This window comes from Arthrobacter sp. MYb23, assembly GCF_002979775.1.
GTDB lineage: Bacteria > Actinomycetota > Actinomycetes > Actinomycetales > Micrococcaceae > Arthrobacter.
This window is the reverse complement of the sequence record NZ_PCPR01000014.1, coordinates 1-56,678: the sequence shown is the minus strand read 5'-3', so window position 1 is coordinate 56,678 and position 56,678 is coordinate 1. Positions and strand designations below refer to the sequence as shown.

53 protein-coding genes (1 of these 53 running past the window's edge) are annotated in these 56,678 nt (G+C 62.5%); 25 read left to right on the top strand and 28 right to left on the bottom strand.

Going from position 1 to position 56,678, the window contains the following annotated elements:
* Positions 1-933, top strand: partial view of an MFS transporter gene (locus tag CQ020_RS14765; RefSeq protein ID WP_105692539.1) — the 3' portion only. 372 nt of this gene lie to the left of the window's left edge; the window shows 933 of its 1,305 coding nt (coding positions 373-1,305); its start codon lies off the left edge, out of view; it ends in the stop codon at positions 931-933.
* 2 nt (positions 934-935) lie between these two features.
* On the opposite strand, the gene CQ020_RS14760 is transcribed toward CQ020_RS14765, so the two are convergent.
* The 5 genes from CQ020_RS14760 to CQ020_RS14740 all read right to left on the bottom strand — a co-directional run bounded on the left by CQ020_RS14760 (position 936) and on the right by CQ020_RS14740 (position 8,575).
* A complete protein-coding gene (locus tag CQ020_RS14760) occupies positions 936-2,783 on the bottom strand; it encodes a VCBS repeat-containing protein (protein WP_105692538.1) in 1,848 nt (615 codons plus the stop codon).
* Between the two features lie 50 nt (positions 2,784-2,833).
* Positions 2,834-4,072: a VCBS repeat-containing protein gene (locus CQ020_RS14755; RefSeq protein WP_258141901.1), complete on the bottom strand. Its 1,239-nt coding sequence runs from the start codon at positions 4,070-4,072 to the stop codon at positions 2,834-2,836.
* Positions 4,073-4,369: 297 nt separating this feature from the next.
* Complete coding sequence (locus tag CQ020_RS14750; RefSeq protein WP_181151894.1) at positions 4,370-6,214, bottom strand: FG-GAP-like repeat-containing protein; 1,845 nt, start codon at positions 6,212-6,214, stop codon at positions 4,370-4,372.
* A 33-nt stretch (positions 6,215-6,247) separates the two neighbouring features.
* Complete coding sequence (locus CQ020_RS14745; protein ID WP_105692536.1) at positions 6,248-7,396, bottom strand: VCBS repeat-containing protein; 1,149 nt, start codon at positions 7,394-7,396, stop codon at positions 6,248-6,250.
* 51 nt (positions 7,397-7,447) lie between these two features.
* Entirely contained in the window at positions 7,448-8,575 is a 1,128-nt protein-coding gene (locus CQ020_RS14740) for a VCBS repeat-containing protein (protein WP_105692535.1), read from the bottom strand.
* A 203-nt stretch (positions 8,576-8,778) separates the two neighbouring features.
* Between CQ020_RS14740 and CQ020_RS14735 the strand changes: the two genes are divergently transcribed.
* Complete coding sequence (locus tag CQ020_RS14735; RefSeq protein WP_105692534.1) at positions 8,779-9,387, top strand: TetR/AcrR family transcriptional regulator; 609 nt, start codon at positions 8,779-8,781, stop codon at positions 9,385-9,387.
* A 278-nt stretch (positions 9,388-9,665) separates the two neighbouring features.
* Positions 9,666-10,856 carry an NADP-dependent malic enzyme gene (locus CQ020_RS14730; protein WP_105692533.1) on the top strand — a complete coding sequence of 397 codons (1,191 nt, stop codon included), beginning with the start codon at positions 9,666-9,668 and terminating at the stop codon, positions 10,854-10,856.
* 99 nt (positions 10,857-10,955) lie between these two features.
* Here CQ020_RS14730 and CQ020_RS14725 read toward each other — a convergent pair whose 3' ends face one another.
* Complete coding sequence (locus CQ020_RS14725; protein WP_258141900.1) at positions 10,956-12,509, bottom strand: alkaline phosphatase family protein; 1,554 nt, start codon at positions 12,507-12,509, stop codon at positions 10,956-10,958.
* 279 nt (positions 12,510-12,788) lie between these two features.
* Here CQ020_RS14725 and CQ020_RS14720 point away from each other — a divergent pair, with 279 nt between their 5' ends.
* Positions 12,789-13,292 carry a DUF456 domain-containing protein gene (locus tag CQ020_RS14720; RefSeq protein WP_024818506.1) on the top strand — a complete coding sequence of 168 codons (504 nt, stop codon included), beginning with the start codon at positions 12,789-12,791 and terminating at the stop codon, positions 13,290-13,292.
* Positions 13,293-13,385: 93 nt separating this feature from the next.
* On the opposite strand, the gene purU is transcribed toward CQ020_RS14720, so the two are convergent.
* From purU to glyA, 7 genes are read right to left on the bottom strand one after another with little or no spacing between them, the layout of a single operon-like run.
* Positions 13,386-14,285 carry a formyltetrahydrofolate deformylase gene (purU, locus tag CQ020_RS14715; RefSeq protein WP_105692532.1) on the bottom strand — a complete coding sequence of 300 codons (900 nt, stop codon included), beginning with the start codon at positions 14,283-14,285 and terminating at the stop codon, positions 13,386-13,388.
* Positions 14,286-14,287: 2 nt separating this feature from the next.
* A complete protein-coding gene (locus CQ020_RS14710; RefSeq protein ID WP_105692531.1) occupies positions 14,288-15,679 on the bottom strand; it encodes an L-serine ammonia-lyase in 1,392 nt (463 codons plus the stop codon).
* Positions 15,679-16,323, bottom strand: coding sequence for a sarcosine oxidase subunit gamma (locus CQ020_RS14705; RefSeq protein WP_105692530.1), 645 nt, complete (start codon positions 16,321-16,323; stop codon positions 15,679-15,681). The genes CQ020_RS14710 and CQ020_RS14705 overlap by 1 nt, the downstream gene beginning before the upstream one ends.
* Positions 16,316-19,261, bottom strand: coding sequence for a sarcosine oxidase subunit alpha family protein (locus tag CQ020_RS14700; protein ID WP_105692529.1), 2,946 nt, complete (start codon positions 19,259-19,261; stop codon positions 16,316-16,318). Before CQ020_RS14700 ends, CQ020_RS14705 begins: the two co-directional genes overlap by 8 nt.
* A gap of 2 nt (positions 19,262-19,263) precedes the next feature.
* Positions 19,264-19,704 carry a sarcosine oxidase subunit delta gene (locus tag CQ020_RS14695; RefSeq protein ID WP_105692528.1) on the bottom strand — a complete coding sequence of 147 codons (441 nt, stop codon included), beginning with the start codon at positions 19,702-19,704 and terminating at the stop codon, positions 19,264-19,266.
* Positions 19,705-19,721: 17 nt separating this feature from the next.
* A complete protein-coding gene (locus tag CQ020_RS14690; RefSeq protein ID WP_024818500.1) occupies positions 19,722-20,942 on the bottom strand; it encodes a sarcosine oxidase subunit beta family protein in 1,221 nt (406 codons plus the stop codon).
* Positions 20,939-22,324 (bottom strand): serine hydroxymethyltransferase, encoded by a 1,386-nt coding sequence (gene glyA, locus CQ020_RS14685; RefSeq protein ID WP_105692527.1) that lies wholly within the window; start codon positions 22,322-22,324, stop codon positions 20,939-20,941. The genes CQ020_RS14690 and glyA overlap by 4 nt, the downstream gene beginning before the upstream one ends.
* Positions 22,325-22,475: 151 nt before the next feature.
* Between glyA and CQ020_RS14680 the strand changes: the two genes are divergently transcribed.
* The 4 genes from CQ020_RS14680 to CQ020_RS14665 all read left to right on the top strand — a co-directional run bounded on the left by CQ020_RS14680 (position 22,476) and on the right by CQ020_RS14665 (position 27,354).
* Positions 22,476-23,147, top strand: a complete 672-nt coding sequence (locus tag CQ020_RS14680) for a GntR family transcriptional regulator (RefSeq protein WP_105692526.1) — start codon at positions 22,476-22,478, stop codon at positions 23,145-23,147.
* Between the two features lie 628 nt (positions 23,148-23,775).
* The gene (locus CQ020_RS14675; protein WP_105692525.1) at positions 23,776-25,152 is read left to right on the top strand and encodes an MFS transporter; all 1,377 of its coding nucleotides are present in this window, start codon (positions 23,776-23,778) and stop codon (positions 25,150-25,152) included.
* A 27-nt stretch (positions 25,153-25,179) separates the two neighbouring features.
* Positions 25,180-26,436 carry an aminopeptidase P family protein gene (locus CQ020_RS14670; RefSeq protein WP_105692524.1) on the top strand — a complete coding sequence of 419 codons (1,257 nt, stop codon included), beginning with the start codon at positions 25,180-25,182 and terminating at the stop codon, positions 26,434-26,436.
* Between the two features lie 90 nt (positions 26,437-26,526).
* Positions 26,527-27,354, top strand: a complete 828-nt coding sequence (locus CQ020_RS14665) for an IclR family transcriptional regulator (RefSeq protein WP_105692523.1) — start codon at positions 26,527-26,529, stop codon at positions 27,352-27,354.
* Between the two features lie 105 nt (positions 27,355-27,459).
* Here the strand turns inward: CQ020_RS14665 and CQ020_RS14660 are convergent, their stop codons facing one another.
* Positions 27,460-27,939, bottom strand: a complete 480-nt coding sequence (locus CQ020_RS14660) for a DUF4383 domain-containing protein (RefSeq protein ID WP_024818494.1) — start codon at positions 27,937-27,939, stop codon at positions 27,460-27,462.
* A 155-nt stretch (positions 27,940-28,094) separates the two neighbouring features.
* On the opposite strand from CQ020_RS14660, the gene CQ020_RS14655 reads away from it, so the two are divergent.
* The 3 genes from CQ020_RS14655 to CQ020_RS14645 all read left to right on the top strand — a co-directional run bounded on the left by CQ020_RS14655 (position 28,095) and on the right by CQ020_RS14645 (position 30,011).
* Positions 28,095-29,066 carry a hypothetical protein gene (locus CQ020_RS14655; RefSeq protein WP_105692522.1) on the top strand — a complete coding sequence of 324 codons (972 nt, stop codon included), beginning with the start codon at positions 28,095-28,097 and terminating at the stop codon, positions 29,064-29,066.
* Positions 29,067-29,175: 109 nt separating this feature from the next.
* Positions 29,176-29,547: a helix-turn-helix transcriptional regulator gene (locus tag CQ020_RS14650; RefSeq protein ID WP_105692521.1), complete on the top strand. Its 372-nt coding sequence runs from the start codon at positions 29,176-29,178 to the stop codon at positions 29,545-29,547.
* The gene (locus CQ020_RS14645) at positions 29,544-30,011 is read left to right on the top strand and encodes an SRPBCC family protein (protein WP_105692520.1); all 468 of its coding nucleotides are present in this window, start codon (positions 29,544-29,546) and stop codon (positions 30,009-30,011) included. The genes CQ020_RS14650 and CQ020_RS14645 overlap by 4 nt, the downstream gene beginning before the upstream one ends.
* Here CQ020_RS14645 and CQ020_RS14640 read toward each other — a convergent pair.
* On the bottom strand, positions 30,008-30,655 hold the full coding sequence (locus tag CQ020_RS14640) for a LysE family translocator (protein WP_105692519.1): 648 nt from the start codon (positions 30,653-30,655) through the stop codon (positions 30,008-30,010). The two genes, CQ020_RS14645 and CQ020_RS14640, sit on opposite strands and share 4 nt — an antisense overlap.
* A gap of 103 nt (positions 30,656-30,758) precedes the next feature.
* Between CQ020_RS14640 and CQ020_RS14635 the strand changes: the two genes are divergently transcribed.
* Positions 30,759-31,214, top strand: coding sequence for an Lrp/AsnC family transcriptional regulator (locus CQ020_RS14635; RefSeq protein WP_105692518.1), 456 nt, complete (start codon positions 30,759-30,761; stop codon positions 31,212-31,214).
* Positions 31,215-31,221: 7 nt separating this feature from the next.
* Here the strand turns inward: CQ020_RS14635 and CQ020_RS14630 are convergent, their stop codons facing one another.
* Positions 31,222-31,680 (bottom strand): Lrp/AsnC family transcriptional regulator, encoded by a 459-nt coding sequence (locus CQ020_RS14630; protein ID WP_024818488.1) that lies wholly within the window; start codon positions 31,678-31,680, stop codon positions 31,222-31,224.
* 415 nt (positions 31,681-32,095) lie between these two features.
* Between CQ020_RS14630 and gluQRS the strand changes: the two genes are divergently transcribed.
* A complete protein-coding gene (gene gluQRS / locus CQ020_RS14625) occupies positions 32,096-32,983 on the top strand; it encodes a tRNA glutamyl-Q(34) synthetase GluQRS (RefSeq protein ID WP_105692517.1) in 888 nt (295 codons plus the stop codon).
* A gap of 25 nt (positions 32,984-33,008) precedes the next feature.
* On the top strand, positions 33,009-34,127 hold the full coding sequence (locus CQ020_RS14620) for a serine hydrolase domain-containing protein (RefSeq protein WP_105692516.1): 1,119 nt from the start codon (positions 33,009-33,011) through the stop codon (positions 34,125-34,127).
* Between the two features lie 68 nt (positions 34,128-34,195).
* Here CQ020_RS14620 and CQ020_RS14615 read toward each other — a convergent pair whose 3' ends face one another.
* Entirely contained in the window at positions 34,196-34,825 is a 630-nt protein-coding gene (locus tag CQ020_RS14615; RefSeq protein WP_105692515.1) for a TetR/AcrR family transcriptional regulator, read from the bottom strand.
* 102 nt (positions 34,826-34,927) lie between these two features.
* Between CQ020_RS14615 and CQ020_RS14610 the strand changes: the two genes are divergently transcribed.
* Positions 34,928-35,719: an SDR family oxidoreductase gene (locus tag CQ020_RS14610; protein ID WP_105568128.1), complete on the top strand. Its 792-nt coding sequence runs from the start codon at positions 34,928-34,930 to the stop codon at positions 35,717-35,719.
* 138 nt (positions 35,720-35,857) lie between these two features.
* The gene (locus CQ020_RS14605; RefSeq protein WP_105692514.1) at positions 35,858-36,394 is read left to right on the top strand and encodes an HD domain-containing protein; all 537 of its coding nucleotides are present in this window, start codon (positions 35,858-35,860) and stop codon (positions 36,392-36,394) included.
* 89 nt (positions 36,395-36,483) lie between these two features.
* On the opposite strand, the gene CQ020_RS14600 is transcribed toward CQ020_RS14605, so the two are convergent.
* Both CQ020_RS14600 and CQ020_RS14595 read right to left on the bottom strand, forming a co-directional pair.
* Positions 36,484-37,728 carry a low temperature requirement protein A gene (locus CQ020_RS14600; RefSeq protein ID WP_105692513.1) on the bottom strand — a complete coding sequence of 415 codons (1,245 nt, stop codon included), beginning with the start codon at positions 37,726-37,728 and terminating at the stop codon, positions 36,484-36,486.
* Positions 37,729-37,844: 116 nt separating this feature from the next.
* Positions 37,845-39,158 carry an ATP-binding protein gene (locus tag CQ020_RS14595; protein WP_105692512.1) on the bottom strand — a complete coding sequence of 438 codons (1,314 nt, stop codon included), beginning with the start codon at positions 39,156-39,158 and terminating at the stop codon, positions 37,845-37,847.
* 218 nt (positions 39,159-39,376) lie between these two features.
* Between CQ020_RS14595 and CQ020_RS14590 the strand changes: the two genes are divergently transcribed.
* Complete coding sequence (locus tag CQ020_RS14590; protein ID WP_105692511.1) at positions 39,377-40,525, top strand: FG-GAP-like repeat-containing protein; 1,149 nt, start codon at positions 39,377-39,379, stop codon at positions 40,523-40,525.
* Between the two features lie 23 nt (positions 40,526-40,548).
* On the opposite strand, the gene CQ020_RS14585 is transcribed toward CQ020_RS14590, so the two are convergent.
* Positions 40,549-41,310: an SDR family NAD(P)-dependent oxidoreductase gene (locus CQ020_RS14585; protein WP_105692510.1), complete on the bottom strand. Its 762-nt coding sequence runs from the start codon at positions 41,308-41,310 to the stop codon at positions 40,549-40,551.
* Between the two features lie 7 nt (positions 41,311-41,317).
* On the bottom strand, positions 41,318-42,241 hold the full coding sequence (locus tag CQ020_RS14580; RefSeq protein ID WP_105692509.1) for a fumarylacetoacetate hydrolase family protein: 924 nt from the start codon (positions 42,239-42,241) through the stop codon (positions 41,318-41,320).
* A 140-nt stretch (positions 42,242-42,381) separates the two neighbouring features.
* Between CQ020_RS14580 and CQ020_RS14575 the strand changes: the two genes are divergently transcribed.
* The 5 genes from CQ020_RS14575 to CQ020_RS14555 are packed head-to-tail and all read left to right on the top strand — an operon-like array spanning position 42,382 to position 47,095.
* The gene (locus CQ020_RS14575; RefSeq protein WP_105692508.1) at positions 42,382-43,686 is read left to right on the top strand and encodes an L-fuconate dehydratase; all 1,305 of its coding nucleotides are present in this window, start codon (positions 42,382-42,384) and stop codon (positions 43,684-43,686) included.
* Positions 43,683-44,972, top strand: a complete 1,290-nt coding sequence (locus tag CQ020_RS14570) for an alpha-L-fucosidase (protein WP_105692507.1) — start codon at positions 43,683-43,685, stop codon at positions 44,970-44,972. Before CQ020_RS14575 ends, CQ020_RS14570 begins: the two co-directional genes overlap by 4 nt.
* On the top strand, positions 44,965-45,279 hold the full coding sequence (locus CQ020_RS14565; protein WP_105692506.1) for an L-rhamnose mutarotase: 315 nt from the start codon (positions 44,965-44,967) through the stop codon (positions 45,277-45,279). Before CQ020_RS14570 ends, CQ020_RS14565 begins: the two co-directional genes overlap by 8 nt.
* Positions 45,264-46,229, top strand: coding sequence for an aldo/keto reductase (locus CQ020_RS14560; RefSeq protein ID WP_105692505.1), 966 nt, complete (start codon positions 45,264-45,266; stop codon positions 46,227-46,229). Before CQ020_RS14565 ends, CQ020_RS14560 begins: the two co-directional genes overlap by 16 nt.
* Positions 46,226-47,095 carry an amidohydrolase gene (locus CQ020_RS14555; RefSeq protein ID WP_105692504.1) on the top strand — a complete coding sequence of 290 codons (870 nt, stop codon included), beginning with the start codon at positions 46,226-46,228 and terminating at the stop codon, positions 47,093-47,095. The genes CQ020_RS14560 and CQ020_RS14555 overlap by 4 nt, the downstream gene beginning before the upstream one ends.
* A 19-nt stretch (positions 47,096-47,114) precedes the next feature.
* On the opposite strand, the gene CQ020_RS14550 is transcribed toward CQ020_RS14555, so the two are convergent.
* From CQ020_RS14550 to CQ020_RS14520, 7 genes are all read right to left on the bottom strand, one after another.
* Positions 47,115-47,786 (bottom strand): FadR/GntR family transcriptional regulator, encoded by a 672-nt coding sequence (locus tag CQ020_RS14550; RefSeq protein WP_105692503.1) that lies wholly within the window; start codon positions 47,784-47,786, stop codon positions 47,115-47,117.
* Positions 47,787-47,988: 202 nt separating this feature from the next.
* Positions 47,989-49,497, bottom strand: a complete 1,509-nt coding sequence (locus CQ020_RS14545; RefSeq protein ID WP_105692502.1) for an amino acid permease — start codon at positions 49,495-49,497, stop codon at positions 47,989-47,991.
* A 138-nt stretch (positions 49,498-49,635) separates the two neighbouring features.
* Positions 49,636-51,051, bottom strand: coding sequence for an aspartate ammonia-lyase (locus CQ020_RS14540; protein ID WP_105692501.1), 1,416 nt, complete (start codon positions 51,049-51,051; stop codon positions 49,636-49,638).
* A gap of 13 nt (positions 51,052-51,064) precedes the next feature.
* Entirely contained in the window at positions 51,065-52,123 is a 1,059-nt protein-coding gene (locus CQ020_RS14535; protein WP_105692500.1) for an asparaginase, read from the bottom strand.
* Positions 52,120-52,839 carry a FadR/GntR family transcriptional regulator gene (locus CQ020_RS14530; RefSeq protein ID WP_105692499.1) on the bottom strand — a complete coding sequence of 240 codons (720 nt, stop codon included), beginning with the start codon at positions 52,837-52,839 and terminating at the stop codon, positions 52,120-52,122. Before CQ020_RS14530 ends, CQ020_RS14535 begins: the two co-directional genes overlap by 4 nt.
* A gap of 122 nt (positions 52,840-52,961) precedes the next feature.
* Positions 52,962-54,254, bottom strand: coding sequence for a HipA domain-containing protein (locus CQ020_RS14525; RefSeq protein ID WP_181151893.1), 1,293 nt, complete (start codon positions 54,252-54,254; stop codon positions 52,962-52,964).
* Positions 54,251-54,475 carry a helix-turn-helix domain-containing protein gene (locus tag CQ020_RS14520; RefSeq protein ID WP_181151892.1) on the bottom strand — a complete coding sequence of 75 codons (225 nt, stop codon included), beginning with the start codon at positions 54,473-54,475 and terminating at the stop codon, positions 54,251-54,253. The genes CQ020_RS14525 and CQ020_RS14520 overlap by 4 nt, the downstream gene beginning before the upstream one ends.
* A gap of 168 nt (positions 54,476-54,643) precedes the next feature.
* On the opposite strand from CQ020_RS14520, the gene CQ020_RS14515 reads away from it, so the two are divergent.
* The 3 genes from CQ020_RS14515 (at position 54,644) to CQ020_RS14505 (ending at position 56,396) form a co-directional block, all read left to right on the top strand.
* Positions 54,644-55,150, top strand: a complete 507-nt coding sequence (locus CQ020_RS14515) for a hypothetical protein (protein ID WP_105692496.1) — start codon at positions 54,644-54,646, stop codon at positions 55,148-55,150.
* 93 nt (positions 55,151-55,243) lie between these two features.
* Positions 55,244-55,849 carry a hypothetical protein gene (locus CQ020_RS14510; RefSeq protein ID WP_258141899.1) on the top strand — a complete coding sequence of 202 codons (606 nt, stop codon included), beginning with the start codon at positions 55,244-55,246 and terminating at the stop codon, positions 55,847-55,849.
* An 85-nt stretch (positions 55,850-55,934) separates the two neighbouring features.
* A complete protein-coding gene (locus tag CQ020_RS14505) occupies positions 55,935-56,396 on the top strand; it encodes a DUF3817 domain-containing protein (RefSeq protein WP_231745598.1) in 462 nt (153 codons plus the stop codon).
* Positions 56,397-56,678 lie beyond the last annotated feature (282 nt).

The following is a 56,678-nucleotide window of genomic DNA, read 5'->3' as shown; positions in this document are numbered from 1 at the left end:
GCCGGGGCTCCCAACGTTGCAGCAATGACTTTGCTGTGGTGCGTTGTGCAGGCTGGAGCCAACGCCATGTACGCAGCTATCACGGCCGCCATACCTGACCGCGTCCCGGTTCCACAGCGTGGAACTGTAGGCGGACTGGCCGCCATGGGACAAACGGTAGGAATTCTGATCGGTGCCGTAATCGCTGCGGTAGTTGTTGGAAACTTTGTCGCCGGTTACTGGCTGTGCGCAGCAGCATTGCTCGCCGGCGTCGTGCTTTACCTCTTCAAGAATGACGATCAGCAGCTTCCACCCACTGAACGTCCGCCCTTCAACCTGGCGGACTTCCTCAAAGGCTTCTGGGTTTCGCCGAAGCGCTATCCGGATTTCGCGTGGGCCTGGCTGACCCGCCTGCTGGTAAGCACCGGCAACCACATGGTCACGTTGTATTTGTTGTTCTTCCTGAGTGATGCTGTGCGGCTCAAGGAAACCGAAGGAATCGATCCGTCGTTTGGTGTCCTCATCCTTACCGGGCTTTACGCGGTCTCAGTCATTGTCACCAGCGTGCTCGGGGGCAGGCTGAGCGACAAGATGGGCAAACGGAAGCCCCTGGTGATCGCTTCGTCCGTCATCATTGCACTGGCGTCGCTGATCCTTGCCTTCGCACCGACGTGGATTGGCGGGCTTGCCGGTGCGGTGGTGCTGGGGATCGGCTTTGGATCGTATCTCGCCGTTGACTTCGCGCTCATCACACAGGTCCTTCCTACCGGGATGGACCGCGGCCGGGATTTGGGCGTCATCAACATTGCCAACTCTTTGCCGCAGGTGATCGCCCCCTTGATCGCCTCTCCGTTTGTCCTTTACTGGGGCGGCTACGTCTCGCTGTACGTAGCCGCCGCAGTCATTGGCCTGCTGGGGGCCGTGTTCGTGGTGAAGATCAAGAGTGTCGATTAGGCCTAGAACACCGCGGTGAAACCGCCCCAGCCCCAGCCGACGACGGCAGACCCCTTCCATCCTCCGGCCCCGTCGCCGTAGTACATGTGCATCCTGCCCGAATAGTCGATGCCATAAACATCCTGGTGTCCGTCTGCGTTGAAATCGCCAGCAGCTCCGATCCTGGACATCACCTGCCACCCATTTCCGATGACCTGGACTTGATCGATGCTGGAGCCATTCAGCCGGTAGCTGTAGAGCAGCCCGGAGGGAGTCCGCCCCATCACCTCCTCAACGCCGTCGCCGTTGAAGTCACCGGCAGGGAAGACCGTATTGAACATGTTCCACCCAGTTCCCACCGGGTGTCCTCCGTAGACCAAGCCACCACCGCTGTAGCTGGAGAAGTACCAAAGAGTTCCGTTGGCGTCGCGGCCGTAGATGCCGCTGTGACCGCCGTCGAGGTTGGTGCTGGTCGCGGCAAATATGCTGTTGAAGACGTTCCAGCCAGTGCCGATTTGCCTCTGCTGGAGCCAGCCGCCTTGGCCGTCTCCTGGATAGAGGAACAGGCGGCCCGCTGCATCCCTGGCCACCACATCGTTCTTGCCGTCGCGATCAAGATCTCCTGTCTTGATGATGGATGTCATGCCGGACCATCCCTGCCCGATCATGCGTGGTGCCTGCCATCCGCCCTGAGTCGATGTGGGATACATGCTCAGGAGGCCAGACTGGTCGCGGGTCAGAATATCCGTTGTTCCATCGCCATCGAACCCACTGGACCAGTGGGAATCCTTGATGTTTTCCTTCCATTGGCTGGTTACAAGCCGTAAAGTGTCCCAGCCGGAGGAAACAGTGACCTCTGCGGCGACGAAGTGATTAGGGTAGTTGTGCGCTTGGTCCTGCGGAGTCGGACGGTAAGTTGCTCCGCCTGGACGCTCCGCATAAGGAGGTCCCACCCAGCGGTATTTGACCACGGGGTTGGCCCCCGACGGAACAGGAACTTCGGCAAGGCTGAAGTCGGTACGGAGGATGGATCCAACTGCTCCTTCGCCCAACACCTTCGGGCGTCGTGGTTGAATAATGGGCCCCACCGCTTTTGAAACTATCTCTGTGGGCAGATATCCGCGCGCGTAGACCACTGCTCTGAAGGAAATCATTGAGCCAACGTCAAACGAAGAAAAGTCATATTCGTATGTCTTTCTTTCGTGATCCACGCCGTTACGCATCCACTGGTAGTCAGCACGGGACACGCTGCCCTGCCAAGTACCAAGATTGGCTCTCGCCCAGATTTCGGTTTCAGGTGCGCCCTCAACGAAGGCGGGGGTGATGTTGACATTCTGCTGGAGTCGCACGGCCGGGTTGATGACCTCAAAAGCAGCGTTTGGGAAGTCATCAGTCACTGCTTTATCCCCACTGTATTTCCTGGGGTCTATGGTGGTGTTTGAGCCGTCTGCGAAGTCCACGGAGGCTTGCCGAAGTGTGTACTTCCCTGTTGCGTCTATCTCGTTGACAGTCCGCACCACAGATCCGGATGCCTGGGGTTCTCCGCCGGCCGGCACACTCCAATGTAGGTACATCGCGGTGGCTTGTGATGGATCGAGCATCACGATAGTAAGACGAGTGGCCGGACGAGCCACCGTGAAGTTCAAGCGCATTTCGCCGGACACGGGAATCGGGGCAGCGGTTGCTGCTGCCAGAGTCAGGAAGCCAGGGTCCGGCGGCCAAACGTAAGAATTCACGGCGGCTGTTTGTGCCTGCGCCGATGATGCCTCAGCTGCCGGGCCCTGCTGTAGAAGACCGGCAAGCATGACCGTCAGGATTAATGCCAAAATACGCAGTTGGCGGGTCGGGAATCGCGCTGAATGGTTTGTCATGTCTGGATCTCCTGATGAGAAGCTACGTACAAACTCTGGAAAATCACGGTCTAGAACACTGCTGTCAGGCTGTTCCAACCCCATCCGACAACGGGGGAACCTTTCCAGCGGTAGCCGGAGATGCCGGAGTACGAGTAACCCGAGGTGTCGCCAAGGTACATTGTGAGCCGGCCACTGCCGTCTATTCCGTAGACGTCCGAATCCCCGTCGCCGTTGAAATCACCGGCCGTGCCCATGCGTGCCATTGATTCCCAGCCCCATCCAATAGAGCCGGAATAGCCGCCGGGCATGCCATATTCTTGGAACCACCCGTTTCGATTTGTGGTTCGCACCTCAAGGTTTCCCCAGAAGGAACGCGAGAGAACAACAAGGTCTGACGTACCCAAGAAATGCCCGGCTCCGACTGCCTCGTAGCGTTCCCAGCCTGGTCCAATCAGCGTCGGTGCAAGCCACCCGCCTCCACCATTTCCTGGGTAAAGGAAGAGGTTGCCGGCGTTGTCCTTGGCGAGAATGTCATTGGTGCCGTCTCCATTGAAGTCCCCCGGGGCGATGAGACTCGTGAAGCTTTGCCAGCCCTGACCTATTTGCAAGGCACTCTTCCAGCCTCCGGAACCGTTGCCTTGGTAGATGAAGAGCCGTCCCTGACCATCGCGGGCAAGTACATCAACAGTGCCGTCTCCATCAAAGTCTCCGGGGGAAACCAACAGGCTGAAGCTGTTCCATCCCCAGCCGATGACCTGTGTCGCTTGCCAATTGCCCCGCCCGTCAGTGGGGTAGAGCAACAACCGGCCGGAGGAATCACGGGCGAAGATATCCAGGGTGCCGTCTCCGTTGAATCCACGGGCACGGGGAGCTGCGGCCACCCGGAGAGGATGGGCAGCCTGGACTGTTCCCACTGATTCGGGGTCGTAGACGGCGGTCACTGATGCACCGACAACGCGTCCCAAGTCCGCGGACGTCGCACGGTAGGTTGGACCCGTCGCCCCTGGGATCACCAAACCGTCGCGGGTCCAGGTGAACGAAACTGAAGCAGACCCACCCTCCGGTGAGACGTGGGCGAACGTATTCGAGACATCCACTTTCAGAAGGCCGCCGACGGTTGGATCACCACCGAGCTGCAGGGTTCCGCTGAGATACACGTAACGGCTCGGAACAGCAGCAGTTGGCGTCGCAGCGCCAGCCGGCAAGGTCGGGGCCAACAGGAGCCCTGAAAGCAAGGACGTGGTGATGAGTGAATACAAACGCCGCCGCTTGCGCGCAGCGGCAGGTATAGGAGTAGTGGTCTCCAAGGGATTCCTCCAGAAAAGGGGTTGCCCGACCGGCAACCAAAAATGAACGAGGGATTACTCAGCGGACGCTGCACGAAGCGGCAGGATAGTACCCGGGGCATGCGGTCGAGCAGTCCTTGACAGTGGCGCGCTCGACGCCGGGAAGTGCCCCAAAATGTTCCCCCAATTCAAGGCGGTCAGAGACGCCCGCCCACTGTGATTGAAATGAGAGTACATTGCCGAAACCCAAGTCTGGGAATTTCCTGGCAATTTTTTCTGAACAAGACAAGTCAAGCGGGAAATGCAACCGAAATCGTCTTAGAACACGGCCGTGAACCCGCCCCAGCCCCAGCCGACAACGCCCGCGCCTTTCCATCCGCCGCTGCCATTGCCGTAGTACATATTCAACTGGGCGGCGGAGTCGATGGCCCAGACGTCGTTGATGCCGTCGCCATTGAAGTCGCCTGCGCCGCCGATCCTGGACATCACGTTCCACCCGGTCCCGATGCCCCTGGCAGTGGTCCAGCCGCCCTGGCCGTTGCCGCCGTAGAGCCGGAGGTTTCCGGCATCGTCGCGGCCCATGACATCGGGGTTGCCGTCGCCGTCGAAATCGCCGGGGGAGAAGACTTGGCTAAGGGCAGCCCAGCCTTGGCCAACCGCGCCGGGGGAGCGGAAACCACCCGCACCGTTGCCGGGGTATAGCACCAGGGCGCCGGAGGGAGTCCGGGCCAGGAGGTCGTTGTTGCCGTCCCCTGAAAAGTCACCAGCAGCAAAGACCGAGTTGAAAATGTCCCAGCCCCAGCCGATCTCAGCGCGGGGCAGCCAGCCTCCGGTCCCATTGCCCGGATAGAGGAAAAGGGTGCCGGCATCGTCCCGGGCGATGACATCGTTATTGCCGTCGCCGTTGAAGTCACCGGCGGAAAATACCAGGTCAAAGACATCCCAGCCGTAGCCGATCGTCCTTGCTGCCTGCCATCTGCCGGCGCCGTCAGTCGGGTACAAAAGAAGGTTCGCCGACGCATTCCGAGCGAACAGGTCCAAGGAGGTACCGGCGTCGAATCCTGCTGTGTGGGCCTTGTTCCGCACAACTGTGCGCCCGTACACCGTAAACGGCCGCGTGGCTGTGGCCGGGTCGCCGGCCTGGACAACCGCACGGAAGCCGACGACGGCGCCACGGTCCGCCGCGGCCAGTGTGTAGTTTTTGGCGGTGGCACCGCTGATCACAGTTCCGTTCCGCACCCATTCGTACCTGATGCTGACGGCGCCACCAGGTGTTCCCGTAGCAACGCTGCCCTCGTTGAAAACGCCTGTGAGCTGTTCACCGACGGTCAGCTTGCCTTGAAGCGTGGGGGCGGTGGCTGTGATGGTCGATGTGGGTGTGAGCGGCAGCGATGATGACGACACGGCTCGGTACCCTGCCCGAGTGGCGGTGACGCGGGCTGACAGAGTCTGGTCCAGGTCGGCTTCGGCTACCCGGTAGGTGTTGAGGGTGGCACCCGGGATTGGCTGGCCGTTCCTGAGCCACTGATATGCGAAGCCAGTGGGCGGGTAAGTCCAAGCGCCGTTGTCCGTCGTCAGGACTTGGTCATAGCGCGCTACGCCTGTGACGGTTGGCGGAGTGGTGTTGGGGTTGTCCACCAGCGGGAAGTTCGGGTTGTTGACGGCGAAGTCCACTGCGTCAAGGGCCCCGGGGCGCTGCGTTGGAGCTTCAAGGCCTTGGGAGAGGAAAAGGACGTTGCCATCGCGGCCATAGCGAACGGAACCGTTCCCGGACGTTAAGACGATGTCAACGCTGAGCAGCTTGTAGCGTCCTGTTCGCGTAAAAGCGCTTCCGTTGACGGGAACGTTGGCTTGGGCGCTGTAGGGCCCGGGCGCTTGGCTGGTGGGCCCGTAAAGTGTTGCCTGCTCCAGCGTGTCCTCATTGATGTAGGTGAAACCTACTTGCTGGGCGGGCCCGCTGAGGGTGAAGGACAACGAGATGGTGTTCCCAGGCACCACTGTGGCCGGAGAAGTCCGCGACACCACAGTGGGCAAGGGCACCTCCGGGCCTGCAGCCATGGCCCGCGGGGGAGGAACTGTGATCGCGAGGGCGGCGCACAAAAGAGTGGCCATAAGGATGCGAAAACTTGTCCTTGCGTAACGCATTCCAGAAAGCGTTGTCATGGTTTCCCCCATTCTTTAGAACACGACGTTTCTTTAGAACACCGCGTTGAACCCGCCCCAGCCCCAACCGACGGGGGCGGCGCCGTTCCATCCGCCGTCGCCATCGCCGTAATACGCCAGCAGCTGGCCAGAGCCATCCACCGCGTATATGTCTGCGTTGCCGTTGCCGTCAATGTCGCCCGCAGCGCCGATGGCGGTCATTCCACCCCAACCTTGGCCGACGACGGCAGTCCCGGACCAGCCACCCGCACCGTTGCCGCTGTAGAGCCGCAGGGCCCCGGAAGTATCGCGTGCCAAGAGGTCCACGTGGTTGTCACCGTTGAAATCGCCGGGGGTGATGATCTTGTTGGCAACATCCCACCCGGTGCCTACCAGCGACCGGTTGAGCCAGCCTCCTAGACCATTACCGGGGTAGAGGTACAGGCGGCCACCGGCGTCCCGGGCAAGGATGTCGTTGTGGCCATCTCCGTCGAAGTCGCCGGGGGAGACGATGGTGTTGAAGGCGTTCCAGCCGCTGCCAATCTGTCTAGCCGCGTAGAAACCGCCGTTGCCGTTGCCTGCGTAGAGGAAAAGGTTCCCGGCCGCGTCCTTGGCCAAGATGTCGTTGGTGCCATCGGAGGTGAAGTCGCCGGGGGAGAGTACGGTGCTGAATCCGTTCCAACCGGGGCCGACAGTCCGGGGGGACTCCCAGGCATCGGACAAGCGAGGGTACAGCATGAGAGTGCCGTCGGAGCGGCGCGCAAGCAGCTCGAAGTTGCCACGCCCCGTGAATCCGTTGGCCCTGTTGGAGGCTGAGATCGGGGCGGTTTCTTCACTGCTGACTTCCAGCGGCTCGCACCCGTTTTGGCTTGCTTGGACGTGGGCAGCGATGGTCTTGCCGCGATCCGATTCATCGAGCTCGTAAGTCCACCAAGCCCAATGGTCGTTGGCCCGAACGCCATCCCGCGTCCAATAGATGCTGTAGTCCGGGCCGGCAGCGGCGCCACAGCCACGGTAGGAAGCAGGATCTATCTCAAGCGTGAGTGTTGAGCCGACAAAGGGCGCTCCGTGAACCACGGGATCCGAGGGGTCCATGGTGGCCATGGCAGGCGCGGGCGCGAAGGCGATTGCAGCGACCACGGCTGCTGCAATGCCCGCCACCACTCGACGCGCACCCGACGTAGGGCGTGATGAAGCAAACATTGTGTCCTCCCCAGACTTTATGGGGTTAATGGTACCGCGACTGAGATCTTCCTAGAAGATTGCTGTGAACAATCCGAAGCCGGCTCCTACGGCCTCGGAGCCCTTCCATCCCGTCCTGCCGTCGCTGTAGTAGGCAAGCAGGCGGCCCTGCTGATCCACTCCGTAAACATCGGGGAAGCCATCACCGTTGAAGTCGCCGGCACCGCCTACGAACTTGAGCGCGTTCCATCCGACGCCGATCATCCAGGACCGCGACCAGCCGCCGGCGCCGTTGCCGCCGTAGAAGTACAGGTACCCGCTACGGTCCCGCGCCAGGATGTCCACATTGCCGTCGCCATTGAAGTCGCCGGGCGTCACTATGGAGTCCATGACGTTCCAGCCAGTCCCGACGGCGGTTCGCGCCAACCAGCCCCCGGCACCATTTCCCGGGTAGAGATAGAGGGCGCCGCCGGGTTCGCGGGCGAGGACGTCGTTGTAGCCGTCGCCGTTGAAGTCCCCGGGGCTGACGATCGAGTCGAAAATGTTCCAGCCCTTGCCGATGCTCTGCGCCGGTTTCCAGCCCCCTGTTCCGTCCCCCGCGTAGAGGTATAAGGTTCCGGCGGTATCCCTTGCGATCACATCGCCCTTGCCGTCACCGTTGAAGTCTCCCGGCGAGAGGACCAGATTGAAGATGCTCCAGCCCCACCCGACGGTCCGGGCCGCGTCCCAGGCGCCCCCACTTCGCCCGTAGAGCACCAGCGAGCCATCATTGGCCCGGGTCAGGAGTTCAAAGCTGCGTCCGGTGAAACCTGCCGCCCTGTTCGCGGCAGCCACGGGCTTGGTTTCGTTGCTGTGCAGCGATTCCCCGCCGCAGGCCGTGGTGCTGGCGGTGACGTGCGCGGCCATGCGGGCGCCGGTGTCATCCTGCTCCAGCGTGTAGCTACGTGTTGTTTCCCCGGCTACGAGGAAGCCGTCCCTGGTCCAGTAGACCGTGAAGTCGGGGCCTTTACCGCCCCCGCAGCCGTAGAAGGTGTACGGGCCGATGTCCGTGGTCAACGTCTTACCCACAAAAGCTTCACCGTTCACCACGGGGTCCGGCCCGTTGCTGGGCGCGGCCGACGCCGGCAGCGGACCAAGTGCCATGGCCGCCACGGTGGCGGTCAGCAGCGCCGCTGCAATCCGACGTCGTAATGTCCCCATGCGTATTCCTCCCGAGTGGCTTCCAAACCTGCATGAAGTGTATGTCTGCAGGGGCGGATAGACGGGAAAGGCATGGCTTGTGGACGCAAGGTGAGCTCTCAGGAAACGGTCATTTTGCTCCCGTATCATTGATGCGATCGGCCAGCCGCGGTCTTTGACCCCGCCGGCCGCTTCCTTGTCAGCCTGCCAAGAGATCGCCGGAAATGCCCGTATCAAACTCACTGGAACCGTACTCCCTTGACCTGACCACGGGGTTGCCCCGTATGGCTGCCGCGCCCACCACTCCGCGGCAGCAGCTGCGCTATGCCCGCATTCTGAAAACGGCAGAGGGGTTTGCCCAGCGGCAGTTCGATACCTTGAGCCTTTCTGACGTCGCTGCCCGGGCCGATATCCCGCTCGGCACGCTCTACCGCTACTTTCCCTCAACAGCCCACCTGATGCTGGCCGTCTACAGGCAACAGTTGCGGGAACTCCGCGACGGCGTCCGGCTGAGGGAAGGTAAAGGCCACGCCCTCGCGGGTTTGATGATGGAGATCTTCCACCTGCGGGTCATGCAGCCGGGTGTGGAGCACTGCCTCATCCGCCCTGCGGGCAAGGACGATGACACAGCGCAGCTGCTGCGCGAGATTGACGCCCTGTCCGAGGAAGTAGTGGGTTCGTTGAGTAAGGACCCGGGAAAGGACACCGTCAGGGCCCGCATCCTCCTGCACCTGGTGAGCGGGCTGGTGCAGGCTGTCCGCTGCCGCAGGTTGTCCTTGTTTGAGGCGGAGAAGGATCTGAAGAAAGCGTGCACACTGCTCACTGGGGAGTAACAATCCTCTGCTGGTCTAGACCGGCAAGGCCTCAGAACACGGTTTTTGCCATGACGCGGATCACACTTTGGCTTGGTTGAACGTTTTACTCTCGAATCGTCTCTCTTGGTATTGAATCTTGTACCCTCGGCGCTTCCCTAGGCTGGAAACACCGAAGCGGCTAGCAGCCCCCTATCTGCAGAAGCAATGCCGGACCAGTCACCCTTGGCCCGCACCAGCAGTTCTGTTCCTGCCCGAATCATGCCGTGGGTCCACGGCTAGCCTGAGGAGACAAAGACGTGTCCATTGAGACAATTGCAACTGATAACGAAGCCTTGGTACTGAGCGAAGAAGAGATCTTCGCAGCCCACGAAGGCGGCAAGCTGACCATTTCCAGCACCGTTCCGCTCAACAACAAGCGTGACCTTTCCATCGCGTACACCCCGGGCGTTGCCCAGGTCAGCCGTGCGATCCACGCCAACCCCGAGCTTGCCCGCACCCACACCTGGGCTGAACGCCTTGTTGTTGTGGTCAGCGATGGCACCGCCGTTCTGGGTCTGGGCAACATCGGCCCCAGTGCTTCCTTGCCCGTCATGGAGGGCAAGTCTGCACTCTTCAAGTCCTTCGGCGATCTCGACTCCATCCCACTGGTCCTCAACACCACCAACGTGGACGAGATCATCGAGACCCTGGTCCGCCTCCGCCCGAGCTTCGGCGCCGTAAACCTCGAGGACATTTCGGCTCCGCGCTGCTTCGAACTCGAAGAGCGCCTCATTGAAGCCCTCGATTGCCCGGTCATGCACGACGACCAGCACGGCACCGCCGTAGTGGTTCTTGCCGCCCTGACCAACGCCGCCAAGGTGACCCAGCGCGAACTCGCCGGCCTCAAGGTTGTTGTTTCCGGCGCAGGTGCCGCTGGCATCGCCATTGCCGAGATTCTTCTCGCTGTTGGCATCAAGGACGTCATCCTGCTCGACTCCAAGGGCGTGGTCAACGCGGACCGTGCAGATCTCGTGGCCGATCCCGGCAGCGTCAAAGCCCGCATGGCCCAGCGCACCAACCCCCGCGGCATCAGCGGCGGTCCGGGTGAAGGACTGACCGGCGCCGACGTCTTTGTGGGTGTCTCCTCTTCCAAGCTGGCTGAAGAACACCTGAAGCTCATGAACGATCAGTCGATCGTGTTCGCCCTGTCCAACCCGGACCCGGAAGTTCTGCCCGAGGTCGCCCAGAAGTACGCAGCCGTTGTTGCCACCGGCCGCAGCGACTTCCCCAACCAGATCAACAACGTGCTGGCCTTCCCCGGCATCTTCCGCGGCGCACTCGATGCCAAGGCCCGCCGCATCACGCCCGCCATGAAGATCGCCGCTGCCAACGCCATCGCTGAACTGGCCGCAGAAGACCTCTCCGCGGATTACATCGTGCCGAGCCCGCTGGACGCCCGAGTAGCCCCGGCCGTCACCGCGGCAGTTGCTGCAGCGGTGACAGAGTAGTCATCACCGAGTAGCGGTTACTAACGCAAGACCGACGACGGCGACGCCTCCCGTGCTGGGGAGCGTCGCCGTCGTTCTTTGCTTAAGGCGCGTAACGCGTTAGCGGGCCAGCGTTACCTGGTCCACCGTCCAGAAGGCGCTGTTGGTTCCGGTGTAGCGGAAGCTGACTTTTGCCTTCTTTGCGCCCTGGGGGACTTCCAGGGCCAGGTTTTCGAAACCGTTGAAGTTGGCGGTGTAGGACTTCACCAGCTGCGGTGCCCCGCCGTCGTAGCTGACCAGGACTTCGCCGCTTTGGGGTCCGTCGATCCTGTAGTTGGAGGCGAAGGAGAGCGTTGCGGCCTTGCCGCCCTTTACCTTGAACTCGGGGCTGATGAGGGTGGAGTCGAACTGGCCGGCGGCGTGCGACTTGTCATCCCATTCGTCCGAGTCGGCCACGGCGAAGACGTTGCGGTTGCGCACGGATGTTTCGCGGCCCTGGTTGCGGTCCACGTTGGTCCAGAACTCGTCCGTCGCGAACGACCAGCCACGCCATTCGGTCACGCCTCCAGCGGGCATGGCCGAGTTGTCGATGGTCCATCCTTCGGGTGTGGTGCTGGTCCAGCCCTTCACGTCGGCGGCTGGGGCGGTCTCGTCTATGCGGGACTGCAGGCTGTCGCGGAGGGAATCGAACGCGTCCGGTGCAATATCTGAGAGTGCCTGTCCGTCGAGGTTCCAAGCTGCCTCGGCCTTGACGCCTTCGTGTTTGAGCACGGTGGGGGCGATGTCAGTGATCTTGACGTCGTTGCGGACGCTGCCCGGCTCGATGCCCTTGCCTTGGGCGATCACGAAGGTCTGGCGCTCGGCAGGGGTGTTGCCGCCGTGACCGCCGGTGGGGGTGTGGCCGTGGTCGGCAGTGAGGACCACCAGCCAATCCTCGGATTTATAGCTTGGGCGGTTCTTCACCGCGTTCAGAATCTCCCCTACTTGGCCGTCCGCCTTGCGGAGCGCGGCAAGGTACTCCTCCCGCTCCGTGCCGTAGGAGTGGCCGGCGCCGTCCACTTCGTCCAGGTGGATGAACGTGCTGTCCGGGTTCCCCTTGGCCAGGTAATCCACGGCCTTGGCCGTGGTGCCGGCGTCGTTGCCTCCGGCGATTCTCAGGTCAACGTTTGCTCCGAACACCTTTTCGGGGATGGGCGCCCACGTGCCCACCACCAGCGTGGAGGCGTTGGGCCGGGCTGTTTCTAGGCGGCTCAGGTAGTCGGGGTACTGGCCGTAGTTGGGAGCCGTGAAGTTGTTGTCCACCACGTTGTGCTTGTCCGGCCACACACCCGTAGCGATGCTCGACCACCCTGCGCCGGAAACGGTCGGTGCCATCGGGCTGGCGAACAGGTTGCTCTTGGCGGTCATGCCGCTGTCCATCACGCCTTGCACGTTGGGCATGCCGGCAGCGCCGAATTTGGCGATCGCTGCACCATCGATGCCGATCACCAGGGTCTTCTTGCGCTTGGTTCCATCGGGAAGGCCCACGTAGGACGCTGTGGCCGGACGGCTGGCTGCATCAGACGGGCTGGGTTCTGCGGGTGCCGCAATCGCGGCTGAGGGAAGTACGACGGCGGCTGCGAGCGTCAGCGCGGCCGTTGCCAATGCGCTGCGGAAAGGACGGGCGTTGTCCAAGGGTATCTCCAAGTTCGGGTCCGGTGGGGAGCCGTTGGCACGGTGCGTGCCGACGGCCTGACTCCTCAACCCTGCCGCTTCACTTGGCAGCAATCAACGGAAATTGCTACTTGTCTATACAAGTTTTCTGGACGTTAATCTCTCGTTTCCCAAGACTCTGGCGTACTGCACTGCTCTGCAATCAGCTTTGCAGTTCAGTTGTTCATACAACGCACTTCAGCAGGGCCCGCGATGTCGCTCAGTGCTTCCTCTTAGCGGAGCCCACCTAGACTGAGGGTCATGAACGCCGAACTTATCGTGACCATCCTGTGCGGCCTGGCCATTGCGGTAGGTGTCGCCGGGACCATCATTCCCGTACTCCCGGGCAGCATCCTCATTGGCGCGAGCCTCCTGGCCTGGGCTATCTGGGGCGGTGCCGGTCCGCTCGGCTGGGTGATCTTCGCCGTCGGCATGGTGTTCGTCGTGGCAGGAATGGCAGCCAGTGCCGTGCTCACTGGGCGAAAGCTGAAGCAGCACGGCATTCCCAACAGGTCGGTGCTGATCGGCGTGGTCCTGGGCGTAGTGGGAATGTTCGTTATTCCGGTGGTGGGGCTCTTTGTGGGCTTCGCCGTCGGGCTTCTCCTCAGCGAGGTCCAGCGGACCCGTGACTTCCGGGTGGCTGTCCGCTCCAGCGGTGCCGCGCTGAAAGCCACGGGCATTGGCATCCTGGTGGAGTTCGGACTCGCGTGTGCCGCTGCGAGCACGTGGATCATCGGAGTGTGGATCGACGCCGTCAACGGCTGAGCCCTTAAACGCCAATTCGATGGTTCCCTGCGCACACTGCCGTTCGCAACAGCGTATGCGCAGGGAACCATCGAAATGGGTGCCTGCAGAGCCCTACTTCAACACGATCGTCCTGTTCCCATTCAGGATGATCCGCCCCTCGCAGTGCCAGCGAACGGCGTTGCTGAGGGCCTTGCATTCGGTGTCCCGGCCGGCGGCTACGAGATCGTCCGGCCCGAACGTGTGGTCCACTTCCACTACCTGCTGAGCGATGATGGGACCTTCATCCAACTCGCCGTTCACGTAGTGGGCTGTGGCGCCCACAGTTTTCACACCACGCGCGTATGCCTGGTGGTAGGGCTTGGCGCCCTTGAAACTCGGCAGGAACGAGTGGTGGATGTTGATGGCGCGGCCATCGAGTTTGCGGGCCAGGTCGTCGCTGAGCACCTGCATGTAACGGGCCAGCACAATGAGTTCAACGTCCAGCTCATCAATGATCTCCAACAAACGCCCCTCGGCGGCCGGCTTGGTGGCAGCGGTGACGGGGACGTGGAAGAACGGGATCCCGTGCCATTCCGCCAAGCCCTGGTGATCGGTGTGGTTGGACACGACGCCCACTACGTCGATGGGCAGCTCGCCGATCCTTGCACGGAACAAGAGGTCGTTCAGGCAGTGACCGAACTTGGAGACCATGATCAGCACGCGTCGCTTGTACCCTTGGGGCTGCAGTTGCCAGCTCATGGCGTACTTCTCACCCACCGGGGCGAAGGCCTCCCGCAACGCATCAACGGTGGATTCATCGCCGTCGGACGCGAAGTGCACCCTCATGAAGAAGTGGCCTTCGGCGCGATCTCCGAACTGCTTGTTGTCGATGATGTCGCAGCCGTGCTCCAGCAGGAAGCCGGACACAGCGTGCACAATTCCGGGACCCTCGGGGCAGTCGAGGGTGAGGACGTGTTCCACGGTGGTCTCAGCAGCGGAGACGGCAGTGGTTTCGGTTTGGATGGCAGTCATGGCTAGCACTCCACTACGTTGACGGCGAGGCCCCCACGGGAGGTCTCTTTGTACTTGGATTTCATGTCCGCGCCTGTTTCGCGCATGGTTTTGATGGCTTTATCAAGGGAAACTTTGTGGCTGCCATCGCCGTGCAGGGCAAGGCGGGCGGCGTTGATGGCTTTGACGCTGGCGATCGCGTTGCGCTCGATGCAGGGGATCTGCACCAGCCCGCCCACGGGATCACAAGTGAGGCCCAGATTGTGTTCGATGCCCACTTCGGCGGCATTTTCCACTTGCTCCGGGGTCCCACCCAGAACCTCGCAGAGGCCGGCGGCAGCCATGGAGCAGGCTGAGCCCACTTCACCCTGGCAGCCCACCTCGGCGCCCGAAATGGACGCGTTGATTTTGAACAGGATTCCGACGGCGGCCGCCGCCAGCAGGAACCGCACGACACCGTCGTCGTTGGCTCCCGGAACAAACTTGGTGTAATAGTGCAGCACGGCGGGGACAATTCCGGCGGCACCGTTGGTGGGCGCGGTGACAATCCGGCCGCCCGCAGCGTTTTCCTCGTTCACGGCCAAGGCGAAGAGGTTGACCCATTCCATGGCGAGGAACGGGTCCGCTGAACCTGCACCGTTAAGGTCTGCGTCGGTTTCGGAAAGCTTCTTGAACAACGACGGCGCCCGTCGCCTGACCTTCAAGCCTCCCGGCAGGATTCCCTCGGCAGAGCAGCCGTTGTCCACGCATTCCTGCATGACGGCCCAGATGCCCAGCAGCCGTTCGCGGAGTTCTTCCTCGGAACGCCAGACGAGTTCGTTGGACAGCATGATGTCCGAGATGGATTTGCCTTCGCGCTGGCAGATGGCAAGGAGTTCGTCCGCAGTGGTGAAGGGGTAGGGCAGGACGGTGTCATCGGCAACCACTTTGTCGGTGCCGGAGACGTCTCCGTCCACCACGAACCCGCCACCAATGGAGTAGTAGCTGCGTTCCCTGAGCACCGAACCCTTGTGGTCCAACGCCCGGAACGTCATGCCGTTGGGGTGGGCCGGCAGCGACTTGCGGCGGTGCAGGACCACGTCCTCGTCCCAATTGAAGTCCACCCGGTGGTTGCCGCCCAGGCGAAGTTCCGCGTCCAGTGCAGCGGCGGCCACCTGGTCATCGGCAGTATGAGTGTTCACGGTTTCAGGAGAGTGGCCTTGCAGCCCCAGCACCACAGCCTTGTCTGAGCCGTGGCCCCGGCCGGTGGCGCCCAGCGAGCCGAAAAGCTCAGCCTGGACGCGCACCGTGGCCGGAAGCTGGCCGGACGATTCGAGACCGTCCGTGAACTGCTTTGCCGCGCGCATGGGGCCTACCGTGTGTGAAGACGACGGCCCAATGCCAACAGAAAACAGATCAAGCACACTCAATGCCATCAGGGGACCTCTGGGGAGGCATACTCCCGCATGGCGTCGATGAGCCAGCGTCCCAGGAAGTCGGCAAACGAGGCCCGGGGAAAGATCCGGTAGGTCTCGTCCGAGGTCTTCCACAGCATCACCGGGATGTGGGCGAGCTCCGTGGAAACAGCAGTCCCGGCCTTGAAGACGCGCGGGTGCAGGTCCAAGGCGCAGGTCTTCTCCAGTACTGCGCGGGCGTGGCTGCCGGAGAGCTCGAACGTGGTGCGGTTGGCGGACAGATCCACTACCTGCCCTGCGTCGTTGCCCAGCGCCGTGGTCAGATCGCTGACCAAGGAGCCGCCCAGGGAATCGTGGGCTTCCTCGGGTGCGACCACCATGAACTCGGTGGGGCCAAGCCAGAGGGTGTTCACTCCACCCCCGCCTGTCACCTCACCGCAAGCGGCAGGCAAGCCGCCGGTGACGGACGCAACCCGGGCGCCGGCGTCGGACGCCGGGTGAACCCGAACGCCCACCATGGCCTGGTAGGGGATTTCGGTGAGTGTCACCGTGCCCGGCACGGAGCCGGAGGTGAAAGCGTCAGCAAGGTGCTCGGCCGGGCTGCGGCGGGCACCCCGGACGCGGTCGACGTGTGCGGTTTCTGCTGGTGTTGCTGTTTCAGCCATCTTTGCGGGTCCCTTCAGCATCGAAAAGTACGGTTTCGCCAACAACCACGTCCACGAAGTGGTCTCCCAGCGAGGCCACCAGGGTCTCGCCGATCCGATTGCGGCCGTTTTGAATGAGAGCCAGGGCGAACGAGCGGCCCAATGCGGCGCTGTGGTAGCTGGAGGTCACGAAGCCCTCCATGGGGACGGGTCCGTTAGCCGGGTTGACCGGGATGCCCTTCTCCACCAGCTGCGTGCCTTCCGGCAACCTCAGCGAGTGGTCCACGGGAAGGACGCTGACCAAGTGCTTCCGGTCTTCGCGGCTGGCGTCCTGACGGAGGTAGGAGCGCTTGCCGATGAAGTCCTTGGCCTTGGAAACAATCCAGTCCATGCCGGCGTCCTGCGGTGTGACCGTGCCGTCCGTGTCCTGCCCCACGATCGGGTAGCCCTTCTCGGCGCGGAGGACGTGCATGGTTTCGGTGCCGTACGGGGTGATGTTGAACTCGGCACCTGCAGCAGCAACGGCTTCCCAGGTGTTGAGTCCGTACCAGGACGGGATGTTGATTTCGTAGGCGAGTTCACCGGAGAAGGAGATACGGCAAACGCGTGCCTGAACTCCGGACGCCAGCGTGGTTTCGCGGAAGGTCATGAACGGGAAGTTCTCTGCCTCCAGGCCACCGTTTTCGGCGAGCTGGGGAGCAACCTTGGCGATCACTGCGCGGGACTTCGGGCCAACGACGGCGATGGTGCTCCACTGTTCCGTGACGGATGTGCAGACCACATCAAGCTCCGGCCACTCCGTCTGGTGCCACTCCTCCAGCCAGTCCAGTACCTTGGCTGCGCCGCCGGTGGTGGTGGTCATGAAGTAGCGGTCATCATCCAGGCGGAGGGTCACGCCGTCGTCGAAGATCATGCCGTCCAAGGTGCACATCACGCCGTAGCGGGCGGATCCCGGGGCGAGCTTCTTGAACGCGTTGGTGTAGATACGGTTCAGGAATTCGCCCGCATCCTTGCCGCGGATCTCGATCTTGCCCAGGGTGGTGGCGTCCATGAAGCCCACGGAATCGCGGACGGCGGCACATTCACGCAGGACCGCCGTGTCCATGTCTTCACTGCCCTGCGGGTAGTACCAAGGACGCTTCCACTGTCCGACGTCTTCGAACAGTGCGCCCTGTGCCACGTGCCACGGGTGGATGGAGGTGACTCGGGCGGGGTCGAACAGTTCCCCACGCTGGCGGCCTGCCAACGCTGCGAAGGCCACAGGAGTGAACGGTGCACGGTATGCCGTGGTTCCGATCTCGCCAACACCCGGGATGTTCTCAGCTCCGCCGAACTTCAGCGCTGCGGCGATCACGCCGATCGCGTTGACACCGGAGGTCTTGCCCTGATCGTTGGCCGTGCTGATGGAGGTGTACCGCTTGACGTGCTCCACGGACCGCATGCCTGCACCGGTGGAGCGGAGGACGTCCGCCACGGACTGGTCACGCTGGAAGTCAACGAAGTGGTGGTGCCACTCACCGGGCTCACCGGACTGGCCGGGAACCAGCCACAGCTGACGGCTCGGAGCACTGGCCACAGGTGCCTGCAGCTCCACCGGGGTGGTTGCGGACTCGAAGCCTGCAGCGATGGAGGCTGCCGCTCCCGCCGAGATGCCCTCTGCCAGGCAATCCTGGAGTTCGTAGCTGCCACGGCCGGCGCCCACAACCTGCTGGTCCCGGACGGGTTTGGTGGGAATGAACGCTGCGAGCTCGTCATCCCAACGCAGCTTGCCCTGGCGCTGGCTGTGGAGGTGGACCACAGGGCTCCAACCACCTGAAACTGCAAGAAGATCGGCAGTCAGCTGTTCGACGCCCGAGGTGAGTTCGCCGTCGTCGTTAATGCTGCGGACGGTGACACCGTTCAGGCGGCCATTCTCATCCGCCGAGGTGTCCGCCACGGCGCTGCCGATGAGGACCCGGAGGCCGGACTCGACGGCGGTAGCGGCCTTCGCGCTGATCTGCGGACGGGCATCGACGACGGCGGCAACCGTCACGCCTGCTGCCTTCAGGTCCGCTGCGAGTGCGTAGGCGGAATCGTTGGTGGTGGTGATGACCACGCGTGAACCGGCTGCGACGGCGTAACGGTTCAGGTAGGTGCGGGCTGCCGAGGCGAGCATGATGCCCGGGCGGTCGTTGTTCTCAAAGACCAGCGGACGCTCGTGGGCGCCGGGGGCCAGGACAACCTGTTTGGCACGGATGTGCCAAATACGCTGGCGCGAGACGCCGGAGGCTGCTGGAACGCTCAGGTGGTCCGTACGGTTCTGGGCTGCGATGAAGTAGTTGGAGTCATAGGAGCCGAAAGCCGTGGTGCGGTTCAGGACTGTGCATTCGCCGGCGGAAACCAGCTCTGCCTCGACGTCAGCAACCCATTCCAGGGCCGGCTTGCCTTCGATCTGCTCGGCCAGTTCCGGGGCGGTGGAACCGGAGAGCAGGGAGCCGCCGAGTTCGGGCTGGTCGTCAATGAGGATGACGCGTGCGCCGGTGCGGACAGCTTCACGGGCCGCGGCAAGGCCGGCAATACCGCCGCCGACCACCAGGACATCCGTGTGGACGTACTTCTTGTCGTACTCAGCTTTGTCCTCGTTGGGATCAAGCTTGCCAAGGCCGGACAGGAGTTCAATGTTCATGCCGTCCACCAACGAAACTGCCGTGGCGGGAAGCATGGACTCGGCAACGTGTCCGCGGAAACGGGGTGCGATCTTGACCAAGGCGTTGGACTCTTCCACACCGGCTGCCATGATGCCGCGGGGGCGGTCCTCATAAAGGGAATTGCCGGCGTTGATGTGGCCATTGGCCAGCAACGCCGAAGCGATGGTGTCGCCCGGGTGGCCGGTGAATTCCTGGCCGTCCACGGTGAAGCGCCAAGAGATGCTGCGATCGATGCGTCCGCCGGTGGCGAGGCGTGCGTTCTTACTGGTCACTTCTAGACTCCTTCCGAGGAGATGGGGGTGGTGGCCGTGGGTGAGGCGGCGCCGGGGGCGAGGCCTGGTTCGCCGGCTTGACCGAACTCGCCGGCCTGGGTGAACTCGCCTGGCTGGTCCGGTTCGCTCTTCGGGCTGATACCTGGGGCGGCGCTGGCAGCGCTTGCTTGGAGTTCCGGGCGGGGCTGGCCCATCCCGTAGATGGAGTGGATCTCGTAGCTCACGGTGTCGCGGAGCATGTTGAACCACTGACGGCAGCCCGTGCTGTGGACCCAACGTTCGGCGAAGGTTCCCTTGGTGTTCTCGCGGTAGAACAGGTATTCAGCCCATTCGCGGTCCGAGAGGTCGTTGGGGCTCTCCGGGTAGGCGACGTGTGCTTGGCCGCCGTAGTGGAATTCGGTTTCGTCGCGTGGCCCGCAGTTGGGGCATGAAATGAGGAGCATGTCTTTTCCTGTCCTGGCTAGTGGGCTACGGCTGCGGCGCCGTGTTCGTCGATCAAGGCGCCGGTCTCGAAGCGTTCCAGAGCAAACGGCTTGTTCAGCTGGTGCGGTGCGCCCGTGGCGATGGTGTGCGCGAAGGTCAGGCCTGCCGCCGGAGTGCCCTTGAAGCCGCCGGTTCCCCAACCACAGTTGACGAACATGTTCTCCACCGGAGAGAGGCCAACAATCGGTGAGGCATCCAGCGTGGTGTCCACAATGCCGCCCCAGGTCCGGAGCACGTGGGCCCGGGCAAAGATCGGGAAGAGCTCCACGGCTGCTGCCATCTGCTCCTCGATCACGTGGAACGATCCGCGCTGGCCATAGCCGTTGTAAGAGTCCACGCCGGCGCCCATCACCAGTTCGCCCTTGTGGGCCTGGGAGACGTACACGTGGACGTGGTTGGACATGACCACCGTGGGGTGGACGGGTTCGTGCAGTTCGGACACCAGTGCCTGGAGCGGGTGGCTCTGGATCGGCAGGCGGAAGCCGGCCATTTCTGCCAGGACCGAGCTGTGGCCGGCGGCGCAGAGACCAACTTTTTCGGTGTTGATGGTGCCGCGGGTGGTCTGGACGCCGGTGACCCGGTTGCCGTCCTTGATGAAGCCGGTGACTTCGCAGTTCTGGATGATGTCCACACCCAGTTCATCGCACTTGCGGGCGAAGGCCCACGCCACATGGTCGTGCTTGGCGATGCCTGCGCGCGGCTGGTACGTGGCGCCCATGACGGGGTAGCGGATGTTGTCACTGATGTTCAGGATGGGGCAGAGTTCCTTGACCTGCTGCGGGTCAAGCCATTCAGCGTCCACACCGTTGAGCCTGTTGGCGCCCACGCGGCGAACACTTTCGCGGACATCGCCCAGTGTGTGGGCGAGGTTCATGACGCCGCGCTGGCTGAAGAGGAAGTCGTACTCAAGTTCCTCGGGCAGGATTTCCCAGAGCTTGAGCGCGTGCTCGTAGATGGCAGCGCTCTCGTCCCAGAGGTAGTTGGAACGGATGATGGTGGTGTTGCGGGCCATGTTTCCACCGGCCAGCCAGCCCTTTTCCAGGATGGCAATGTTGGTCATGCCGTGGTTCTTCGCCAGGAAGTACGCGGTGGCCAGGCCATGCCCGCCGCCGCCCACAATCACGGCGTCATAGCTCTTCTTCGGGTCCGGGTTACGCCAGAGGAAGTCCGGGTGTTCGGGGAGGTGGTCTGCACTCACTTGGCTGCTCCAATCAGTTCTGCTTCGGTTGCGGCGCCATTGCCGTTGTTGTTCAGGTGGGGATAGAGGGGAAACTTGTCCGCCAGCGCGGTCACGCGGTTGCGGAGTTCGACGGCGGTGGTTTCGTCCAGGGTCACTTCACCTTCGGTGCCGGCTTCTGTGCCTTCGGCTTGGGTGCCGCTGTTCGCCGCGGCGATCAACGCCGTCGCAATGATGTCCGAGACTTCAGCGAAGTCCTCAGCCTTGAAACCGCGGGCGGCGAGGGCCGGGGTGCCGATGCGCAGACCCGACGAAACCATCGGCGGGCGGGGATCGAAGGGGACGGCGTTGCGGTTGACTGTGATGCCGATGCGGTGCAGGGTGTCTTCGGCCTGCTGGCCGTTGAGTACCGAGTGACGGAGGTCGGCAAGAACCAGGTGGACATCAGTTCCTCCGCTGACAACGGAGATGCCGGCTGCGGCCACATCTTCCTGGAGGAGACGCTGGGCCAGGATCTTGGAACCTTCAAGGACGCGGACCTGGCGTTCCTGGAACTCGGGCTCGGCAGCCATCTTGAAGGCCACGGCCTTGGCGGCGATGACGTGCTCCAACGGACCACCCTGCTGGCCGGGGAACACAGCGGAGTTCACCTTCTTGGCAATGTCTGCGTCGTTGGTGAGGATCACGCCGCCGCGGGGACCGCCGAGGGTTTTGTGGGTTGTGCTGGTGACAATGTGGGCGTGGGGCACGGGGCTGGGGTGGAGACCTGCAGCCACGAGACCCGCGAAGTGGGCCATGTCCACCATGAGGTAGGCGCCCACCAGATCCGCGATGCGGCGGAATTCAGCGAAGTCCAGCTGGCGGGAGTACGCCGACCAACCGGCGACGATCAGCTGCGGCTTGCTCTCCAGAGCCAGGCGCTCAACTTCGGCCATGTCCACGGTGTGGGTGTCCTCGCGGACTCCGTAGGGAACAACCTTGTACAGCTTGCCGGAGAAGTTGATGCGCATGCCGTGGGTCAGGTGCCCGCCGTGGGCGAGGTTCAAGCCCATGATGGTGTCGCCCGGAGTGATGAGTGCGTGCATGGCCGAGGCGTTGGCCTGGGCGCCGGAGTGGGGCTGTACGTTGGCGAACTCTGCGCCAAACAGGGCCTTCAGGCGGTCGATGGCGAGCTGCTCGATCACATCTACGTGTTCGCAGCCGCCGTAGTAGCGCTTGCCCGGGTAGCCCTCGGCGTACTTGTTGGTCAGTACCGATCCCTGGGCCTCCATGACGGCCGTGGGTGCGAAGTTCTCAGAGGCGATCATTTCCAGCGTGGACTGCTGGCGGATGAGTTCCTGGGCGATCGCCTGATCGACCTCCGGGTCCGCCTGTGCAAGCGGGCGGATCAGCGGTTCAACCATGGTGTTCTCCTTCAAAGGCGTGTCTAGCGGCCGACTGTTAGGCAACTGATATATTAGAACTATTGCCATAGTATGTTGAAGATCACATGGTCGTCAACAGGTTTGCGGTAACCCATCCAGCAGACTGAAGTACGGGCAACGGGAGAGAGCAATGAGCGCAGCACTGGAAGCACTGGAGTCAGCCCCGCAGGGCACGTCCCTCGCGGAGAACGCCTACCTGCTGATGCGCGACCGGCTCATCATGCTGGACGTAAAACCCGGCGACCCCATCAATGATGGCCAAATCGCCGCCGAACTGGGCATCGGGCGCACGCCCGTCCGCGAAGCCATCAAACGCCTCGAGAGCGACCACCTCGTGGTGTCGTACCCCCGGCGGGGCACCTTTGCCACAGGCGTGGACATCACCCAGCTCGCCGAAGTCTCCGAAATCCGTGAGCTCTTGGAACCGCTCGCCTCCAGGAAAGCTGCCCGCATGGCCAGCCCCACCATGCGTTCCGAGCTCCGCGCAGTCGCCGCCGCCATCCGGGATCTTGAGGGCCAGGACCATTCCTCCCAGGAACTCATGCGCTACGACATCCAGGTGCACAGGCTCATCTACAAAGCCTCCGCCAACGCGCATCTTGAGGACGTCCTCATCCGCTACGACAACCTCGCCACCCGCATCTGGTGCCACATGCTCGAGAAGATGCCCTCCGTCTCTGGCCACATCTCCGAGCACGCCGACCTCCTGACGGCCATTGCCGACGGCGACGAAGAGCGCGCTGCCGAGCTCGCACTGCACCACGTAGTCAGCTTCGAAGAGACCATCCGCAAGGTCCTCTGACCCTCTCTCACATCACTCGTGCTTGAGCGGGTCGCTCTCTCACGTCCCGCGTGCTTGAGCGGGTCGCTCTCTCACGTCCCGCGTGCTTGAGCCGTGCCGCCTTCCGGTGGCGGGGCCATCCTCTGCGCGCTCGCTCGTTCCTCGCTTAGACGCGCGCTGCCGGACAGCCCCGGCCCCCTCCCGATGCTCTCTCATGTCCCGCGTGTTTGAGCGGGTCGCTCTCTCACGTCCCGCGTGCTTGGGCAGGCCCCTCTCTCACGTCCCCCGGGTTTGAGCCCAACCCTCCTCCTTTTTGGTGTTCTTGAGTGCTGCCTCAATAGCCCGTGTGCGCACTTGGGCCGTGGCGTCGATGCTGGCGATGCCGCACGTCGGCGAACTCTCTTCAAGCAAGTGAGAGAGCGATTGGTTGAAGGGCTTGGGATGTGAGAGAGCGTCGAGTGGGGCGTTGATGCATTGAATGCAACGGCAGCACGATGAGCGCAACGATGGGATGCTTCGCTTGTGTGTCCGCTTCAGTATTGGCGGCCGCGAATGAGTTTATAAATAGTTCTTGACTGTGGCACCGCTCACACATACTCTGGTGCAACAGCGTTGCGTTGAATGCAACCCCAATGATTTTGGTGGACACATGAGCAATGAATCCTCTGTGGCAGCCGAGCAAGGCACTGCACCTGCTTCCGGCTCCAGCCACACCCCCAACCCCAACCACACAGTCAGCCCCAACCACACAGTCAGCAAAGCCACTCGACGGCGAGTGGTCACTGCCAGCTTCATCGGCAACTTTGTTGAGTGGTTCGATTACGCCGTTTACGGCTATCTGGCCGGCATCATCTCAACAGTTTTCTTTCCGGAGTCAGACCGGCAGACAGCCCTCCTGGCAACCTTCGGTGTCTTCGCCATCAGCTTCTTCGTGAGGCCGCTTGGCGGTTTCATCTGGGGCCATATCGGCGATCGCCTCGGACGAAAGCAGGCGCTCTCCCTCTCGATCGTGTTGATGTCAGTGGCCACGTTCTGTATCGCACTGATACCGGGCTACGCCACCATCGGCGTGATGGCGCCGATTCTGCTCCTCCTCGTAAGAGTGGTCCAAGGATTCTCCGCAGCCGGCGAGTACGCAGGGGCGTCCGCCTTCCTGGTGGAATATGCGCCGGCGAACCGCCGGGGACTGTATGCCGCCGTCGTGCCTGCCAGTACTGCGGCGGGACTGCTGCTGGGATCCCTCCTGGCCGCCCTGCTGACGTCAGTACTTAGCGCGGAGCAGCTCAATGAGTGGGGTTGGCGGCTGCCCTTCCTGCTCGCCGCGCCCATGGGCCTGATTGGCCGGTATATCCGGACCAAACTGGAGGACACTCCGGCGTTCCGTGAACTGGCCGAGAAGGACGACGGCGTCAAAGCTCCCGCACTGGCCATGTTCAGGACGTACCGGAAGCAGCTCATCATCGCCACGGGCGCGGTGCTGCTCAATGCGGTGGGCTTCTACGTGATCCTCAGCTACATGCCCACGTACTTGTCGGAGGAGTTGGGCTTCGGTGCCACGGAATCGTTCCTGGCCACCACCATTGCCCTGGCAAGCTACATCGGCTTCATCTTCCTCACTGGCATTGCCTCGGACAAGTTTGGTCGCAAACGCATGCTGATCACCGCGTCGGTCCTCTTCATACTGCTGACGGTGCCGGCGTTCATGCTTCTGGACACCCGTAACTTCCTGGTGATCGTCCTGGTTCAGATCCTTCTGGGCGGCATGCTCACCCTCAACGACGGCACCCTGCCCAGTTTCCTGGCCGAACTTTTCCCCACGAAGGTCCGGTACACGGGCTTCGCCGTCAGCTTCAACCTCTCCAACGCCTTGTTCGGCGGCACCGCGCCGTTCATGGCCACCCTGCTGATCGGCATGACCGCCAGCAAGCTGGCCCCCGGTTGGTACCTCGTGGCCGCCGCCATAGTTTCCCTCATCGCAGTCCTGTTCGCCACGGAGTCTTCCAAGAAGCCTCTGCTGCAGGACTAGTACAACCACCCATTGAAAGGAACCACCATGACCATCACTCAGAACGAGGCCATCAACGATGTGGCCAAGCTCGAGCGCACCAAGGTCCTCAACAACGGCGACAAGGTTTCGCTGACGTTCTCCGACGCGGAGTTCGAGCGCCGTCTCGCCGGCCTCCGCCGGATCATGGCCGAGAAGGACCTCGACGCCGTGGTCCTCACCAGCTACCACTCCATCAAGTACTACTCCGATTTCCTCTTCACCTACTTCGGCCGCTCGTACGGCATGGTGGTCACCAAGGATGACACGGTCACCATTACGGCGAATATCGACGCCGGTATGCCTTGGCGCCGCAGTTATGGCGACAACCTGGTGTACACGGACTGGCGCCGGGACAACTACATCCACGCCATTCAGGAAGTCCTGCGGACCCGCGGCATCAACCCGCGCCGCATCGGCGTCGAAGATGACTCGCTGCCGCTGGACAACCGCAACAAGATCCAGGCAGCCTTCTCCGGAGCAGCGCTGGTTGACGTCGCGCAGGCGGCGATGCGTCAGCGCATGATCAAGTCGGACGAGGAGATCGCAGTCATCAAGCACGGGGCCCGGATTGGCGACCTGGGCGGTGAGGCCATCCGCAACGCGATCACGGCAGGCATCACCGAGTACGAGGTTGCGTTGATCGGCACCGAAGCCATGGTTCACGAGATCGCCCGCACGTTCCCGGACTCGGAAATCCGCGACACCTGGGTCTGGTTCCAGTCGGGCATCAACACCGACGGCGCCCACAACTGGGCCACCACCCGGAAGATCCAGGAACACGACATCCTGTCCCTGAACTGTTTCCCCATGACCAGCGGCTACTACACGGCGCTGGAGCGGACCCTGTTCTACGGCGAACCGGATGCCCGATCCCTGGAACTGTGGAACATCAATGTGGAGGTCCACAAGCGCGGCCTTGAACTCATCAAACCCGGCGCTGTCTGCAAGGACATCGCCGCGGAGCTCAATGAGATCTACGTCAGCCACGGCTTGCTGGCTAACCGCACGTTCGGATACGGCCACTCATTCGGTGTGCTGAGCCATTACTACGGACGCGAAGCCGGCCTGGAACTGCGTGAAGACATCGACACCGTTCTGGAGCCGGGCATGGTGGTGTCCATGGAACCGATGATCACGGTGCTGGACGGCCAGCCGGGTGCCGGCGGTTACCGCGAGCACGACATCCTGGTGGTGGGCGAAGACGGAGCTGAGAACGTCACCAAGTTCCCGTTCGGTCCCGAGTACAACATCATCGGAGCCTAGTGATCCGGCCGGTGGACACAGCGTGGGGTCCACCGGCCATACGCCCCTTCCCCAGCGAAGTCCCGTGCCCCAGCGAAATATAGTGAAACCATGACTCCCACTGAATCCAGAGAAGCTCCTGATACCGGCAACGGCAACGGCAACGGCAACGGCGACAGCAAAAGCACCTCGGTGATCGTCAACGCGATTGCCGTGTTGAGAAGCTTCACTGCCGATGAACCGCTTCTGGGAGTCACCGAAATCGCGGGGCGGATCGGCTTGCACAAGAGCAGCGTCAGCCGCATTCTGGCGACGCTGGAACAGGAAAACCTTGTAGAGCGCGACGTCGATTCGCGCAGGTTCCGCTTGGGTCTGGGGATGATCGCCATGGCTGGCCCTCTCCTGGCGGAACTCGAAGAGCGGCGCGTTGCCTACCCGGTGCTGCGCGAACTAACTGAGCGGACGGGGGAGACGAGCGCGCTCATGGTGTGGAACGGCAACGAGTCCATGTGTGTGGAACAGATCCCCAGCCGGCATCAGGTCAAGCACCTCGCTCCACTGGGTGCCCGGTACAACGAAGCCCTGAGCTCGTCGGTGCAGGTGTTCCTTGGCTCGGAGAACGAGGACCGTGTACGCCAGTTGTTGCGCAGCGGTTCCATCATCCTTCCTGGTCTGGACGAGGACGCTGTTGAGGCGTATCTGGCCCGGGTGGGAGAGTCCACGAAGCGCGGCTGGGCTGTGAACTTCGGGGAGACGTCCATTGAGGAAGTTGGGGTGGCCTCGCCCGTTTACGATCATCGCGGCGACATCGTCGCGTCCGTCCTTATTCCGGCGCCTAAATTCCGTGTTTCGCAGGACACTCTGAACAGCCTCGGTGAAGCCTGCGCCGCAGCCGCTGCCAAGGTCACCACGCGGCTGGGTGGCCGCTCTCCGCGCTAAGCCGGAAAAACCGCCGTCGAGCGGAGGGGCGGGGCGTGAAAAACGGCGGCCGTCCCCGCAAGGAGGCGGTCGCCGTCGTTGTTTCACAAGACGAGCGGAAGGGTGTTACATCTTCCTTCGAGCCGTCGTTGTTTCGTCCATGGCATCCCTGCCCAACCAGGCTCCCAGGCCGATCATGGCGACGCCGAGGATGAGGTGCAGCCAGTTGTCAGCCGTGTTGAACGGGATGAAGTTGGCGCCCGTTTCCTGGTTGATGACCAGGCCGTAGATCCAAAGAACGATGTATACGGCGCCGCCGCCCAGGAGGAACAGGCGGGCCATGCGTGCGTTCCTTGCCATGGCCAAGCCGGCCACGCCAAACAGCAGATGAACGATGTTGTGGAGTACGGACACTTGGAAGACTCCAAGCAGCATGGCGCCGGATTCATGTCCCGCAAAGGTCATGGCGCCGAAATTGGTGGTGATTCCCGGGATGAAGCCCAGGACGCCTACCAGCAGAAATACAATGCCAACGCCCATGGCGGTGTTGTGAAGTGTCAACCCCATCATGTGGTGGTGTTCGGCGGGGTGCGAAGCGGTGGTCATCAAGTCCTCCCTTTCACGCTGTTACCCGGCTCTTCTCATGGAGAGCCGACCTGCGGCAAGGGTGTGGCAAAACCTTGCCGACGCCGCCATAATACTCCTGAAATGCCTCCGATAGCAGGGGATGTGCCCAGTTCAGCGGCGGTTAGCATGGAATTATGAGCCAGGCTCCCAACGGACGTGTTCACACGATCTTCCATGACACCCGGGATTTGACGCCTTTCCGCGAGGGCTATGTTCGTACGCCTGTGCGCGGACTGGCTGACGGCATGAATGACGTGCTTTCCGGCGTGCTCGGCGGTCGTGACCACGCGCGTTTGTCCGTTACCGGAAATGTGCCGCGACTGAAGATGCTCTCCTCCAAGACGGTGAAGTCCATGCACGAGGCCGTGTTTGCGTCCACCGAACCCGATCCCCTGCTGGCTTTCGGTCGCATGAATCCCGGATGGGCAGGGCTGTGTCACGTCATGGCGGGCCTGCTCGCGTATAAACACGGTAGTTTCCTGCGTGCGTCCGAGCTGCTGCAGCGCGGTTTAACAACAAGGATCGACGACGACGCCAGCCAGTTCTCGGCGATGTATCTTGGGCAGGTTGTCACCCGGGTTGAGGTGGCCGAGCGCATCGAGGTTCCGGTTTTGTTCAGTGAGGAGTCGGTGTTCCTGGCGTTGTCCCACTGTCTCCGCGAAATGGGCATGACCGAGGCGGCGTTGGAAGCCGTGGTGACGTTGCCGCCGTCGTTGCCTTCTGCGTTGGCGCGCTGCACGGCAGCGTTCGCCGTGGAGCGTCACCGTGACGTGGTGCTGTGGACGGAGGGTTTGCTGAACACGGACGATCTCTCGGCGGCGCTCCTGTTAATACGTGCGCGTTCACAGCGGGCGAGGGGTGACTTCGACTCGGCCCAGCTGGCCTTGAAAGAAGTGATCCGGCGCCGGAAGACCAATCTGGCGTTGAAGAATGACGCGTTGACTGACCGGGCGTTGCTCGCCCTTGACCAGGGTCGCCGTACGCTGACTCCGCGGTCCAAGCGGCCGGCCCCGCCTGCTGAGCTGGAGACCTTGGAAGTTATCCGCAAGGACGCTGAGATGCGGCGTCTTTGGGAGAACGACTTCCGGCATTTGGGCGGCGAGTAGAAAAGCCATTGTGTCTTCCGTGGGAGAGGCGTAGTCTCTTAATCAACAAATCAGTTGATCAATTATTTAGTTGATTACAGATTGTTTGCTACGAAAGGCGCACGCGGGAATGGAACCAGATGCTCAGGGCCCGGACACCCTGGATAGAGCCTTCATGGCTTTGGCGGATCCGGTACGGCGGGCCATGGTGGCCCGGCTGTCCCGGGGAGACGCCACGGTCAATGAGCTCGCTGAGCCATTCGCCATCACCAAGCAGGCGGTTTCCAAGCACATACAGGTCCTGGAACACGCAGGATTGGTAACCCGCTCGCGTGACGCCCAGCGCCGGCCTGTTCATTTGGACGCAGCCGCTTTGGAACGGTTGACCGCCTGGATTGACCAGTACCGGCTGATTGCCGAGTCCCGTTTCCGGCAGCTGGACGAGCTGCTGGGTGCAGGCATCCCGCACGAGGAACAAACAAGGAAAGAGGAATCGAAATGAGCAATCCAACAACCATCACCGCTGATAGTGGCGTGCCGTTCGTTGACACGGTCCGCGAGTTCGACGCTCCCGTCAGTGCAGTTTTCAAAGCCCATGTTGACCCGGACCTCCTGGCCAAGTGGCTGGGCCCGCGCAGCACGACGACCAAAATTACCGAGTACAACGCCTCCACAGGCGGCAGTTGGCGCTACGAAAGCGGTGACGACAGCGGGATGTACGGCTTCCGCGGCGTTTTCCACACCGTTGAATCCGACGCCCTGATCATTCAGACCATCGAGTTCGAGGGCGCACCCAACCAGGTGGTCATCAGCACCACCACCTTCGAGGAAATCGATGGCAGGACGCGGATGTCAGCCCACGAGGTCTACCCCTCCGTTGAAGCTCGGGACATGGCTTTGGCCACGGGGATGGACTACGGCGTGATCGAAGGATACGAGCGGTTGGATGAACTGCTTGCCGCCTAAGCTCCCGCCGGCTGTAGAAGCGGTAGGAGTTGCTCCGACAGCAGCACTGTCCCCAACCCGATCATGATGATCCCGCTGACCAGGGTCACCACGCGGGCGGCGCCGGGCCGGGAAGCCAGCAGCTTCCTGGACGTCAATGCGACGGCCGTGTAGACCACCCCGGCAAGGACAACGAAAGTCAGGCCCAATAGGCCCGACTGGACCGGAACGGGCAGTGCTGCCTCGGGGCTCACGAACTGTGGCACCAGCGCCACGAAGAAAAGCAGGCCCTTGGGATTGATACCGCTGGTGCCCATGCCCTGAAGGAACGTGCGGAGCTGGTTATCGGACTGCACGACGCCGCCTTCCGCACTGAAGCTCGCGCCTCGCCAGGAGCGGATGGTAGCCACGCCGAGCCACAGCAGGTAGGCGGCTCCCGCGATGGTCAGCCACCCCAATAGTCCCGGAACTCCAGCAAGCAGGGCCGCCAACCCAGCCGCCATCAGCAAGGTATGGATCACATATCCGCTGCACAGCCCGGCGACGGCGGGGACGAAGCTGCGTTGCTTGAGCCCGGCCGAAATCGAGTAGGCCCAGTCGACGCCGGGCGTGCACGCCAAGCTGACGGCAACAATCATGAAGGCCAGGAACAGCTGCGGGTTCACGTTTTCTCTCCAGGGCTAGGTGGTAGGAAAACTCTAGGGAAAATCAGCCCATAAGTGTTCCCATTTTTAGCCCGCTATCCGGTCTTCTGGGTAAGATTATTGCGTGATCGACGGAATTGATAGAAGTATTTTGCGCCACCTCAGAGAAGACGGCCGGATGACTGCCACGGCTCTTGCCTCGAAGGTGGGCTTGACGGTGGCTCCATGCCATCGGCGTCTCCGCGATCTGGAGTCCTCGGGGGTGATCCGCGGCTACCGTGCAGACATCGATCCTGCGGCTGTGGGGCTGGGTTTCGAAGCGATTGTTTTTGTCACCCTCAAGCAGGTGGAACGCACCATCATGGCGGAGTTTGAGGAGCGTGTCACAGCAAGCCCCAACATCGTGGAGGCGCAGCGGCTTTTTGGGTCCCCGGATTACCTGCTTAAGGTCATTGCCGCGGACCTGCCCGCGTATCAACGGTTCTACGACGACGAACTGGCGGCGCTCCCCGCGGTGGAACGGCTCACCTCAACGCTGGTGATGAAGAACCTGAAAACCAACATCGGACCGCCGGTCTAGGCCTTCTTTATTCGGCCAGTAGGCCGGTGGTTCGGTACGGGATGACTTCCCGGAGGAACATGCTGGTGGACGTGCGCACGATCCCGGGGCATAGGCGAATCTCTTCCGATACCCGGTAGAGATCGTCCGGACTCTTGGCCACCACTCTAATAATGAGGTCGGTATCACCGGCGGGGGCGTGGCATTCAAGGACTTCGGGGATCTCCCGCAAGGCGGCGATGGCCTCGTTCAGGTGGCTTTGGTCCAATTCAGCGCTGACGGCGGCAGCCACGCCACGCCCCAAAGCCGATGGCAGGACGCGGCTGCTGTTGGGCCGGAGGGCTCCGGACGCCGTCATTCGTTCCAGGCGCGACTGAACTGTTCCCCGAGCAAGGTGCAGCTTCTGGGCAAGCACCATGATGGGCACCCGGGGATCCTCGTCCAAAGCGGCGAGGATCCGGCGGTCCGTGGCGTCGAGTTCCTGCAAAGTGACCACTTCCTGACTAAGTTTTCGCGTCAGACTAGTCAGATCGACCAATCATTATGATGTCCGTTGCACCAACTGTATGTCTCCTGCTCAAATGGTGACAACGAAGCAGGCCAAGGCTACCGCCGGAACCCGCAGGCACCAGGACCCCGGCACACCACCCGGAGCCCTGCACAGGTTTCCCGCAAGGAAGCAGCCGCTGATTGACTCTTGTTCACAGCATTGTCATTCTGCACCCGCCCGTTCACCCGGGCGTCACAGCAAGAGCCCCTGAGCTACCGGATCGTTGCGGTAGCTGAGGGGCTCTTGTGGTTGCTGGCGACTTTTGCCGGCGATTTCTGCTGGCACGGTTGCCTGGCGGGCGTTGCCGGCCGTTCTGCCCCGGCCCCTCCTGTCCGCCGCATAGGCTTGGATCATGACTTCTGCTGGCCGCTTCGCCCCGAGCCCCTCCGGCGAATTGCACGTCGGCAACCTTCGCACCGCAATTCTCGCCTGGCTCTTCGCGAAGTCCAGCGGCCGGAAATTCCTGCTGCGCGTCGAGGACCTGGACCGCGCCCGGTCCGGTGCCGAGGCGGGGCAGCTCCGCGATCTGCAAGCCGTCGGCGTCAGCTGGGAGGACGCCGTCGTACGCCAGACCGAGCGCGCGGAGCTGTACGCCGCAGCTATTAAGCGTCTGAGCGCCGAAGGGCGCACCTATGAGTGCTTCTGTACGCGGCGCGAGATCCAGGAAGCGCCGTCCGCTCCGCATGCGCCGCAGGGCGCCTATCCGGGGACATGCCGGCGGCTTTCGCACGCCGAACGCGAGATCCGGCGTGCGACGCGTCCCGCTTCCATCCGCCTTCGCTCCGAGGTTTCGGAGTGGGGTGTTGAGGACCAGTTACATGGCCAGTATGTGGGTGTGGTGGATGACTTTGTGCTTCGCCGAAACGATGGTGTCACGGCCTATAACCTCGCTGTGGTTGTTGACGACGCCGCCCAGGGAATTGACCAGGTGGTGCGGGGCGATGACCTCCTCCCGTCCACCCCGAGGCAGGCATATTTGGCGACGTTGCTGGGGCTGCAGATACCTGAATACGCGCACGTTCCGCTGGTGGTGAACCACGACGGCGTCAGGCTGGCGAAGCGCGACGGTGCCGTCACGCTGGGCGACCTCGCCGCCGTCGGAATTCCCGCCGAACGCGTACGTGACCTGATCCTTGAGTCCCTCGACCTGCCCGACGGAAGTGTGCAGGATGCCCTGCCCCACTTCACGCCGAAGAACGTGCCGAAGGAGCCCTGGGTGTGGAAAACTCCCCGGGCTTGAACCAACCGCCGCGTAGGCTGTCTGGATGCAGTCACAGCTGATCGCCCCAGGTTTCGAACCCGTCGCCGAGCTCTTCGGCCGTTTTCTCGAGCAGGATCCTGACTACTCCGCGCAAGTTGCGGCATACCACCGCGGCGTTAAAGTGCTGGACCTCAGCGGCGGTCCGCACATCCGCCCCGATTCCGTCACAGGAGTCTTCTCGTGTTCCAAAGGCATGGCAGGCCTGGTCATGGCGTTGCTCGTCCAGGACGGCCAGTTGGATCTTGACGCGGAAGTGGTCAAGTACTGGCCCGAATTCGGCGCTGAGGGCAAGTCTTCCGTCACGGTTGCCCAGCTCCTTTCGCACCAGGCCGGGCTCCTTGGAGTGGAAGGCGGACTGACCCTTCACGAAGTCAACAACTCCGAGCTCGCAGCCGCCAAGCTCGCGCAACTTCCGCCGCTGTGGAAGCCCGGAGTGGCCTTCGGATATCACGCGCTGACTATCGGCATCTTCATGGAAGAGCTGTGCCGCCGCATCACTGGTTCCACGCTGCAGGAGATTTTTGAGCAGCGGATCCGCGCGGTGACCGGTGCTCACTTCTACCTGGGACTGCCCGATTCCGAAGAGGGCCGCTTTGAGCCCTTCCGCTGGGCGGCCGATCCCTCATGGCCATGGGTGGACCCGGCCAGCCACGTCGGCCTGGCTGCCAACGCGGCCGTCGGCGATGTCCTTGATCTTCCCAACATCCGGGAAGTCCGGGCCGCTGGGCTGAGCTCGGCGGCGGGCGTGGCCAGCGCGGATGGCATGGCGAGGATCTATGCGGCGGCGCTGACCGGGTTGGAAGGTGAACCCGCGATCCCTCCCCTTCTGACGGAGGAGACCATCCGGAGCGTTTCCGCTGAGCAGGTCTTCGGGATCGACCGCGTGTTTGGCGAGACGGGCTGCTTCGGCACCGTTTTCATGAAGTCCCACACGCGGATGCCATTCGGCAGTTACCGCGCGTTCGGGCACGACGGCGCCAGCGCATCTTTGGGCTTCGCGGACCCCGTGTATGAACTCGGCTTTGGGTACGTGCCTCAGACGGCGGAGCCCGGGGGAGTGGGGTGCCGCAACTTCCGGCTGAGTTCGGCCGTCAGGGAAGTGATTGCTGGCTTCGCGGCATAGTGTTGCTGAACTGCGTAGGGTTGCTGAACTGCGTAGGGTTGCTGAACTGCGTAGGGTTGCTGAACCGCTTAGTGGAGCTGAACTGTTGGGGGAAGTTGTGCGGCCGGGACTCCGGCGGCCATTCCCGCCCATAAGGTGTCGGTGGTAGCGGTGATGACGTCTTCCACTGAATTTCCGTCCAACTGCCCGCCAGCCGCGAGAAGGGCTGTGCCATGAAGGCTGACGAAGCACACCATGGCCAAGGTTTCGGGGTTGCCGGCAGCCAGGACGCCGGCCTCCTGCGCTTCGGCGATCATGGCTTGGGCAAGGTGTATCCCTTGCACTCCGGTGTTTCGCAGCTCATCACTGGAATCAGGGTGGTGCTTGGTGGAGTACATCACCGTCAGCAGGGCGGGATGCTCAACTGCGAAGTCGACGTACGCTTTCCCAACACTGACGAAGCGGCCGCGAAGGTCTTCGCCGGACTGGGCGGCACCTTGGATGAGCCGGTTCATTGATTCAAAGCCGGCCAGTGCCACGGCGTCGATCAGGGCCTGCTTGTCGCGGAAGTGCTTGGCCGGGGCGCCATGGCTGACGTTCACGTCGCGGGCCAGCTGCCGCAGGGATAGTCCCTCCACGCCGGCCTCTTCGATGGTTTCCACGGCGCGTTCCAGGAGGGCTTCCCGAAGTTTGCCGTGGTGGTAGGGCTGGTCAGTCATGGCTCAAGTCTATGCCAATGTAGTCATTGACAACAAAGTAGTCACTGCCTACCATGTAGACAGCGACAACATTAGATACGCCTCAACCGATGGGATCCACCAATGACCATGACCTACGCAGGTACCACTGCACTCATCACCGGTGCCAGCTCCGGCCTCGGTGCCGAGTTCGCCGCAAAATTTGCTGCCCGGGGCTCCAACCTTGTCCTTGTGGCCAGGCGTGCAGACCGTCTCGAGGAGTTGGCTCACGACTTGCGCTCCCAGCACGGTGTCACCGTTACCGTGCTGCCCATGGACCTGGGCCGTGCAGGAGTTGGACGCGAACTCTTCAGCGAACTGTCCGGCCGGGGAATCACCGTGGACACCCTGATCAACAACGCAGGATTCGCTACCCACGGTCCGTTGGTGGACGAAGACCAGGACACCATTGCCTCTGAGATTTCCTTGAATGTGGCCGCCCTCGTGGATATCACCCGTGCCTTCCTGCCCGGTTTGCTCGCCTCCGGAAAAGGCGCGCTGCTGAATGTCGCCAGCACTGCCGCTTTCCAGCCCATTCCCGGCATGGCCGTTTACGGCGCCACCAAGGCCTTCGTCCTGAGCTTCACCGAAGCCGTGGCACACGAAACCAAAAACTCCGGGCTCAACGTCCTGGCCCTTTGCCCCGGTGCGACCCGCACCGAGTTCTTCGAGGTCCTTGGCGGCGAGTCCGCAGCCGTTGGCAAGATGCAGACCTCCGCGCAGGTTGTGGGAACCGCGCTGAAGGCTCTGGATCGCAAGGACACTCCGGGCAGTGTGGTCTCCGGTTGGGTCAACCGCGTCGCTGCAGGCTTCGCGCAGCGCTTGCCCAGGGCCGTCACCGTTGCCATCGCTGCGCGCGCAGTTCAGGACTGGTAGAGCAGGCTTGACGGGAAGTCCGGGTAGGACGGGCAGGATTGGCTGGGAAAGGAGTCCGGTGTTTCAGGGTCCGGAACAGCGGATAGCCTGAAGGGGAGGACCGATCCCCGCCGGTCCCTCTTCAAGCCGGAGGCCAGCATGACCGAACCACGCTTTACCGTAGAAACAGCCCAGGTTTTGGCCGAGGTGGCTCACAACCGGCAGAAGGACAAGCTCAAACGGCCGTACCGGGAGCACGTTCTGGCCGTGGGCGATGCGCTCGCCGACTTTGATGAAGACATCCAGATCGCTGGCTACCTTCACGACATCGCCGAAGATACGCCCATCACCCGGCAAGCCCTGCTGGAAATGGGAGTCTCGGAGCGTGCGGTAGACATCATTGAGCGCGTTACCCGTCGTTTCCATGATGACCCGGATGATTACGACGCCGGTATCCGCTTCGTTGCGGAGGACCACGACGCAACGTTGGTGAAAATCGCGGACAACGCCCACAACTCCCTGCCGGAAAGAGTCAAAGCGCTTGCGGAAAAGTGGCCGGACAAGCCTCCGGTAACCCGCTACGCCGATGCCCGTCCTGTGCTGTACACGGCAGTGCCGCGCGAAGAGGTCCGGATGATCCTGGAGCGGATCAACCCCTACCTGATCCGGGAGTTGGACGAGATCGTTCCCGAGTAGCCCCTGGCCACCCGTTGTGAGGCCTGCTCTGCGTGTCTGGAGGGGGGGGATGTGGGGCGCAGAGCGGGCCCCGCAACACACGGGAATGCCTAGCCCGCGGCGGTTTCCAGCCGACGGAGTGCCGCTGCCCGGCCTTTGTGGCCTCGTCGTTCGTCGTATGCGATGGACAGGCCAAGGACAAGCATCATTTCCAGCATGCACACCGGAACGGACACACCCGCTGCGGCCATGGCGATGCTTGCGGCTAAGCCGAGCACCACCAGAGTGGAGCTCAACAGAAGCTCGCGGTCCGGACCCAGCATGAGCCCGTAAAGGGTGGTGAGCGAGGCCTTGAACAGGATGACCGGGATGGCGATTGACGCCACGGCAGCAGCAGCCGGGATATGTGCCTCGTGATCGATGAAGTAGGCAGCAACGTGCAGGCCTGCACCTGTGGCGGCAATGGCCGCAAAGATGGGCATGTGCCCGTACCCGAACACCCATGAACGGTGCCGCTGGACGTGGAGCGCAGGGCCGGAGGGCAGGATGAAATAGATCCACCACATGGCGAAGGCCAGTCCGGTACCGCTCAAACCAACCAGCGCGGCATCCACTGACCAACTGTGGGTAGCCACGATCGCCCGCAGGGTTTCGATGGCACCGATCAGGCATTCACCCAGGGCAATGATGGCCAGCAGGCCGTATCTTTCAGCGATGTGATGCGCATGCCAGGGCGTCCGGATCTTCCGTTCGGCGAAGTACGGTGCCGCCATCTCCATGATGAACAGTGGCGCAGCGATAAGGAAGGTGGTGAGGACGTTCGCATCCACCACCAGCACAGCAACCCATCCAATTTGGACGATCCCCACGTACTTCGCGTAACGCAAACAGGTCTCGCGTCGTTCGGGATCCTGGCGGGCCGCCCGCAGCCACTGGAAGATCAGGGCCAACCGCATGACGATGTAGCCAAGGACCATGGTGACGTTGTCCACGTGCTTGCCTTCGATGATCGAGTGAAACATCGGCTCGATGCCCATAGCCAGGATCAGCACACCCACCATCTGGATCATGGTGACTACCCGGAAGACCCAGTCATCAGTGTCGTAGGCGCTCGCGAACCACGTGAAGTTGATCCACGCCCAGATGACGGCGAACATGGCGAAGGAGAAGGCTAGGAGACCCGGCCAAAAATGCGCCTCCGCCACGGCATGGGCGAACTGGCTGCCGGCAACACCGAAGGCAATAACAAAGGTCAGGTCGAAGAACAGCTCAAGCGGAGTTGCTGTCCGGTGCTTTTCGTGGGGATCGCGGCCGCCCATGCGGGAAAGTGCATGGCGAAGGGGATTCGAGGACATGGCTCAAAGATTACCGCTGCCCATGCCTCCTCGCCGAGATCGCCGGAATGCGTCGAGCTCGCCGGAATGTTCCGGCGACCCCGCAGCGTTCCGGCGAACTCGCGGAGTAGCCGGCCCTAGACACGCCCCAGTGCGTCGATGTCTTCGAGGAAGTCCTGGTGCACCTCGGGACTGACGGTGGTCCGTGTGTCACCAATCGCGTCGAGGTAGTCCTGGGTGACCGGCCCCTTACGCCCGTTGGAGGCTGGGCCCGCTGAACCGCTCGAGGCGGCACCGTCGTCGTACACTGCTTTTTCCAAGGCCCGCTGGGAGGCGCTGCGGGCTGCGAACTCGATGTCCGCGGGTGAGAAGCCCTCCGTCCGTTCCACCAGCTGGGCAATATCAACCGAGTCCACCACTGTTGCCGGGATGAATCGCTGCCACATGGCTTCGCGGGCATGGACGTCCGGGAGCCCGATGGGGATGACGTAATCGAAGCGGCCGTGGCGCAGGAACGCGGTGTCCAGTGCGCGGATGAAGTTGGTGGCGCACACCAGCAAGCGGCCCGGTTGTTCACGGAAGGCCGGGATGATTTTGAGGAGTTCGTTGGTGACGCCCTGCAACGGCGACGGCGGATCACCGGCACGCTGGGACGCGATCTCCTCCACTTCGTCGATGAACACTACGGCGTGTTCCAGCTCGGCGATTTCCAGGAATGTCTCGCGCAGCGCACCAGCCAGGCCCTTGGGATCGGCAGCCAGACGGGATGGGAACACTTCCACGAACGGCCACTCCAAGCGGGAGGCAATGGCCTTGGCAAACGTGGTCTTGCCGGTTCCCGGAGGGCCGAACAGCACCACGGCCCGCGGTGGAACCACCCCGTATTCGTCGGCGAGGTCTGCCTCGGCCAGGGGGAGGACCAGTCGACGTTCCAGGAGTTCCTTCTCGCGGCGCATGCCGGCCACGTTCTCCCAGAGATCGCGGGCAAGGATGCGCCCACCGAGCAGCCCCAATGCACCGAGTTCCTGCCGCTGCACGGGGATGGTCCGCTCGAAATAGCGCAGATTTTTCTTCACCACGAATCCGCGGCCCAGGAAGGCTTCCACCCGGGTCTCTGTTTCCGGCATGAGCGCGGAGAGTTTGTTGAGGCCGTGCGGGGCCATACGGTTCTCGACGGCGGACAGCAGCGAGGTGCCGATGCCCCGGCCGCGGAACTCGGGGAGGGTGGACAGGAAAACGATCCAGCCTTGATCGTGTGCTGCCCGGCCGACGGCTGCTCCCACCACCTGCTCACCCTGCACCGCAACCACCGCGTGGTCCTTTTCACAGGACGCCAGGACCTCCGACAACGCGTACACAGGCTCCACACCGTCTGCCTTGAGTGACTCCCAGAGGTGCAGGATGCCGTCCAAATCGGACGAGTGAAAGTCCCTGATGCGCCAGTTGCTCATGGCTGTATCTCCTGAGTCTGCTAAGTGAGTCGCCGTTGATCTCTTGGAGTTGAGCATAGGCGAAGCACCGCTGCAGGAGGTTGCGGGCCCGTTGCGTTACGAAACAGGGCTTGTCATGCGCGGCACAGCACGACGGCGGCCTGTCGCCGCCCGCATTCGTCCCGCCGGCGGAGGGGCCTCCTAGGATGGGCGCATATGGCACCTTTCAAGGGAGAATCGTGGGCCTGTTTTCCGGGAAGAGAATCAGAACGGCGGGGATGCTTGCGGGGTTGCTGGTGGGCACAGCCCTGGTGCCGGCCGCGCATGCAGCGGACACCGAGGATGTGACGGTCTACGGTCACCCGATCGTGGGGGCAGTGCTGTCCGTGGAGGGTGCTCCCGCCTACTTCGCCAACTGCGGCGGGAGCGGCGAGCCCAGCTATTCCATCCAGTGGCTTCGCGACGGCGAACCCGTGGAAACCAGTCCGCCTTATTCCCCTTACCTCTATCCTTTGGAAGCTGATGACATCGGTGGCCGGATCTCGGCGATAGCCACCGGATCACCTACCAACTGCGCCGGCCAGGAAGTTGCCACCGACGCATCAGAGGAGATACGCAAGGAACCCATGCGGGAAGAGGGTTTCACGGGCCGTGGGGTCTTTGAACTGATGGCCCGCAAGCATGACGGAACGCTGATGATGTACCTGAGCGGAGACGATGCCCAGGGTTGGCAGGAAACCCGCCAGGTGGGGCCGGGATGGGACGCGTTCACCAGGATCTTTGCCGCCGGCGACTTCACCACGGACGGGATCACCGACCTCATGGCCACGGACAGTTCGGGCACACTGTACCGCTTCCAGGGAACGGGTGACGGCGGTTTCTACACCTTCCGCCATGCCGTGGGCTGGGGGTGGAACAGCATCGACAAAGTGGTGGGCCCGGGCGATTTCGACGGCGACGGCCTCAACGATCTTTTGGGCAGCGAGGCGAACGGTGACCTGTATGTCTTCCCCTCGCACCCGTGGGGCGGGTGGAGTCCCAGGGCAAAAGTTGGCCAGGGCTGGGACGTCATGGATCTCCTGATTGGTCCCGGGGACTTCGACGGTGACGGAAACGTGGACGTCATTGCCAAGGACAAGGCTGGAGGCCTGTTTCTCTATCGCGGCGACGGCACAGGTGGATGGGCCAGCTCGCGCCAAATCGGGCAGGGTTGGAACGTACTCAGCAACGTCGGTAGTGCAGGCGACTTCAACCGGGATGGCTTCAGCGACGTTCATGGCGTGAACAGGGCCGGAGAGTTACTGATGTACTACGGCGATGGAAGCGGTGGGTGGAAGGGCGTCGAAACCGTGGGCTGGGGGTGGAACATCTTTAACGGACTCTACTGAGCCGGCTGCCACTGAACCAGCCCTTACTGAACTGGCCGCAGCCGCAGACCCTGCATGCCGCCGTCCACAGCAAGGGAAGTTCCCGACGTCGAGCCGGACAGCGGACTCGCCAGGTAAGCCACCGCGCCGGCCACCTCAGCAGGGTCCACCATCCGGCCGTGCGGTTGGCGGGCGTTAAGGGCCGCGCGCTCGCCGGCGGGGTCGGCGGCGGAATCGAGCAAGCGGCCAACCCAGGGAGTGTCCACGGTGCCGGGGTTCACACAGTTCACACGGATGCCCTCACGGACGTGGTCCGCTGCCATGGCGAGCGTCAGCGACAACAGAGCACCCTTCGACGCCGAGTACAGGGCGCGCTGCGGGAGTCCTGCCGTCGCTGCGATGGAACAGGTGTTCACGATCGCAGCCGCCGGGGATTCGCGCAGATAGGGCAGGGCTGCCCGGCTGACGCGCGCTATGCCTACAACGTTGACGTTGAGGACCCGCAGCCATTCGTCGTCATCGTTGGCTGAGATGTCACCTTGCGCGCCGATGCCCGCATTGTTGATCACGATGTCCAGGCGGCCGAACTTCTGCACTACATGCTCGACGGCGGCACGCACCGAGGCGTCATCGGCTACGTTGCACTGCACTCCGAAGTGCGGGCTGGTTTCGGGCGCGAGGTCCAAGACTGCAACCTGTGCACCCCCGGCGGCGAGGCGGTCAGCGATGGCTGCCCCGATTCCCGAGGCACCGCCGGTCACGAGTGCTGTCAGTCCGTGGAACTCGTTGCCCACTGCGGGTGCCATGGCGGGCTCAGGCGTTGGTGCCAGCGAAGGAAACGGCCTGCGCAGCACCGGCGCCTGAGCCGGCTTTCGCTCGGAAGTACTCCTGCCGCTGGCGTCCGATGCTGTCAATTTCCAGTTCCACCACATCGCCGGGCTGGATGAAGGGGAAACGCCCGGACATTGCCACGCCCTCGGGAGTGCCGGTGATGATCACGTCGCCGGGTTCGAGCACCATGTACTGGCTGAGATGGTGGACGATCGTGGCGGGGTCGAAGATCATGTCTGAGGTGTTGGAATCCTGGCGGGGCTCGCCGTTGACCAGTGTCTGCAGGCGCAGGCTGCTTACGTCGACGTCGGCAGCGGGAACCAGCCACGGGCCCAGGGGAGTGGAGCCGGGGAGGGATTTGCCCTTGGTCCACTGTCCGGCAGCGCCGGGAATCTGGTAGTCGCGCTCCGAGAGGTCGTTGGCCACGGCGTAGCCTGCGATGCAGCCTTCGGCCTCGGAAACGGAGGAAAGGTATGACGCTTCCCGCCCGATCACGATCGCCAGTTCCACTTCCCAGTCGTACTTTTCCGACGACGGCGGGATGGGGGCGGCGTCGAACGGGCCAGCGATGGTGTTGGTGGGCTTAAGGAAAGCTACGGGAACCTCGGGCGGCGTCGCGCCGGATTCGGCGGCGTGGGCGGTGTAGTTGAGACCGATGGCCACTACGGCGCCGGGGCGGGCAACGGGCGCGCCGATGCGGAGGCCCTCCGGCGAGATTGCGGGAAGTTCCCCCTTATTCAGGGCTTCGCGGGTCCGTTCGATGCCGTCGGCGGCGAGGAAACCGCCGTCGATGTCGTTGGTCAGGGCCGTGAGGCTGAAGTACTTCTCTGTGCCGTCGGCGTCCTGGGCAATGACGGCCGGTTGTTCGTTTCCGGCCGTACCCAGCCTGGCGAATTTCAAGGTCATGGCTTCCTCCGTGCGTTCGGGACTAACATCCGAGCTCTAGTGTGGTGTTTTCACCCATAATACGGAAATGTGACCCATTGACAAGGCAGACATCGGATGTTTAGGCTCGGTGAAGAATCGTGACGCACTTCAGGAGCCGCATGAGCACCATCACCGCAATGGATACATTCGATATCCGCTTCCCAACATCCCTTGAACTGGACGGCTCGGATGCCATGAATCCGGACCCGGACTACTCCGCCGCTTACCTGATCATCCGCACCGACGCCGGGGATCACCTTGAAGGCCATGGCTTCGTTTTCACCATCGGACGCGGCAACGAGGTGGAGACCGCAGCCATCATTGCCCTCCGCGGTCACATCGTGGGCCGGACAGTTGAGGCGCTGCTCAGCGACATGGGCGCCACCTGGAAGCTGCTGGTCCACGATTCCCAGCTCAGGTGGCTGGGGCCCGAGAAGGGCGTCATGCACATGGCCATCGGTGCGGTAGTGAATGCCCTGTGGGACCTGAAAGCCAAGCGCGCCGGGCTGCCCCTGTGGGAGCTGCTCGCTGGAATGACTCCGGAAGAGCTCGTGGCACTGGTGGACTTCCGCTACCTCACCGATGCCCTGACTCCGGACGAAGCACTGACCATTCTTCGCGCTGCAGAGCCCGGCAGGGAAGAGCGCATGGCGGCACTTCGCGCTGAGGGCTACCCCGCTTACACCACGACGCCGGGGTGGCTGGGTTACAGCGACGAGAAACTAACGCGGCTGGCCAAGGAAGCCGTTGCTGACGGATTTGCCCAGATCAAGCTTAAGGTGGGGGCCTCTCTGGAGGACGACATCCGCCGCGTCCGGGCAGCCCGTGAAGCCGTGGGACCGGACATCAAGATCGCAGTGGACGCCAACCAGCGCTGGGATGTCCAGGACGCCATCGACTGGATGGCCCACCTTGCCCCCTATGACATTGCCTGGATCGAGGAACCCACCAGCCCGGACGACATCCTGGGCCATGCCGCCATCGCCCGGGGAGTGGCGCCAATCCCTGTGGCCACCGGCGAGCACGTCCAGAACCGGGTGGTGTTCAAGCAAATGCTCCAGGCTGGCTCACTCCAGGTCCTGCAGATCGATGCAGCCCGCGTTGCTGGAGTGAACGAGAATGTTGCCATCCTCCTGCTCGCGGCCAAGTTTGGTGTGCCCGTTTGTCCGCATGCCGGTGGCGTGGGGCTTTGTGAGGCCGTGCAGCATTTGTCCATGTTTGATTTCGTTGCCGTGTCCGGCACAAAAGAGAACAGAACCATCGAGTTCGTGGACCATCTCCACGAACACTTCATCACTCCCGTGGTGGTCCACGACGGCGCCTACTGGCCGCCGTCGAGCCCTGGCGCCGGAAACGAAATGCTCCGTGAAACACTGGCCGCTTACAGCTTTCCCAACGGCCCCGTCTGGAAGGAATCCCGTTGATCCGGCACGCACCATGGTTTGAAGAAGCACGCCTTGGCATGTTCGTGCATTGGGGCCTTTACGCGCTCCCGGCACGGCATGAGTGGGTGATGAACCAGGAAGAAACCACCGTGGAGGAGTACTCCAAGTACTTCCAACGCTTTGACCCGGACCTCTATGACCCCCGGGAGTGGGCCAGGGCTGCCCGGGACGCCGGCATGAAGTACGTAGTCCTCACCACCAAGCACCACGACGGCTTCTGCCTCTGGGATTCGGCACTGACGGATTACAAAGCCACCAACACGCCCGCCGGCCGTGACCTGATCGCCCCCTATGTGGAGGCACTCCGGGCCGAGGGGCTCAGGGTGGGCTTCTATCACTCGCTGATCGACTGGCACCACCCGGACTTCACCATTGACGGGGTACATCCGCAACGCAACGCCGCCGACGTCGAAAGCCTGAACGCCGGACGCGATATGGCGCGCTACCGCGAGTACCTGCACGGTCAGGTGCGGGAACTCCTGAGCAACTACGGAACCATCGACTACCTGTTCTTCGACTTCTCCTACGCTGACACCAGGATCTCTGAATTTTGGGGCGGCAAGGGCAGCGATGACTGGGACTCCGAAAAGCTGCTGGCGATGGTACGGGAACTTCAACCCGGGATCGTGGTCAACGATCGCCTGGGCATCCCGGGGGATCTGGTCACGCCTGAGCAATACCAACCTACTGAGCCAATGATGCTCGACGGCGAAGCGGTCACCTGGGAGGCCTGCCAAACGCTGAACGGGAGTTGGGGGTACCACCGCGACAACCTCAACTACAAGACCGTGGACCTGCTCATCCGCATGCTGGTTGACGGGGTATCCAACGGCGGGAACCTGCTGCTCAACATCGGTCCCACGGGGCGCGGGAGTATCGATCCGCGTGCACTGACCTCGCTGGAGGGAATCGGGGAGTGGATGAAACTGCACTCCCGCTCCATCTACGGAGCCGGGCCCGCACCCTTCACCGCTCCGCAGGATACTCGCTACACGCAGCGCGGAAACCGGCTCTATGTCCACCTGTTCGCCTGGCCCTTCGAGTACATTCACCTGCCCGGACTCGCAGGAAAGGTGGAATACGCGCAGCTCCTCAACGATGCCTCGGAGGTCTTCCTCAAAGAAGTCGACCCGGACCAGGAAGCCTTCAACACCATTCCCGGAGGCCAGCCGCCGGGCACCCTCACCGTGAAACTCCCCGTACAACGGCCGGACGTGGCGGTTCCTGTGCTGGAGCTCTACCTCAAGGAGGCGGCCGGTGACTGAAAGCATCGCACTCCACACCCGCCTCAAAGCAGGAACGGAGGCGGAATACGCCGACGCCCACGCCAACATTCCCCCTGAGCTGGTGGCAGCGCTCAAGGAAGCCGGTGTACGGAACTGGCGGATCTGGCGCAGCGGACTCGATCTCTTCCACGTGGTGGACGTGGACAACTACCAAGCGATGCGCCACGCCCTCGCCCACCATCCGGCCAACGTGCCGTGGCAAGCCCGAATGGCTGAACTTTTAGAGGTCCAAGACGATTACTCAGGGGAGGACGCGGGTATCCAGAGAGTATGGGAACTGCCATGAACTCACGTGACCTCGGCAAACTCGGCAAGCTCGGCAAACTTGGCTTCGGCGGGGCGGGCATCGGTAACCTCTACCGGGCCATCCCCGACGGAGAAGCGCTCGCAACTGTCCTGGCAGCCTGGGACGCCGGAATCCGCTACTTCGACACCGCGCCCCACTACGGCCTGGGCCTGTCGGAGCAGAGATTGGGTGCCGTTCTCCGGGACAAGCCCCGCCACGAATTCATCATCTCCACCAAAGTGGGCCGGCTTCTGGAACCCAACGCCGGTGGCGGACAGGACCCCGAAGGATTCGACGTTCCCGCCGCCACCCGGCGCGTGTGGGACTTTTCCGAAGCAGGCATCAGGCGCAGCATCGAGGACTCCTTGGAGCGGCTCGGACTGGAGCAGGTTGACATCGCTTACCTGCACGATCCCGACGTCCACGATCTTCAGGCAGGGATCTCCCAGGGCCTTCCTGCCTTGGAGAAGCTGCGCTCCGAGGGATTGGTCCGGGCCATTGGCGTGGGCATCAACTCCGCCGAGGCCGCCCTGGAATGCGTCGAAGTCGCGGACCTGGACCTCGTGATGCTCGCCGGACGCTACACGCTGCTCGAGCAGCCCGACGTCCCGCTGCTTGAACGCTGTTTGGCGCGCCGCACCGGCGTCGTCAGCGTGGGCGCCTACAACTCCGGACTTCTGGCCCGGTCCGACGTCCCCGAAGACGCCCATTACAACTATGATCAGGCCCCGCCGGAGGTACTGGAACGGGCGCGTGCGCTCGCGGCCGTCTGCCGCGATTTCGGCGTAGAACTCCCGACGGCGGCACTCCAGTTCCCGCTGCGGCATCCGGCAGTGGTGAACGTGACAGCCGGGGCGACTTCTCCTGAACAGGTGGCCACGAACTCGGCCCGTATGGAGGCGCCCGTGCCGGACGAGCTGTGGGATGCGTTGGAGCGTGTCGGGCGGTGATTGATTCGCACCTCCATGTGTGGACCTTGGACACCTTCGTCACCGGCGGTGTGCGGCACTATTCGTGGCTTGGTCCGCAACATGGTGCCCTCTTCCGCAGCTTCGGCGCAGATGAGGTGCACGAGACTTTGGATGCTGCCGGGGTCAGGGGAGCCGTTCTGGTGCAGGCCGACGACACTGTTTCCGATACCGAGAGCATGTTGGCCGTTGCCGCGCGGAACCCCTGGGTGTTCGGAGTGGTTGGGTGGATCAGGTTGGATACGCCGGCTGAAGCTGCAGAGCAACTGCACCGGTTCACGGCTCACCCGGTTTTCAGGGGAGTGCGGCACCTGGTCCACGATGATCCGCGAAGTGACTTTCTGGATCTTCCCACTGTTCGGGATTCCTTGGCATTGGTGGCTCAGCGCGGGCTCACCCTGGACATCCCGGATGCGTTCCCCCGGCATCTGAGGTCCACCGTTCGGCTCGCCCGCGAGATGCCGGAACTGACCGTTGTGCTGGACCATCTGGGTAAGCCGCCGCTGGCTGATCCTGAGCTCATGGACTTATGGCGCACAGACTTCCTGGCTCTTGGACGGGAAACGAACTCGGTGGCCAAGCTGTCCGGGCTGCATGTGCCGGGAGTTGAGTACACCCCGGATGAGCTGCGGCCTGTGTTCGAATCAGCGCTGGAGGCTTTCGGGCCCGAACGCTTGATGATCGGCGGTGATTGGCCGGTAAGTACTTTGGGCGCACCCTACGGCCGGACGCTGGATGTGCTGCTGGAACTGCTCTCCTCCTTGAGTCCCTCGGAGCAGGAACTGGTTCTTGAGGGCACGGCCATCCGGACCTATGGCTTGGGAGTCACCCCTCTGGCCGAGGGTTAGAGCGTCTGCCTGATACAGCCTAGAGCGCCTGCCGCAGCCAGTTCTCCACGCCGCTGATGTGCACGGTCACCAAGGCACGCACCAGTTCGGCATCGCCCCGCTCCAGGGCGTCCGCGATCGCGTGGTGCTCGGCCAAGGTGTGCGCCACAGCTTTTTCCTGTGTCAGTCCACGCCAGATCCGGGCCCGCACGGTGCTGCTGGAGAGGGCTTCCAAGAGGCTCCCCAGGTAGTCGTTTCCCGCGGCCTCGGTGATGATGCTGTGAAATTGCAGGTCGTGGGCCACGAGTTCTTCGACGTCGGTGGTCTCGTCGATCCCGTCCATGGTGCTTCTCAGGGCCAGCAGCTCGTCCGGCGTGATTTTGCCCGCGGCCAAGTGCGCAGTCGCAGGTTCCAGGATGCGTCTGACCTCAAAAAGTTCCAAAATGGATCGGTCTTGGTGCAGGTCCACCACAAAGGCCACGGCTTCGTTGAGCAGTTTCGCGTCAAGGCTGGTCACGTAGGTTCCATCGCCGCGGCGAACATCCAGCACGCGAATCAGCTCCAAGGCTTTCACGGCCTCGCGCAAGGAACTCCTTGAAAGACCGAGCCGTTCGCTCAGTTCCTTTTCCGGCGGAAGTCGATCGCCGGCCTTGAGTTCGCCGCGGATCAGCATGTCTTTGATCTTGCTGATCGCCTCGTCTGTGACAGCCATGGACCAATAGTAGCCACGAATGATCGGATGTCTGTTTCCGCCGCCTCCCCACCCAACTGAGTAACAGCACATGTTCTACTGAGCGGTCATTGGGACGTTTGCTGTTACTCAGTTGGGGGCGTTAACCGACGACGGCGGCACCTGGGTTCCGATTGTTACGGAACCCGGGTGCCGCCGTCGTGAGTCAGCGAGTTGTTGCTTGTTACTTATCGCCGCCGGGAAGCGGACGGTTGGCGATCACCGGCGCGCTGCCCGTGTAGCCGTCGCGGGTGGCAGCAAGCTCATGAATTTGCTTGCGGCACAGGAACCAGCCCCACACCATGAGCCCGCAGGCAATCGCGGTGACCAACATGGTCAAGGGGGACTCGATGAACACCATGATCAGGACAGCCAGCAGGAAGACCAAGGACAACCAGCCCGTGTACGGGGCGCCGAACATCCGGAAGGAGGGGCGCTTCACCCAGCCCTTGTCGGACCAGCGTTTGAGCTGCATCTGGCACAGGACGATAGTGGCCCAGGTGACGATGATGCCCACCGATGCGACGTTGAGGACGATTTCGAAAGCATCGGCCGGGACCAGGTAGTTCAGCGGAACACCGAGCAGGGAAACGCCGGCCGTGATGGCGATGCCGCCGTACGGAACGCCGGCCTTGTTCATGCGCTGGGCGAACTTCGGGGCCGAACCGGCCACGGACATGGAGCGGAGGATCCGGCCGGTGGAGTACAGCCCGGCGTTCAACGAAGACAGCGCCGCGGTGAGGACCACGAGGTTCATGATGACATCCACGCCCTCAACACCAATGGAACCGAAGAACGTCACGAAGGGGCTGACGCCCTTTTCGTAGGCGGTGTACGGGAGCAGGAGTGCCAGCAGGATGACCGAACCAACGTAGAAGACAGCGATGCGGAAGACCACGGAGTTGATGGCCTTGGGCATGATCTTCTCCGGATTGGCAGTTTCACCAGCAGCGGTGCCCACCAGTTCGATCGAAGCGTAAGCGAACAGCACGCCCTGCATGAGGATGATCATGGGCAGGATGCCGTTGGGGAAGATACCGCCGTTGTCCGAGATGAGGCTGAAGCCCACTTCCTGTCCATCCACCGGGGTGCCGAAGATGACGAAGTAGGTGCCAACAAGGAGGAATGCCACCAGTGCGGCCACCTTGATCAACGCGAACCAGAACTCCATTTCGCCGAAGACCTTCACGGAAACCAGGTTGAGGCAGAGGACTACCACCAAGGCAATGAGCGCCCAGGCCCACTGCGGAACGGCCCCCATCCAGGCGATGTATTTGCCGAAGAAGTTCATGTACAGGGCCACTGCGGTGATATCCACGATGGTGGTGGTGGCCCAGTTGATCCAGTAGAACCAGCCCGAGACGAAGGCAGCCTTCTCGCCGTAGAACTCGCGGGCATAGGAAACGAAGGATCCCGACGACGGGCGGTGCAGAACCAGTTCGCCGAGTGCACGGAGGATCAGAAACGCGAAGAAGCCACAAACTGCATAGGCGATGACAAGGGAAGGGCCAGCTGCGTTGAGTCGGCCGCCGGCACCCAGGAACAGCCCGGTGCCGATCGCGCCGCCGATCGCAATCATCTGGATCTGGCGGGGCTTGAGGTCCTTGTGGTAACCGGAGTCCTCCTTGTGGAGGGCTTTCTCGCTGGCGTGCGCTTGGGCCGGGACCGTGTGGTCCGTGATGGGGTTGGTCATTGGAATCCTTAGGGGTGTCCTGTTGGGGGTGTCCTGGGCGCGTCCGGGGAAGGATTCGGGCATGCAGAACTAAGCCTCGTGGGGGTAGGCCTCATGGGGCGGGACGGCTGGTGGGTGCGCTTACAGGCCAGTTTCGGCCTATTTGCTGAGATTTGCCAGACGTTCGGGGCTGAGCAGTTCTTCAAGCTGGGCAGCGGTCAGGAGACCGTGCTCCAACACGAGTTCTGCAACGCCCTTGCCCGTTGCCAGCGCTTCCTGGGCGATAGCGGTGGCGGAGGCGTAGCCGATATGCGGGTTCAATGCCGTGACGAGACCGATCGACTGCTCCACGGTAAGCCGTAGCCGTTCGGTGTTTGCTGTGATGCCCCGGACGCAGCGTGCCGTAAGGGTGCGGCACGCTGCTTCCAGGTGGGAGATGCTCTTGTGCAGGCTGTGCACAATGATCGGTTCGAAGGCGTTCAGCTGAAGCTGGCCAGCCTCCGCGGCCATGGTGACGGTGACATCGTTGCCGATGACTTCGTACGCCACCTGGCTGACCACTTCCGGGATCACCGGATTGATCTTGCCGGGCATGATCGACGAACCGGACTGCACTGCCGGAAGGTTGATCTCACCAAAACCCGCACGCGGTCCAGAAGACAGCAAGCGGAGATCGTTACAAATCTTGGAGAGTTTCACTGCCACGCGCTTCAGCACACCGGACAGGTGGACGAACGCGCCCACGTCCTGGGTGGCCTCAATGAGGTCAGCAGCAGTGAGGAGGGGAAGGCCCGTGATTTCGGCCAGGTGACGGCACGCGGCGTCCGCGTATCCGGCCGGGGCATTCAAGCCCGTACCGATTGCCGTGGCACCAAGGTTGATCTCGTGGATCAGCATGTGGGACTCGTCCAGGCGTGCGCGGTCCTCACCGATGGTCACGGCGTACCCGCCGAACTCCTGGCCGAGTGTCATGGGAACCGCGTCCTGCAACTGCGTGCGCCCCATCTTCACCACGGTCCGGAACTCCCGGCCCTTCTCAGCGAAAGCCAGCTCGAGTTCTTCTAGGGCTTCAAGGAGTTCCTTCACGGAGAAGATCGTGGCGAGGTTCACCGCCGTCGGGTAGACGTCGTTGGTGGACTGGCTCAGGTTCACGTGGTCATTCGGGTGAAGCTTGGAGTAATCGCCCTTGGGGTGGCCCAGGATCTCCAGGGCACGGTTGGCGATCACCTCGTTGGCGTTCATGTTGGAGCTGGTACCCGCGCCGCCCTGGATCACGTCCACCATGAACTGCTCGTGCAGCATGCCGTCCATGATGTCCTGGCAGGCCTGTTCAATAGCACCTGCCTTTTCGGCGTCCAGCAAGCCAAGCTCGTGGTTGGTGCGTGCGGCTGCCTGCTTCACGGCGGCCAGGCCCCGGACCAGGTGCTTGTTGGTGGAGAGCGGCTGCCCGGTGATGGGGAAGTTCTCGATGGCGCGGAGGGTATGGACGCCCCAGTAGGCATCCGCGGGTACATCACGGTCGCCCAAAAGGTCGTGTTCGGAACGGAGGGGGATCGCCTGATCGACGGTGGTCATAGCTGTCCTTGGTTTAGTTGCTGAAAATTTTTGCTGCACGGAGCTCGCCGACCGGAAGGCCGCCGCCCAGCACAGGTGGGCTCTGAAGCGTGTCCAGGCTGCCGCCGTCGACGCCCAACCGGCGAAGAACCTCAACCGTGATGGGCATGCGGGCGCGGTCGCCGCCGTCGGAAATCTTCACCGCGACGCCGGTGCCGTCCGGGAGGCCAACCAGCTGGAGGCCTTCAAAGCCGTCCTTCGCGAGCAATCCGGGAACGGCACGCATGAGGGCCGTGACGTCGCGTCCCTCGCCGGCCACCATCTCCGGGAATCGGCGCATGGCGTGGGCTACCTTGCCTTCGTCGGTGCTTTCGTCGGCAGCGGCGAGGCGGCCGTAGGCGCGGGCCATGCCATGCAGGGAGTGCGCGAAGAGAGGGGTTCCGCAGCCATCCGTACTGACAGCAGCGGCTTCCTCGCCGGTGAGGTCGGTGATGGTGTCGCGGACCAGGACCTGCAACGGGTGCTCAGGGTGCAAGTACCCCTCAACAGGCCAGCCGTTGATGACGCAGACGGCGGTCATGGAAGCGTGCTTGCCGGAGCAGTTCTGCGCGATTTGGGTAGGACCGTTGCCGGCGCGGAGCCATTCTTCACGCTCAGCGACGCCGTACGGCAGGTCCGTGCTGTTGCCCAAGGCCGCTTCGGTGAGGCCATGCAGCTTCAGGATTTCAGCGGCGCCTTCTCGGTGCATCTGTGCGCCGGAGTGGCTGGCAGCGGTGAGGGCAAGGAGGTTTTGGGGGATGTCCAAACCGGCCTTGAGCAGGGCGACGGCTTGCAACGGCTTCAGGCTTGAACGCGGGTACATCGGCGCGTCCGGCTCGCCGGCCTCGACGGCCGTGCTGCCGTTATTGCGGAGGGCGATCAACGATCCGTAGTGGATGCTCTCCACCAGGCCGTCGCGGGTTACCTCTACGAGCGGGACGTGGTGGGGCGTCTTGAGGCTCTGCGCAGTAGCGGGCGCGGCTGCTTCGGGCGCGGCCTTGTGGGCCGGTGCTTCGGGGACGGGCATGGTGGCGGTGTCCTTTGGATGTGTCATTTGCTGAGGATCGTGTCCAGTGCCACGCTGACGGCCTCCAGGTGGGCGGCCATCGCTTTGCTTGCGGCTTCGGAGTCGCCCGCTTCGATTGCGTTGAGCACGGCGACGTGTTCCTCGTCCGAGCGGTGTTGCCGGTCTGCAACGAGGTTCAAAGTTTCGGACTGGTGGGCCAGCGCTTCACGGATATCCGAGACGACACTGGCAAACACCCGGTTTCCGCTGGCGCGGGCCACTGCTGAATGGAAGCTGGCATCCAGGTTCACCCAGGCTTCGGGATCGTTCTCGGTGAGCATCTCCTGGACGATGTCCTTGAGGTGCTCCAGTTCTTCCTCGGTCCTTCTTTGAGCCGCCAGTCCCGCTGCCGGGATCTCGATGTGAGGACGTGCTTCGTTAAGATCACGTGCACTGTACTGACCCAAGGTAAGGTCATTAGCAACCTTGTTGGCCACAATGAAAGTGCCCTTGCCGGTCTTGGTCACGGTGAGGCCCAAGGTGTTACAGGACCTCAGCGCTTCACGTATTACCGAGCGGCTTACGCCGTACTGACCCGCAAGCGTTGCCTCGGAACTCAGCTTGGTCCCGATATCGAACTGGCCGCCCTCAATGGCGCGACGCAGTGCCGCAAAGACCGCCTCGGCTGCGGAGATGCGTGAGATGGGCGTATGCCCACCCTGGGGTCCTTGCTGTCCGGCTGTCCGGCTGTCTGACAGGTTCACGCTTTGAATATGGCACGGGTCACAAGTGCATGTCAACGCTGAAAGAGTCGCTTCACGCTTTGGGGGGTCTGGGCTGCTGCGCCATGGCTAAACTTGGCGTGCTCTTCGATGACCGGGGGAAACTATCTCCTGTCAGGGGACACTATGAGTGGCAGCTTACGAACGTTGGATGCTGCATCGTCGGCGACTTTCGGCAGCGAACCCATCCGGCCCTGCAATTCGTCCCTGGCAGCATCAAATGCTTCCACCATGTGCCCACTGAAGTGGGCCACGATGTCTTCAGCGACGTCTACCGGGACACCGAACTGCACTCCGGTTGAGATCAGCATCTGCTTGCTGATTCTCTGCAGACGGTATTCGCCCTTGACGCTCATCGCCAGATCGATGCCTGATTCCCCGTCCCAATAAGGTGCGTAGGTGGCGAGGTCATAAAGCGGTGCCACGTGGACTGAGCTGCCGTGGAGCAGGACTGAGTAGTTTTTGGCATGGGCGTCAGTGCAGCCGGCCACAGTGTTGAACACAAAGGCCCGGTAGAGTGCTTCCCCGGCTATTCGGCGGTCCTCTTCGAGGGGGAACGATCGTGCCAGGGGTGCTATGTCGCTGACGCCGGGGCCGCCGTCACGGTGCTGGTATTTCTTAGCTGGCGAAACGCTTAGCGCTTGGCATAGATCTTCTTGGTGGATGCGGTGCCATGTGCCACCGTTCAGGCGGCGGTCATAACGCCGGGTCACGAATACATCCCAGTCACCTATTGTGGTGAGTTCAGACGCGGCTACCTCCAGCCCAAGCAGGGCTGCCGCCCTCATGGTTAGCTGCTCGACGACGTCAAGCCTGTTGAAGTTCCCCGCCGCCGGCTTCAGGATGTGGGTGGTAGGCGTGGCATCCGAGGGAACGCCCCAACCACCATTCGGGAGTTGATGCAGGGCGATCTTCGGCTGCGCTCCGGCAAGGCTGAAGCGGCCAGCTGCATCGTTGTAGGGCGTTCCGTCCTCATATTCGGCCACAACGTGGTCCAGCATGCCGGCGACGTCTGATTCAGTGACAGGTTTGACGGTGGACCTCGATAGTGTCCCGTCTGGCGACTCGGTATCTGGCTGCATGAACTGGAGGGCGCCGGCCACGTCTGCGCCGATGTGCTCAAGGATGGCGAATGGGTTGGAAGGCGAGATTCCGAACCGCCTGGCTATCGTCCGGAGGGCGCCGTCGCTGTCAGGCAGTAAGCCTTGCAGAAAGGGCAGGACGGCGCGTTTCTTGTGCGAAGTGGCGGCAAGGGGCATGGATAGCGACAACGGCGTCGCATCTGGGACGGCCTGGTATTCGGGTGAGTAACGGAAGGTGAGATTTCCGGTCGGTGTCTGCTCTACGCGACCGCAGGGAATTCCGTCCATGAACACGTCGAGTGCGCGCGAACTCACCATCGGATTTTGCCTGTCTCGCTGTTGCGAATGGCAATCTCGAATCCCAGAGCTTGGAAGACGTCCATGAATTTCGAGGTCTCCACAGTGGCCTTTCCGGACTCCAAATCGATCACGAAGGTTCGCGACACGTTCGCTCGGCGGGCCAGTTCCGTCTGCGACCAGCCGCGCTCCTCGCGTAGCTCACGGACCAGCGGGCCAGCTTCTCGAACCGTACGCAATTGCACTCCTGTCGCCGTACGGCAACTTTAGGAGATGTCGCCGTACGCCGACTTTAGCATCTGTTGCCGTACAGCGACAGTGTTACTGCGGACGCCTTCGAACCCCACCAAATCGACGACGACGGGACTGGCGGCATTGCGCATGATGTGGGATTGACACAATGAACCATGATCTTCACCAAAAAGTCCCTCACCGAGGACGGGTTCACCGGATTCCGGCCGCTCGACGAACTCGATCCCATGAGGATTCCCCAAGGTCCCGGCATCTTTGCGATCCTTCGCCCCGCGGAGTTCGAGCCTGTGTTCCTCAGCAAGAGCACTGCCGGCACGTTCAAAAAGAAGGACCCCTCTCTCAAGCGTGAAGTCTTGGAGTCCGAGTGGATTCCCGATGCTTCGGTGGTATACATCGGCAAGGCCAGCGCTGGGAGCCAAGGCAACCGCGGGCTCCGCAAGCAGCTCCAAGAGTTCCTGGACTACGGCCGTGGACGTCCCACCGTTGTGTGGGACGCACGGCTCATCTGGCAACTCCGCGACGCCCTGGACCTGATCATCGCGTGGAAGGAACTCCCGGCTTCCGAGGTAAATTCAGCCGAGGCCGTTTACCACGCAGGCTTCGCGGCCGCTCATGGACGCCTGCCTTTCGCCAACTTGGTTCAGGCCCGCTCTAAAAAGTAAAACCCGGCACAACGCCAAAAGAAGTACGACGGCGGCGGCCGGGTTCCGCCGTCGGCCTCCCGATCGCAGGGCGTTCGGCGCATAATGGCTTCCATGACGGGCCTTGTCTCCCATGGAAGCAAACCGCTTGGACCTCGAATCACTGTTGAGGTGCCCGTCCTGCGCGTGGGCGCAGGTCCTTCGGAGTACGAGGGACTGAACCGGTTCGTCGACTCCCTGCGGAAGCCTCAGGGCCTGCACTTGACCCTTCTGCATGTCGGCATTTTCGAGGAGCTGGGCAGGGACATCACTGCCTGGACCAAGGGGTTGTCTCCACCGGAGAAGACACTCCCAGAGATCGCCAGTTGGTTGGCGGAGTTGCCGGTGTTGCAGGGCTTTTTGGGGAAATCGGACAAACTGATCCCTCTGGGCGGTGGACGTCTGATGGGACTCGAAGTGGATGTGCCGCAGGAAGTGCACGATTACCAGGCGCTTTTGGTGCAAGGGCTGCACATACTCTTTGACGATCTGGGCTTGGACAACGTTGATGATTTCATCCTGAGCTCACCGGCACTTGGTTACAGGACACCCCGGTGGCTACCCCACATCGCCGTTGGCAAGGCCCGCACCCGCCACGAGCCTGAGATGGAAATTGCTCCCGTGGCCATTGAATTCGGAGACTCGAGGATCCGAAATCGGGAGGCGCTCCCTTTGCCGTGACCGTGCGGTTGCACGGTGTGACGTGAGGGAAGTTCTACAGCCGGTAAAATAGTATGTGTCTCCCGTTTTCTACCTGAGGACTTCCATGCAGCCCCGTACCTTGTTCCGTACCGTTGCTTTTGCCGAGGCCGTGACATGGACGCTGTTGCTGATCGGGCTGTTCCTCAAGTACGTCACGCGGACAACAGACGTTGGCGTGAGCATTGCAGGAGGCATCCACGGTTTCGTGTTCCTTTGCTACGCCGCGACGGCCGCATTCACTTGGATCAACCAGAAGTGGTCCACACGTACAGGCCTGCTCGCCATCGGTTCTGCCGTTATTCCCTACGCCACCATCCCGACGGAGAAGTCGCTCGACCGTCGTGGGCTCCTCGACGGCGGATGGCGCTTGGCTGCCGGGGGCGAGAAGCCTCAAGGAGGCTTCGAGAAGGCCCAGGCCTGGGTTCTGCGGAACCCGATCCTTGCCGTAGTTGTCACCCTCGTTGCTGTGGGGGCCGTCTTTAGCTTCCTGTTGTTCATGGGCCCTCCGGGTACCTGGTTCTCCTAAGCTCTGGCAGGCGAAAAGCATCGGTTCTTCGGAACCGATGCTTTTCTTCATTTAAGGCGAAGGATCCCTGACCTCATGAACGGCCACCACTTACTTTGAATCGGGGGTGGTCTCAAGGCGCCGTCTTTATGGCGTGTCGCCAGGATTCGGTGATCAAAGTGGGTGGTGGCGGTATGTTGCGCCGTCTGTTTATCTGGTCTCTGCTCCGGGGCAGCCCCAGGAGTTGGGGTTTTCTTGGCAGGTGTCTGCGACGAGTGCTTTTTCTGTTTTCCAGACGTGGAT

Bases quoted from the DNA above. Each gene is read 5' to 3' on its own strand.
- CQ020_RS14760 (WP_105692538.1), bottom strand. From the start codon at position 2,783: ATGACAAACCATTCAGCGCGATTCCCGACCCGCCAACTGCGTATTTTG.
- CQ020_RS14750 (WP_181151894.1), bottom strand. From the start codon at position 6,214: ATGACAACGCTTTCTGGAATGCGTTACGCAAGGACAAGTTTTCGCATC.
- CQ020_RS14745 (WP_105692536.1), bottom strand. From the start codon at position 7,396: ATGTTTGCTTCATCACGCCCTACGTCGGGTGCGCGTCGAGTGGTGGCG.
- CQ020_RS14740 (WP_105692535.1), bottom strand. From the start codon at position 8,575: ATGGGGACATTACGACGTCGGATTGCAGCGGCGCTGCTGACCGCCACC.
- CQ020_RS14735 (WP_105692534.1), top strand. From the start codon at position 8,779: ATGCCCGTATCAAACTCACTGGAACCGTACTCCCTTGACCTGACCACG.
- CQ020_RS14720 (WP_024818506.1), top strand. From the start codon at position 12,789: ATGAACGCCGAACTTATCGTGACCATCCTGTGCGGCCTGGCCATTGCG.
- purU (WP_105692532.1), bottom strand. From the start codon at position 14,285: ATGACTGCCATCCAAACCGAAACCACTGCCGTCTCCGCTGCTGAGACC.
- CQ020_RS14710 (WP_105692531.1), bottom strand. From the start codon at position 15,679: ATGGCATTGAGTGTGCTTGATCTGTTTTCTGTTGGCATTGGGCCGTCG.
- CQ020_RS14705 (WP_105692530.1), bottom strand. From the start codon at position 16,323: ATGGCTGAAACAGCAACACCAGCAGAAACCGCACACGTCGACCGCGTC.
- CQ020_RS14695 (WP_105692528.1), bottom strand. From the start codon at position 19,704: ATGCTCCTCATTTCATGCCCCAACTGCGGGCCACGCGACGAAACCGAA.
- glyA (WP_105692527.1), bottom strand. From the start codon at position 22,324: ATGGTTGAACCGCTGATCCGCCCGCTTGCACAGGCGGACCCGGAGGTC.
- CQ020_RS14680 (WP_105692526.1), top strand. From the start codon at position 22,476: ATGAGCGCAGCACTGGAAGCACTGGAGTCAGCCCCGCAGGGCACGTCC.
- CQ020_RS14675 (WP_105692525.1), top strand. From the start codon at position 23,776: ATGAGCAATGAATCCTCTGTGGCAGCCGAGCAAGGCACTGCACCTGCT.
- CQ020_RS14670 (WP_105692524.1), top strand. From the start codon at position 25,180: ATGACCATCACTCAGAACGAGGCCATCAACGATGTGGCCAAGCTCGAG.
- CQ020_RS14665 (WP_105692523.1), top strand. From the start codon at position 26,527: ATGACTCCCACTGAATCCAGAGAAGCTCCTGATACCGGCAACGGCAAC.
- CQ020_RS14660 (WP_024818494.1), bottom strand. From the start codon at position 27,939: ATGACCACCGCTTCGCACCCCGCCGAACACCACCACATGATGGGGTTG.
- CQ020_RS14655 (WP_105692522.1), top strand. From the start codon at position 28,095: ATGAGCCAGGCTCCCAACGGACGTGTTCACACGATCTTCCATGACACC.
- CQ020_RS14650 (WP_105692521.1), top strand. From the start codon at position 29,176: ATGGAACCAGATGCTCAGGGCCCGGACACCCTGGATAGAGCCTTCATG.
- CQ020_RS14645 (WP_105692520.1), top strand. From the start codon at position 29,544: ATGAGCAATCCAACAACCATCACCGCTGATAGTGGCGTGCCGTTCGTT.
- gluQRS (WP_105692517.1), top strand. From the start codon at position 32,096: ATGACTTCTGCTGGCCGCTTCGCCCCGAGCCCCTCCGGCGAATTGCAC.
- CQ020_RS14620 (WP_105692516.1), top strand. From the start codon at position 33,009: ATGCAGTCACAGCTGATCGCCCCAGGTTTCGAACCCGTCGCCGAGCTC.
- CQ020_RS14615 (WP_105692515.1), bottom strand. From the start codon at position 34,825: ATGACTGACCAGCCCTACCACCACGGCAAACTTCGGGAAGCCCTCCTG.
- CQ020_RS14610 (WP_105568128.1), top strand. From the start codon at position 34,928: ATGACCATGACCTACGCAGGTACCACTGCACTCATCACCGGTGCCAGC.
- CQ020_RS14605 (WP_105692514.1), top strand. From the start codon at position 35,858: ATGACCGAACCACGCTTTACCGTAGAAACAGCCCAGGTTTTGGCCGAG.
- CQ020_RS14600 (WP_105692513.1), bottom strand. From the start codon at position 37,728: ATGTCCTCGAATCCCCTTCGCCATGCACTTTCCCGCATGGGCGGCCGC.
- CQ020_RS14595 (WP_105692512.1), bottom strand. From the start codon at position 39,158: ATGAGCAACTGGCGCATCAGGGACTTTCACTCGTCCGATTTGGACGGC.
- CQ020_RS14585 (WP_105692510.1), bottom strand. From the start codon at position 41,310: ATGGCACCCGCAGTGGGCAACGAGTTCCACGGACTGACAGCACTCGTG.
- CQ020_RS14580 (WP_105692509.1), bottom strand. From the start codon at position 42,241: ATGACCTTGAAATTCGCCAGGCTGGGTACGGCCGGAAACGAACAACCG.
- CQ020_RS14575 (WP_105692508.1), top strand. From the start codon at position 42,382: ATGAGCACCATCACCGCAATGGATACATTCGATATCCGCTTCCCAACA.
- CQ020_RS14560 (WP_105692505.1), top strand. From the start codon at position 45,264: ATGGGAACTGCCATGAACTCACGTGACCTCGGCAAACTCGGCAAGCTC.
- CQ020_RS14550 (WP_105692503.1), bottom strand. From the start codon at position 47,786: ATGGCTGTCACAGACGAGGCGATCAGCAAGATCAAAGACATGCTGATC.
- CQ020_RS14545 (WP_105692502.1), bottom strand. From the start codon at position 49,497: ATGACCAACCCCATCACGGACCACACGGTCCCGGCCCAAGCGCACGCC.
- CQ020_RS14540 (WP_105692501.1), bottom strand. From the start codon at position 51,051: ATGACCACCGTCGATCAGGCGATCCCCCTCCGTTCCGAACACGACCTT.
- CQ020_RS14535 (WP_105692500.1), bottom strand. From the start codon at position 52,123: ATGACACATCCAAAGGACACCGCCACCATGCCCGTCCCCGAAGCACCG.
- CQ020_RS14515 (WP_105692496.1), top strand. From the start codon at position 54,644: ATGATCTTCACCAAAAAGTCCCTCACCGAGGACGGGTTCACCGGATTC.
- CQ020_RS14510 (WP_258141899.1), top strand. From the start codon at position 55,244: ATGACGGGCCTTGTCTCCCATGGAAGCAAACCGCTTGGACCTCGAATC.
- CQ020_RS14505 (WP_231745598.1), top strand. From the start codon at position 55,935: ATGCAGCCCCGTACCTTGTTCCGTACCGTTGCTTTTGCCGAGGCCGTG.